This is a genomic window from Kitasatospora sp. NPDC003701, from assembly GCF_053587085.1.
In genome coordinates this window covers 1-57,523 of the sequence record NZ_JBSFNM010000045.1, presented here as the reverse complement: position 1 = coordinate 57,523, position 57,523 = coordinate 1, and the positions used below count along the sequence as shown (strand labels likewise).

At 73.5% G+C, this 57,523-nt stretch carries 44 protein-coding genes, 1 pseudogene and 2 riboswitches (1 of these 47 cut by a window edge); of the genes and pseudogenes, 24 read left to right on the top strand and 21 right to left on the bottom strand.

What is annotated here, in order from left to right; translation table 11 throughout:
- Window positions 1–657 carry the 5' portion of a class I SAM-dependent methyltransferase gene (locus ACWDRR_RS31590; RefSeq protein WP_449775677.1) on the bottom strand. The gene continues 336 nt to the left of window position 1, outside the view, so 657 of the gene's 993 nt are visible here — the first part of the coding sequence; its start codon is at window positions 655–657; the stop codon falls past the left edge of the window.
- Between the two features lie 448 nt (window positions 658–1,105).
- Here ACWDRR_RS31590 and ACWDRR_RS31585 point away from each other — a divergent pair, with 448 nt between their 5' ends.
- Together ACWDRR_RS31585 and ACWDRR_RS31580 are read left to right on the top strand one after the other, a co-directional pair.
- Window positions 1,106–1,615: a DUF6624 domain-containing protein gene (locus tag ACWDRR_RS31585; protein WP_449775676.1), complete on the top strand. Its 510-nt coding sequence runs from the start codon at window positions 1,106–1,108 to the stop codon at window positions 1,613–1,615.
- Between the two features lie 231 nt (window positions 1,616–1,846).
- Window positions 1,847–3,286: an aldehyde dehydrogenase family protein gene (locus tag ACWDRR_RS31580; RefSeq protein ID WP_449775675.1), complete on the top strand. Its 1,440-nt coding sequence runs from the start codon at window positions 1,847–1,849 to the stop codon at window positions 3,284–3,286.
- A gap of 69 nt (window positions 3,287–3,355) precedes the next feature.
- On the opposite strand, the gene ACWDRR_RS31575 is transcribed toward ACWDRR_RS31580, so the two are convergent.
- The gene (locus ACWDRR_RS31575; protein WP_449775694.1) at window positions 3,356–4,813 is read right to left on the bottom strand and encodes a glycine hydroxymethyltransferase; all 1,458 of its coding nucleotides are present in this window, start codon (window positions 4,811–4,813) and stop codon (window positions 3,356–3,358) included.
- A gap of 89 nt (window positions 4,814–4,902) precedes the next feature.
- A riboswitch (ZMP/ZTP riboswitch) is annotated at window positions 4,903–4,999 on the bottom strand.
- Between the two features lie 295 nt (window positions 5,000–5,294).
- Here ACWDRR_RS31575 and ACWDRR_RS31570 point away from each other — a divergent pair.
- The 5 genes from ACWDRR_RS31570 to ACWDRR_RS31550 all read left to right on the top strand — a co-directional run bounded on the left by ACWDRR_RS31570 (window position 5,295) and on the right by ACWDRR_RS31550 (window position 11,600).
- Window positions 5,295–6,368: an ABC transporter permease gene (locus tag ACWDRR_RS31570; RefSeq protein WP_449775674.1), complete on the top strand. Its 1,074-nt coding sequence runs from the start codon at window positions 5,295–5,297 to the stop codon at window positions 6,366–6,368.
- 85 nt (window positions 6,369–6,453) lie between these two features.
- Window positions 6,454–8,208: an ABC transporter substrate-binding protein gene (locus tag ACWDRR_RS31565; protein WP_449775673.1), complete on the top strand. Its 1,755-nt coding sequence runs from the start codon at window positions 6,454–6,456 to the stop codon at window positions 8,206–8,208.
- Window positions 8,209–8,314: 106 nt separating this feature from the next.
- Window positions 8,315–9,307 (top strand): ABC transporter permease, encoded by a 993-nt coding sequence (locus ACWDRR_RS31560; protein WP_449775672.1) that lies wholly within the window; start codon window positions 8,315–8,317, stop codon window positions 9,305–9,307.
- Between the two features lie 19 nt (window positions 9,308–9,326).
- Window positions 9,327–10,988, top strand: a complete 1,662-nt coding sequence (locus ACWDRR_RS31555; protein WP_449775671.1) for a dipeptide ABC transporter ATP-binding protein — start codon at window positions 9,327–9,329, stop codon at window positions 10,986–10,988.
- Between the two features lie 87 nt (window positions 10,989–11,075).
- The gene (locus ACWDRR_RS31550; protein ID WP_449775670.1) at window positions 11,076–11,600 is read left to right on the top strand and encodes a hypothetical protein; all 525 of its coding nucleotides are present in this window, start codon (window positions 11,076–11,078) and stop codon (window positions 11,598–11,600) included.
- 112 nt (window positions 11,601–11,712) lie between these two features.
- On the opposite strand, the gene ACWDRR_RS31545 is transcribed toward ACWDRR_RS31550, so the two are convergent.
- Window positions 11,713–13,080 (bottom strand): aspartate aminotransferase family protein, encoded by a 1,368-nt coding sequence (locus ACWDRR_RS31545; RefSeq protein WP_449775669.1) that lies wholly within the window; start codon window positions 13,078–13,080, stop codon window positions 11,713–11,715.
- Between the two features lie 237 nt (window positions 13,081–13,317).
- Here ACWDRR_RS31545 and ACWDRR_RS31540 point away from each other — a divergent pair, with 237 nt between their 5' ends.
- Window positions 13,318–14,067: an SDR family oxidoreductase gene (locus ACWDRR_RS31540; RefSeq protein ID WP_449775668.1), complete on the top strand. Its 750-nt coding sequence runs from the start codon at window positions 13,318–13,320 to the stop codon at window positions 14,065–14,067.
- Here the strand turns inward: ACWDRR_RS31540 and ACWDRR_RS31535 are convergent.
- Together ACWDRR_RS31535 and ACWDRR_RS31530 are read right to left on the bottom strand one after the other, a co-directional pair.
- Entirely contained in the window at window positions 14,064–14,684 is a 621-nt protein-coding gene (locus ACWDRR_RS31535; RefSeq protein ID WP_449775667.1) for a DUF6309 family protein, read from the bottom strand. The two genes, ACWDRR_RS31540 and ACWDRR_RS31535, sit on opposite strands and share 4 nt — an antisense overlap.
- Window positions 14,685–14,790: 106 nt before the next feature.
- A complete protein-coding gene (locus ACWDRR_RS31530) occupies window positions 14,791–15,582 on the bottom strand; it encodes a phytanoyl-CoA dioxygenase family protein (protein WP_449775666.1) in 792 nt (263 codons plus the stop codon).
- Between the two features lie 691 nt (window positions 15,583–16,273).
- Here ACWDRR_RS31530 and ACWDRR_RS31525 point away from each other — a divergent pair.
- Complete coding sequence (locus ACWDRR_RS31525) at window positions 16,274–17,344, top strand: PhlD (protein WP_449775665.1); 1,071 nt, start codon at window positions 16,274–16,276, stop codon at window positions 17,342–17,344.
- 255 nt (window positions 17,345–17,599) lie between these two features.
- Here ACWDRR_RS31525 and ACWDRR_RS31520 read toward each other — a convergent pair whose 3' ends face one another.
- Complete coding sequence (locus ACWDRR_RS31520) at window positions 17,600–18,589, bottom strand: EamA family transporter (protein ID WP_449775664.1); 990 nt, start codon at window positions 18,587–18,589, stop codon at window positions 17,600–17,602.
- Between the two features lie 169 nt (window positions 18,590–18,758).
- On the opposite strand from ACWDRR_RS31520, the gene ACWDRR_RS31515 reads away from it, so the two are divergent.
- Entirely contained in the window at window positions 18,759–19,355 is a 597-nt protein-coding gene (locus tag ACWDRR_RS31515) for a gamma-glutamylcyclotransferase family protein (RefSeq protein WP_449775663.1), read from the top strand.
- 36 nt (window positions 19,356–19,391) lie between these two features.
- On the opposite strand, the gene ACWDRR_RS31510 is transcribed toward ACWDRR_RS31515, so the two are convergent.
- Window positions 19,392–20,852: a catalase gene (locus tag ACWDRR_RS31510; RefSeq protein WP_449775662.1), complete on the bottom strand. Its 1,461-nt coding sequence runs from the start codon at window positions 20,850–20,852 to the stop codon at window positions 19,392–19,394.
- Window positions 20,853–21,103: 251 nt separating this feature from the next.
- Here ACWDRR_RS31510 and cbiE point away from each other — a divergent pair, with 251 nt between their 5' ends.
- The 6 genes from cbiE to ACWDRR_RS31480 all read left to right on the top strand — a co-directional run bounded on the left by cbiE (window position 21,104) and on the right by ACWDRR_RS31480 (window position 25,562).
- A complete protein-coding gene (gene cbiE / locus ACWDRR_RS31505; protein WP_449775661.1) occupies window positions 21,104–22,342 on the top strand; it encodes a precorrin-6y C5,15-methyltransferase (decarboxylating) subunit CbiE in 1,239 nt (412 codons plus the stop codon).
- The gene (cobM, locus tag ACWDRR_RS31500; RefSeq protein WP_449775660.1) at window positions 22,339–23,100 is read left to right on the top strand and encodes a precorrin-4 C(11)-methyltransferase; all 762 of its coding nucleotides are present in this window, start codon (window positions 22,339–22,341) and stop codon (window positions 23,098–23,100) included. Before cbiE ends, cobM begins: the two co-directional genes overlap by 4 nt.
- A complete protein-coding gene (locus ACWDRR_RS31495; RefSeq protein ID WP_449775693.1) occupies window positions 23,100–23,852 on the top strand; it encodes a cobalt-precorrin-6A reductase in 753 nt (250 codons plus the stop codon). The genes cobM and ACWDRR_RS31495 overlap by 1 nt, the downstream gene beginning before the upstream one ends.
- 132 nt (window positions 23,853–23,984) lie before the next feature.
- The gene (locus ACWDRR_RS31490; protein WP_449775659.1) at window positions 23,985–24,398 is read left to right on the top strand and encodes a hypothetical protein; all 414 of its coding nucleotides are present in this window, start codon (window positions 23,985–23,987) and stop codon (window positions 24,396–24,398) included.
- Window positions 24,399–24,504: 106 nt separating this feature from the next.
- Window positions 24,505–25,008: a DinB family protein gene (locus ACWDRR_RS31485; RefSeq protein WP_449775658.1), complete on the top strand. Its 504-nt coding sequence runs from the start codon at window positions 24,505–24,507 to the stop codon at window positions 25,006–25,008.
- Window positions 25,009–25,037: 29 nt separating this feature from the next.
- Window positions 25,038–25,562 carry a protein-tyrosine phosphatase family protein gene (locus tag ACWDRR_RS31480; RefSeq protein WP_449775657.1) on the top strand — a complete coding sequence of 175 codons (525 nt, stop codon included), beginning with the start codon at window positions 25,038–25,040 and terminating at the stop codon, window positions 25,560–25,562.
- A 16-nt stretch (window positions 25,563–25,578) separates the two neighbouring features.
- Here ACWDRR_RS31480 and ACWDRR_RS31475 read toward each other — a convergent pair whose 3' ends face one another.
- Complete coding sequence (locus tag ACWDRR_RS31475; RefSeq protein ID WP_387885029.1) at window positions 25,579–27,108, bottom strand: UDP-N-acetylglucosamine 1-carboxyvinyltransferase; 1,530 nt, start codon at window positions 27,106–27,108, stop codon at window positions 25,579–25,581.
- A gap of 144 nt (window positions 27,109–27,252) precedes the next feature.
- Window positions 27,253–28,371: a cobalt-precorrin-5B (C(1))-methyltransferase gene (locus tag ACWDRR_RS31470; protein WP_449775656.1), complete on the bottom strand. Its 1,119-nt coding sequence runs from the start codon at window positions 28,369–28,371 to the stop codon at window positions 27,253–27,255.
- 219 nt (window positions 28,372–28,590) lie between these two features.
- Here ACWDRR_RS31470 and ACWDRR_RS31465 point away from each other — a divergent pair, with 219 nt between their 5' ends.
- On the top strand, window positions 28,591–31,143 hold the full coding sequence (locus tag ACWDRR_RS31465) for a GmrSD restriction endonuclease domain-containing protein (protein ID WP_449775655.1): 2,553 nt from the start codon (window positions 28,591–28,593) through the stop codon (window positions 31,141–31,143).
- Between the two features lie 81 nt (window positions 31,144–31,224).
- On the opposite strand, the gene ACWDRR_RS31460 is transcribed toward ACWDRR_RS31465, so the two are convergent.
- From ACWDRR_RS31460 to ACWDRR_RS31450, 3 genes are read right to left on the bottom strand one after another with little or no spacing between them, the layout of a single operon-like run.
- Window positions 31,225–32,739 carry a precorrin-2 C(20)-methyltransferase gene (locus ACWDRR_RS31460; protein WP_449775654.1) on the bottom strand — a complete coding sequence of 505 codons (1,515 nt, stop codon included), beginning with the start codon at window positions 32,737–32,739 and terminating at the stop codon, window positions 31,225–31,227.
- On the bottom strand, window positions 32,736–33,362 hold the full coding sequence (locus ACWDRR_RS31455; RefSeq protein ID WP_449775653.1) for a precorrin-8X methylmutase: 627 nt from the start codon (window positions 33,360–33,362) through the stop codon (window positions 32,736–32,738). Before ACWDRR_RS31455 ends, ACWDRR_RS31460 begins: the two co-directional genes overlap by 4 nt.
- Complete coding sequence (locus tag ACWDRR_RS31450; protein WP_449775652.1) at window positions 33,359–34,573, bottom strand: cobalamin biosynthesis protein CobG; 1,215 nt, start codon at window positions 34,571–34,573, stop codon at window positions 33,359–33,361. The genes ACWDRR_RS31455 and ACWDRR_RS31450 overlap by 4 nt, the downstream gene beginning before the upstream one ends.
- A 143-nt stretch (window positions 34,574–34,716) precedes the next feature.
- Window positions 34,717–34,790: riboswitch (cobalamin riboswitch) on the top strand.
- A gap of 155 nt (window positions 34,791–34,945) precedes the next feature.
- Here ACWDRR_RS31450 and cobN point away from each other — a divergent pair.
- Both cobN and lnt read left to right on the top strand, forming a co-directional pair.
- Window positions 34,946–38,629, top strand: a complete 3,684-nt coding sequence (gene cobN, locus ACWDRR_RS31445) for a cobaltochelatase subunit CobN (protein WP_449775651.1) — start codon at window positions 34,946–34,948, stop codon at window positions 38,627–38,629.
- A 134-nt stretch (window positions 38,630–38,763) separates the two neighbouring features.
- Window positions 38,764–40,326, top strand: a complete 1,563-nt coding sequence (gene lnt / locus ACWDRR_RS31440) for an apolipoprotein N-acyltransferase (RefSeq protein WP_449775650.1) — start codon at window positions 38,764–38,766, stop codon at window positions 40,324–40,326.
- Window positions 40,327–40,466: 140 nt separating this feature from the next.
- Here the strand turns inward: lnt and ACWDRR_RS31435 are convergent, their stop codons facing one another.
- The gene (locus tag ACWDRR_RS31435; protein ID WP_449775649.1) at window positions 40,467–41,234 is read right to left on the bottom strand and encodes a VOC family protein; all 768 of its coding nucleotides are present in this window, start codon (window positions 41,232–41,234) and stop codon (window positions 40,467–40,469) included.
- A gap of 11 nt (window positions 41,235–41,245) precedes the next feature.
- Window positions 41,246–42,154 (bottom strand): NADP-dependent oxidoreductase, encoded by a 909-nt coding sequence (locus ACWDRR_RS31430; RefSeq protein WP_449775648.1) that lies wholly within the window; start codon window positions 42,152–42,154, stop codon window positions 41,246–41,248.
- A gap of 256 nt (window positions 42,155–42,410) precedes the next feature.
- Here ACWDRR_RS31430 and ACWDRR_RS31425 point away from each other — a divergent pair, with 256 nt between their 5' ends.
- Window positions 42,411–43,622: an amidohydrolase gene (locus ACWDRR_RS31425; RefSeq protein WP_449775647.1), complete on the top strand. Its 1,212-nt coding sequence runs from the start codon at window positions 42,411–42,413 to the stop codon at window positions 43,620–43,622.
- 300 nt (window positions 43,623–43,922) lie between these two features.
- Entirely contained in the window at window positions 43,923–44,588 is a 666-nt protein-coding gene (locus ACWDRR_RS31420; RefSeq protein ID WP_449775646.1) for a GntR family transcriptional regulator, read from the top strand.
- A gap of 11 nt (window positions 44,589–44,599) precedes the next feature.
- Here the strand turns inward: ACWDRR_RS31420 and ACWDRR_RS31415 are convergent, their stop codons facing one another.
- The 7 genes from ACWDRR_RS31415 to ACWDRR_RS31385 form a co-directional block, all read right to left on the bottom strand.
- Entirely contained in the window at window positions 44,600–45,103 is a 504-nt protein-coding gene (locus ACWDRR_RS31415) for a DinB family protein (protein WP_449775645.1), read from the bottom strand.
- 78 nt (window positions 45,104–45,181) lie between these two features.
- Window positions 45,182–46,054 carry an AraC family transcriptional regulator gene (locus tag ACWDRR_RS31410; RefSeq protein WP_449775644.1) on the bottom strand — a complete coding sequence of 291 codons (873 nt, stop codon included), beginning with the start codon at window positions 46,052–46,054 and terminating at the stop codon, window positions 45,182–45,184.
- A 388-nt stretch (window positions 46,055–46,442) separates the two neighbouring features.
- A complete protein-coding gene (locus ACWDRR_RS31405; RefSeq protein ID WP_449775643.1) occupies window positions 46,443–46,901 on the bottom strand; it encodes a hypothetical protein in 459 nt (152 codons plus the stop codon).
- Between the two features lie 96 nt (window positions 46,902–46,997).
- Entirely contained in the window at window positions 46,998–49,160 is a 2,163-nt protein-coding gene (locus ACWDRR_RS31400) for a polymorphic toxin-type HINT domain-containing protein (protein WP_449775642.1), read from the bottom strand.
- Window positions 49,066–51,126, bottom strand: coding sequence for an ALF repeat-containing protein (locus ACWDRR_RS31395; RefSeq protein WP_449775641.1), 2,061 nt, complete (start codon window positions 51,124–51,126; stop codon window positions 49,066–49,068). The genes ACWDRR_RS31400 and ACWDRR_RS31395 overlap by 95 nt, the downstream gene beginning before the upstream one ends.
- A gap of 172 nt (window positions 51,127–51,298) precedes the next feature.
- The gene (locus tag ACWDRR_RS31390; protein WP_449775640.1) at window positions 51,299–51,649 is read right to left on the bottom strand and encodes a hypothetical protein; all 351 of its coding nucleotides are present in this window, start codon (window positions 51,647–51,649) and stop codon (window positions 51,299–51,301) included.
- A 68-nt stretch (window positions 51,650–51,717) separates the two neighbouring features.
- Window positions 51,718–55,776: a polymorphic toxin-type HINT domain-containing protein gene (locus tag ACWDRR_RS31385; protein WP_449775639.1), complete on the bottom strand. Its 4,059-nt coding sequence runs from the start codon at window positions 55,774–55,776 to the stop codon at window positions 51,718–51,720.
- 465 nt (window positions 55,777–56,241) lie between these two features.
- On the opposite strand from ACWDRR_RS31385, the gene ACWDRR_RS31380 reads away from it, so the two are divergent.
- The 3 genes and pseudogenes from ACWDRR_RS31380 to ACWDRR_RS31370 all read left to right on the top strand — a co-directional run.
- Window positions 56,242–56,733 (top strand): hypothetical protein, encoded by a 492-nt coding sequence (locus ACWDRR_RS31380; RefSeq protein ID WP_449775638.1) that lies wholly within the window; start codon window positions 56,242–56,244, stop codon window positions 56,731–56,733.
- Between the two features lie 65 nt (window positions 56,734–56,798).
- Entirely contained in the window at window positions 56,799–57,287 is a 489-nt protein-coding gene (locus tag ACWDRR_RS31375) for a hypothetical protein (RefSeq protein ID WP_449775637.1), read from the top strand.
- 51 nt (window positions 57,288–57,338) lie between these two features.
- Window positions 57,339–57,523, top strand: a pseudogene (locus ACWDRR_RS31370) (hypothetical protein); the annotation flags it as partial.

The window sequence follows — 57,523 nt, the reverse complement described above, 5'->3', positions numbered from 1 at the left end:
GTCCTGCTGGGCGGGTTCCGGATCGCCCCAGGTGGCGTAGAACTTGCTCTCGGTCAGCACGATCGGGGTGAGGCCGTGGTTGAACACCGCCTCCCAGGTGGCGGCGGCGACGCCGGGCGTGTGGGCGGAGCGGTAGTCGTCCAGGACCACCACGCCCTGCGGTTGCAGCGCCGCCCGGGCCACCCGGAGGTCGTCCACCACGTGCTCGTACAGGTGCGAGGCGTCGATGTGGATGAAGCGGAACGCGCCGGCCGGGAGGCGCCCGTCGGCGAGCACCGAGGTGGGCGCCTGGATGATCTCCGGCAGCGCGTCGTGGAAGGCGAGGTAGTTGGACTCGAACGCCCTCCGGGTCAGCGACTTCCGGTAGGACATGGACATCTCGGCGGCGTTCTCGTCGTCCGGGGCGTCCGAGTCGAACAGGTCGCAGACCGTGAAGGTCTCGCTGGGCTGCCGGTGGCCGCCGATCACGATCGCGCTGCGCCCCAGGTAGGCGCCCATCTCCAGCAGGTCACCGGTGACGCCGGCCCGCTCCTGGCGGTCGAGGAACCACTCGAAGAGATGACGGTCGTGGTCCCAGAACCAGCCGGGGACGTCATCGAGCAGGGCCGGCTCGGTGGGCCGGAACTGCTGCTCGGCGCTCAACGCGGCGTCGGTCACGAGGTTGCTCCTAACACGGTGCGGACGACCACTGGGAACGAGCTCCGGCGCGGACACGCGCGGCACGGGGTGCACGAGCCGGCGACGGAGGTCACCGCCCGGCGCTCCGGAGCAGCCTGCGGACCGGCGTGGACGGACGCCGGTCGAACCCGCTGCCCACGGTAGTCACGCGCGCCGGAGTGCGCCGCAATCTACCTCCCGCTGTCCGGAGTTGAGGAGATGTCGCGCAGGTGTTTTCGTCCGATGCGCGATTCTGAGCACTCGGGGAGACAGCGGCCCGGGAAGGCCGGTTCGTCCATACTGCCGCCCGCCCGCCCGGTTTGTCACCATCCGGCGGAATGATCTTCGTAGCCGGCTCACGCGCCTACCGTTGTCCCGGGCGGCCCCGGACCGGCGGCCGCGAACCGGGCGGCCCCGGACCGGCGGCCGCGGACGACGGGAGCGGAGCATGACCACCACGGCAGGACGAGCGCTGACCGCGGAGCTGCTGGGGATGATGGCCGAGGACCAGGCGGCCACCCGTCTCGCCAACAGCGCCGACCTCGCGGAACAGGCGGCCTGGCGGCGGCTGACCGCACGGCACGGCGACCGGCTCGGCGCGATCATGGCCGAGCACGGCTGGCCGGCCGAGCCCCTGGTCGGCGCGGAGGCCGCCCGGGCCGCCTGGCTGATCGCGCAGCACGCCGACCGCCAACTCGACGTGCAGCGCCGGGCGGTGGAGCTGATGGCGGCGGCGGTGGCGGACGGCGCGGCGAGCGCGCGGGACCTGGCCTTCCTGGCCGACCGGCTGGCCGTCAACGAGGGGCGGGAGCAGCGGTACGGCACCCAGATCGGCGCGGTGGCGGACGGACGACCGGTGCCGTGGCCGTGCGAGGAGCCGGAGCGGCTGGACGAACGGCGGGCGGCCGTCGGCATCGAGCCCTTCGACGCGTACACCGCGCGGTTCGCACCGCACTGAGCGGTCGCCGGACGGCCCGGCGGCCCGGCGGGGCACCGGGCGGGGCGCGGGGGCGCGGGCGTGATCGGCCGGGGGCGTGAACCGGCGTGCGTCGGGGGCGTGGTGGTCCAAAGGGATCCGGCTCTTGCGCCGGGCCGCCCGGGCGAACTTGACTGGCCCTTTGGCCAGCAACCGACTGGCAACTGACCAGCGACGCTCGCAGAGCGGACGATCGGACGAGAGGACCACCCGGTGCAGCAGGACGCGGAGCACGGCACCCAGTACGGCGACCAGTACATCGACGGCGAATGGCGGCCCTCCCTGGACGGCGGGTCGATCCCGGTACTGAACCCGGCGACCGAAGAGGTGCTCGCCACCGTCCCCGCCGGCGGCACGGCCGACGTGGCCGCCGCCGTGGCCGCCGCCCGACGGGCGGCCCGGAGCTGGGCCGCCACCACCCGCGAGGAGCGGCTCGCGCCGCTCACCCGGCTGCGGGACGGCCTGGCCGGCTGCCAGGAGGAGATAGCCGCCACCGTGGTCGCCGAGCTGGGCGCCCCGATCGGCTTCGCGACCGCCGTGCACGCCGGCCTGCCGCTGGCCGTCGCCGGCTCGTACCTCTCGCTGCTCGCCGAGTACCCCTTCGAGGAGCGGATCGGCAACTCGGTGGTGCTCGCCGAGCCGGCCGGGGTGGTCGCGGCGATCACCCCGTGGAACTACCCGCTGCACCAGATCGTGGCCAAGGTCGTGCCCGCCCTGGCCGCCGGCTGCCCGGTGGTGCTCAAGCCCGCCGAGGACACCCCGCTGGTCGCCCGGCTGTTCGCGCGGCTGGTGCACGAGGCCGGCTTCCCCGCCGGGGTGTTCAACCTGGTGACCGGTACCGGCGCGGCGGCGGGTGCGGCGCTGGTCGGGCACCCGGAGGTGGACGTGGTCTCGTTCACCGGCTCCACCGCCGTCGGCCGGACCGTCGCCGAGACCGCCGGTCGGGGCATCAAGCGGGTGGCGCTGGAGCTGGGCGGCAAGTCGGCCAACGTGGTGCTGCCCGGCGCCGACCTGACCCGTGCGGTGAACGCCAACATCGCCAACGTCTTCGCCAACTCCGGCCAGACGTGCAGTGCCTGGACCAGGCTGCTGGTGCACCAGGACCAGTACGAGGAGGCGGTCACGCTCGCCGCGAAGGCCGCCGCCAAGTACCTCCCGGGCGATCCGGCCGATCCGCAGACCCGGGTCGGGCCGGTGGTCAGCGCCCGGCAGCGGGAGCGGGTGCGCGGCTACATCACCGGCGCGCTCGCCGAGGGCGCCCGTCTGGTCGTCGGCGGCGCGGACGCCCCGGCGGGCCTGGACACCGGCTTCTACGTCCAGCCGACCGTACTCGCCGATGTCACCCATGACATGACGGTGGCTCAGGAGGAGGTCTTCGGACCGGTACTGGCCGTGCTGGCCTACCGCGACGAGGAGCACGCCGCCGAACTGGCCAACGGCACCGAGTACGGCCTGGCCGGCGGCGTCTGGGCGGCGGACACCGACACCGCCGCCGCCTTCGCCCGCCGTCTCGACACCGGCCAGGTCGACCTCAACGGCGGCCGCTTCAACCCGCTCGCCCCGTTCGGTGGTTACAAGAACTCGGGGCTCGGCCGTGAGCTGGGCCGCCACGGCCTGGAGGAGTTCCTGCAGCGCAAGTCCCTGCAGTACTGAGGCAGTACGGCCGACGTGCGTGGGGAGCCCGGTGGTTCCGGGCCCCCACGCGCATCGGCCGCGCGGGCGTCAGACCAGGTCGACACCCGGGTAGAGCGGGAAGCCCGCGAGCAGGTCGGCGGCGCGCTTGGCGACGCCCTCCGCGAGGGCGCCGTCCAGGGCGTACTGGGCCTTGGAGGGGGCGCCGGCGGCGGTGGTGACGGGGGCCGTGCCGCGCAGGACGGTGTCGATCAGGGCCGCGACCTCGTCCATCTCGGCGACACCCAGGCCCCGGGTGGTCAGCGCGGGGGTGCCGAGCCGGACGCCGGAGGTGTACCAGGCGCCGTTCGGGTCCCGCGGGACGGCGTTGCGGTTGGTGACGATGCCGGAGTCCAGCAGCGCCGCCTCGGCCTGACGGCCCGTCAGGCCGTAGCCGGAGACGTCGGCGAGCACCAGGTGGTTGTCGGTGCCGCCGGTGACCAGCGTGCCGCCGCGGCGCAGCAGGCCCTCGGCGAGGGCCTGCGCGTTGTCGACCACGCGCCGGGCGTACGTCCGGAACTCGGGGCGGCGGGCCTCGGCGAAGGCGACCGCCTTGGCGGCCATCACGTGCGAGAGCGGGCCGCCGAGCACCAGCGGGCAGCCGCGGTCGACGTGTTCGGCCAGCTCGGAGGTGCAGAGCACCATGCCACCGCGCGGGCCGCGCAGCGACTTGTGGGTGGTGGTGGTGACGATGTGGGCGTGCGGCACGGGATCGTGGTCGCCGGTGAGCACCTTGCCCGCGACCAGGCCGGCGAAGTGCGCCATGTCGACCATCAGGGTCGCGCCGACCTCGTCCGCGATCTCGCGCATCGTACGGAAGTTGACCAGCCGCGGGTACGCGGAGTAGCCGGCCACCAGGATCAGCGGGCGGAACTCGCGGGCGGTGGCGCGCAGCGCGTCGTAGTCGATCAGGCCGGTGACCGGGTCGGTGCCGTAGCTGCGCTGCTCGAACATCTTGCCGGAGATGTTCGGCCGGAAGCCGTGGGTCAGGTGGCCGCCGGTGTCCAGGGACATGCCGAGCATCCGCTGGTTGCCGAGCTCGCGGCGCAGCTCGGCCCAGTCCTGCTCGGTGAGGTCGTTGACGTTGCGGACCTCGGCGCGCTTCAGGGCGGGGCTCTCGACGCGCTGGGAGAGGACGGCCCAGAAGGCGGTCAGGTTGGCGTCGATGCCGGAGTGCGGCTGGACGTAGGCGTGGTCGGCGCCGAAGAGCGCGCGGGCGTGCTCGGCGGCGATCGTCTCGACGGTGTCGACGTTGCGGCAGCCCGCGTAGAAGCGGCGGCCGGCGGTGCCCTCGGCGTACTTGTCGCTGAGCCAGTTGCCCATCGCGAGCAGGACGGCCGGGGAGGCGTAGTTCTCGCTGGCGATGAGCTTGAGCGAGGCGCGCTGGTCCTCGATCTCCTGGCCGATGGCGGCGGCGATCCGGGGCTCCACCTCGCGGACGACGTCGAGGGCGCTGCGGAAGGCGGTGTTGGCGGTGGCGCTCGCGGCGGTGTGCGGCGCGGCGGGCACGGCAGGGGTGGCGGGCACGGCGGGCGTGACGGGCACGGCGGGCGTGGCGGGCGTGGCCAAGGCGGTCTCCTCGTGACAGGCGGACGAGTACGGACGGCCCAGGCGCTCGGCAACATGGCGTGCGGGTGCACGGAGCCGCTTCCCGATGGTCGATTCCATCCGTGCGCGCCAGTCGCGGCTCACCGGGATCGTATCAATGCGCCGGCGGGTGTGGCGGAGATCTCAGAATGCGGGACAGGCCGCCGTCTTTGCCCCGGTATGCCCGTTCTTCTGCAACGGCAGTATTGCAGCGGAATGAAGCCGTCACAATCCCCGAAACATTGCGCCCGAACTGCGCCGGGAATGATTTGCGAAAGTCCGGCGGTGTCCGATCTGATGGCGTTCGGCAGGTCACCGGGAAACCCCCGCGGGCCGGTCCGGAAATGCACACCAGCGCACCCTCACCCACGGGGCGGCGGAGAATTCGGGGAGTACGCCTCTCATGGCAGCGGTCGACACAGTCACAGAGCCCTCCGGAGCCGATGCCGCCGGGACGGCGACCTCCGGGGGAGCGACCCCGGAGGAGACGCCCGCCGAAGGGCCGCCCGGGGAGGCGCCCGCCGAGGGCGCGCCGACCGCCGCACCGGCGCCGGCCCCGCAGAGCCTGCTGCGCCGGATCCGCCGCGACCGGGTCGGCACCGCCGCCCTCGTGGTCGTCCTGCTCTTCCTGCTGCTCGCCGCCGCCGCCCCGCTGATCGCCGCCCTGTACGGCAGGAACCCGGTCGAGCACTACGGCCAGAACACGCCCGGCCTGCTCAGCGACGGTGGGCTGCCGATGGCGCCGAACGGCGGGATCTCCGGAGACTTCTGGTTCGGCCTGGAGCCCGGGCTCGGCCGGGACGTCCTCACCCAGCTGCTCTACGGCATCCGGACCTCGCTGCTGATCGCCTTCGCCTCGGCCACCGTCACCACCGCGCTCGGGGTGCTCGCCGGTGTCGCGGTGGGCTACCTCGGCGGGCTCGCCGACCGGCTCTTCGGCTTCCTCTCCAACGTGCTGCTGGCCTTCCCGACGCTGCTCCTGCTGCTCGCGCTGAGCCCCGTCATCCAGTCCCGGCTGGTCGATCCCGGCACCGCGGAACCCGAGTGGATGCAGTTCCTGGTCCTGATCCTGGTGTTCTCCGCGTTCGGCTGGATTCCGCTCGCACTTTCCCTCCGGGCTTCCGTGCGGTCACTTCGGGAAAGGGATTTCGTGCAGTCCGCCCGGGCGCTCGGCGCGAGCGGATTCCATATCGTGTTCCGTGAACTCCTGCCGAATGTCCGGGCGCAGCTCCTGGTGCACGCGACGATGGCGGTGCCGACCTTCGTCGCCGCCGAGGCGGTGCTGTCCTTCCTCGGCGTCGGCATCAACGAGCCGGTCCCGGACTGGGGCCGCATGATCGCCCGCGGCTCCGAGGTCTTCCAGGCCGACCCGACGTACATGTTCTTCCCCGGTGTGGCGCTGCTGCTCTTCGTGCTCGCCTTCAACCTGCTCGGGGACGCCGTCCGGGACGCGCTCGACCCGCGCGCCGCCCGCTGAGCCACACACCCCCGCCCCACCGAGTACCACCTCCCCTCCTTCCTTTCACCTAGCCGCCCCGCCCCGGGGCAAGGAGAGATTCGCCATGCGCTGGATCAAACCGTCCCTCGCCGTCATCGCCACCGCGGTGCTGGCGACCTCCTGCTCGGCCGGCGCGGGCTCCACCTCCGGCGCCGGCACCGCGGCCGCCGCCAAGGAGACCTCGCCGCTCACCGCCGCGCTCGGCACCGAGAAGGAGAGCGCCGGCCCGGCCCCCGCCGTCCCCGGCGCCCGCCCGGGCGGCACCGTGAACGTCTACAACACCACCGACTTCCGCCACCTCGACCCGCAGAAGGTCTACGCGGGCGCCGCGTACAACACCTCGCTGCTCTGGGGCCGTCAGCTGACCCAGTACCAGGTGGTGGACGGCAAGGCCAAGCTGGTCGGCGACCTCGCCACCGACACCGGGACCTCCGCCGACGGCGGCCGCACCTGGACGTACAAGCTGAAGGAGGGCGTGGCCTGGGAGGACGGCCAGCCGATCACCTCCCAGCAGGTCAAGTACGGCATCGAGCGCTCCTTCGGCAAGGGCTACGAGGTCGGCCCGCCGTACTGGCCGCAGTGGCTCACCGGCGAGGCCAGCTACGACGACGCCCGCAAGAAGTACGGCGGCCCGCAGGACGGCGACCTCGCCGCGATCGAGACCCCGGACGACCGCACCCTCGTCCTGCACTTCCCGCAGCCGCAGGCCGACGTGCCGTACATGGCCGCGCAGTCCTCCTCCTCGCCGGTGCGCAAGGACAAGGACACCGGCACGGACTACGACCGGCTGCCGTTCTCCAGCGGCCCGTACCGGATCGCCGAGCACGTCCAGAACACCCGGCTGGTGCTGGAGCGCAACCCGCACTGGAAGGCGGAGACCGACCCGATCCGCAACCAGTACCCGGAGAAGTTCGTCTTCACCTTCGGCAAGGAGGCGCTCAACATCAACCAGGAGATCCTCTCCGGCCGGGACGGCGGCGCCGACGCCACCACGGTGGCCACCCCGCTCTCCCCCGAGCTCTACCAGACCGTCGACACCGACCCCAAGGCCAAGGACCTGGTGGTCTCCGGCCGCCAGGGCGCCTTCGTCACCCAGCTCGTGATCAACAACGAGCGGGTGCCGGACGTCGAGGTCCGCAAGGCGCTGCACCTCGCCTACCCGCGCCAGCAGGCGCGCCAGGTCCAGGGCGGCAGCCGGGTGGGCGAGCTGGCCAGCACGCTCAGCTCCCCCGCACTGGTCGACTGGCAGAAGTACGACCTGTACCCGGCCAAGCCGGAGGGCGACCCGGAGGCCGCCAAGCAGGAGCTCGCCAAGGCCAAGCAGCCGCCGGCCGCGCTGACCTACGCGTACGCCAACACGCCGAACGGGCAGCGGGTCGCCCAGGTGCTGGTCGAGGGCTTCGCCAAGGCCGGGATCACCATCGTGCCGAAGCCGATCGACGCCAAGGCGCTGCTGGACGAGGCGCACCGCGCCGACTCCCCGTACGACCTGTTCGAGGAGACCAGCTCGGTCGACTGGCCGACGCCGTCCACGCTGATCCCGTTCTCCTTCGACGGCCGGGCCAACAGCGACCTGAACTCCGCCCGCTACCACAACGCCGAGGTGGACAAGGAGATCGACCGGATCAACCAGATCGGCGAGCCGCGCGCCAAGGCCACGGAGCTGTACGCGCTGGAGCGGACCGTGATGAAGGACGTGCCGGTGCTGCCCTTCGCCTACCCGACCGTGAACCAGCTGCGCGGCAGCAACGTCGGCGGTGCGTTCGTCCACCCGATCTACGGCTCGGTCGGCCTGGCCTGGCTCTACCTCAAGTCCTGACGCCCCGATCTCTCCGGTGGCCCGGCCCGTGCTGCGGGCCGGGCCACCGGGCCCCTCCCCCGCTCCTCCGCCCCTGTCCCGCCCCCTCCTCGACCCCGGACCGGCCATGCTCTCCTTCGCCCTGCGGCGGACCCTCCAGGCCCTCGCCGTCCTGGTCGCGGTCTCCGCCGCCGCCTTCGCCCTCTTCTACGCCGCCCCCGCCGACCCGGCCCGCGCGGCCTGCGGCCCGCGCTGCGACTCCGGCCAGGTCGCGTCCGTCCGCCAGAGCATGGGCCTGGACCAGCCGCTGCTCACCCAGTACACCGACTACCTCGCGGGGGTGGTGGCCGGGCGGGACATCAGCGACGTCGACGGCTCGGTCATCCACTGCGACGCGCCCTGCCTCGGCTACTCCTACCGGCTCCACCAGCCCGTCACCGAGGCCCTGGTCGACCACCTGCCGGTGACCTTCTCGCTCACCGCGGGCGCGCTCGCCGTCCTGATCCTGCTGGGCCTCGGCACCGGCTTCGTCTCCGCCCTGCGCCACGGGACCAGGACGGACCGGCTGCTCTCCGGCTTCACCCTGGTCGGCGCCAGCGTGCAGATCTACTTCCTCGGGTACGTCGCCCAGTGGGCGCTGGTCTACTCGACCGGCCTGCTGCCGCTGCCCTCCTACACCCCGCCGGCCGAGGACCCGGCCGCCTGGGCGGGCGGGATGCTGCTGCCCTGGCTCGTCCTCGGCTTCGTCAACTCGGCCGTCTTCGCCCGGCTCTCGCGCTCCCAGCTGCTGGAGACGATGAACGAGGAGTACGTCCGCACCGCGCGCGGCAAGGGCCTCGGCCGGCTGCGCACCCACCTCAAGTACACCTCGCGCGGCGCCGCCGGCCCGCTGGTGCAGCTGCTCGGTCTGGAGGCCGGCGCGCTGCTCGGCGGCGCGGTGATCACCGAGACGGTGTTCGGGCTGAACGGCGTCGGCACCTTCGCCGCCGAGGCCGTCTCCGGGCAGGACCTGCCCGCCGTGGTCGGCGCCGTGCTGCTCGCCGCCTGCTTCGTGGTGCTGTTCGTCGCCCTGGCCGACCTCGCGGTGGCCTGGCTCGATCCGCGCATCCGCCTCAGCTGACCCCCTCTGGAGTGTTCCGATGACCCCCTCCACCGAAGCGGTGCTCAGCGTCCGCGACCTGTCCGTCTCCTTCGCCGACCCGCGCGGCGGCGCTCCCGTGCAGGCCGTCCGCGGCCTCTCCTTCGACCTCGCCCGGGGCGAAGTCCTCGGCCTGGTCGGCGAGTCCGGCTCCGGCAAGTCCGCGACCGGCCTCGCCGTGCTCGGCCTGCACGACCCGCGCACCACCACCGTCACCGGCTCGATCCGGCTCGGCGGCCGGGAGCTGGTCGGCGCGGACGAGGGCGTGCTGCGCGAGGTGCGCGGCGGCCGGGTCGCCCTGGTCTTCCAGGACGCGCTCACCTCGCTCAGCCCGTTCCACGGCGTGGGTGCGCAGCTGGCCGAGATGTACCGGCTGCACCACCCCGGCGCCGGTCGCGCCGAGGCCCGGCGGCGGGCCGCCGCCATGCTGGACCGGGTCGGCATCCCGGCCGCCCGGGTCCGCGACTACCCGCACCTCTTCTCGGGCGGCATGCGCCAGCGGGTGATGATCGCCATGGCGCTGATGAACGACCCCGACGTGCTGATCGCCGACGAGCCGACCACCGCGCTGGACGCCCGCGTCCAGCGGCAGGTCCTCGACCTGCTGGGCGAGTTGCAGCGCGAGCACGGCACGGCGGTGCTGCTGGTCAGCCACGACCTCGGCGTGGTGGCCGGGACGACCGACCGGACGCTGGTGCTGCGCGCCGGCGAGCAGGTGGAGTCGGCGCCGACCGCCGAACTGCTGGCCGCGCCGCAACAGCCCTACACCCGGGCGCTGGTGGGGGCCGCGCTCACCAACGAGACGGTGCCGGGCACGCCGCTGGCGACCGTGGACGACCCGTCGCCGTCGTTCGCCTTCGCGCCGCGGCCGACCGCCGCCCCCGAGCGCTGGCTGGTCGAGGTCGAGGACCTCGCCGTCCGCTTCCCCGGGCGCCGGCTCCTGACCGGCCGGCGCGCCGAGCCCGTCCGCGCGGTCGAGGGCGTGAGCCTGCGGATCGCCCCCGGCGAGACACTGGGCCTGGTCGGCGAGTCCGGCTCCGGCAAGTCCACCACCTCCCGCGTGCTGGCCGGCCTCCAGCCCGTGAGCGCCGGCCGGGTGCGCTACGACGGCGTCGACGCCACCACCCCGGACCGGGCGCTGCGCCGGCGGCTCAGCCGGGAGATCCAGCTGGTCTTCCAGGACCCGTACGCCTCGCTCAACCCGCGCCGCACCGTCGCCCAGACCCTCGACACGCCGCTACGCCTGCACACCGCGCTCGGCCCGGCCGAACGGCGCGAGCGGTCCGCCGAGTTGCTGGAGCAGGTCGGCCTGCCGGCCGCGCACCTGGACCGCTACCCGCACGAGTTCTCCGGCGGCCAGCGCCAACGGATCGGCATCGCCCGGGCGCTCGCCCCCGAACCCCGGCTGATCATCGCCGACGAACCGGTCTCCGCCCTGGACGTCTCGGTCCAGGCCCAGGTGCTCAACCTGCTGATGGAGCTGCGCGAACGCCTGGGCGTCGCCTTCCTGTTCGTCTCGCACGACCTCGCCGTGGTGCGGCACTTCTGCGACCGCGTCGCGGTGATGCACGGCGGCCGGCTGGTCGAAGCCGCCGACCGCGACCGGCTGTTCAGCGCGCCGCACACCGACTACACCAGGGAGCTGCTCGCCGCCGCGCACTGAGGGTGTGTCGCCGCCCGCCCACTGCGCCGCTCCGCATACGATCGGCTACCGGCAGCGACTCCCGCCACCCCAGAGAAGGGGTTCCCGATGACCCTCGTCAGCCAAGCCGCCACCCTGCTCCAACTGTTGGGCCGGCTCCACCCCGAGGCCCTGGACGGCATCCGCCCGCACCTGCCCGTCCTCGGGCCGACCCGCCACGTCCACCTCGCGGCGCACAGCAGTGGACAGACCGACCTCAACCCGCAGCCGATCCCGCCCGGCGCCACCGAACTGCGGCTGGCCGTCGCCGGGACGGTCAACGCGGTGGCCAACGCGGCCATCACCGCACGCCTGTCCGGCGGGGACCCGCGCACCATCCTCACCGAGGTCGGGGACGACTGGTGCCCGACCCCGCCGGACCGGCGCATCCCGTGGCCCCGGCACTGGCCCTTCCCCTGGCCGCCCGGCGAGCCCTACCCGATCGACGCCGACTACGCCACGCCCGCCGTCCAGGCGCAGGCGGCGCTCGCCTTCCAGGCCTACGCCGCCGGGGTCGCGGACGAGGAGCTGGGCGGCGCCTTCGGCGACCTGGCGGAGCGGCTCGGCGAGGCGGCGATCGGGAACGCGGGCTGAGCCACCACGTGCCGGCGGCGTGAGGCCGTCGGGGCGGCGGCGTGAGGCCGTCGGGGCGGCGTCCACCCCGGAGCTCCGCCCCGACGGCTGCGTCGGGGCGGAGGCGCGGGCCTCAGCGGATCGTCGCGAACGCCTCGTCGACCGCCGCGCAGGTCGCCTCGACGTCGTCCTCGGTCACCGCCGCCGACACGAACCAGCAGGCCAGCCCGTACGCGTTGACATGGATGCCGCGTTCCACCAGGGCGTGCCGGAAGGCTCCGTAGCGCCCCTGGTCCAGCGTGAGGGTGTCGCGGTACTGCCTGGTCGGCGCGCCGTCGGCGGAGAACACCACCTGGAACATCGCGCCGACGCCCTGCACCGCGCACGGGACGCCGTGGTCGTGGGCGGCCCTGCGGACGGCGGTCATGATGCGCCGGCCGGCCGCGTCGATCCGGTCGGTGACCGCCGGGTCCGCGAGCCGGGTGAGCGTCACGAGCGCGGCGGTGGCGCAGAGCGGGGAGCCGTTGTACGTCCCGCCGTGCTTCACCCGGTTGGCGGCCACCTCGCCCATGATGTCGGCCCGGCCGGCGAAGGCCGCGATGGGCAGCCCCCCACCGAGCGCCTTGGAGTAGACGGCCAGGTCGGGAACGACACCGAACAGGGCCTGCGCGCCGCCCGGGCCGGTGCGGAAGCCCGTGCACACCTCGTCGAAGATCAGGACCAGGCCCCGCCTGGTGCACTCCTCGCGCAGGACCTCCAGGAAGCCCGGGGCCGGCATGGTGCAGGCGTTGTTGGCGACGATCGGCTCGCAGATCACCGCCGCGATCTCGCGCTGGTGCGCGTCCAGCACGGTGCGCAGCGCCTCGGGGTCGTTCCACGGGCAGACCAGCACGTCCTCGACCACGCCCGCCGGGATGCCCGGGGAGTGCGGCAGGGCCGCCGGCGCCTCGTAGGGGCCGACCTCGGCGGCGGTGGGCCGGTTGGAGATCGCCAGGGTGTCCACCCAACCGTGGTAGTGCCCCTCGAACTTGAGGATTCTGGACCGCCCGGCGAAGCCACGGGCCGCCCGGACCGCCCCCTGGATCGCCTCCGAGCCCGAGTTGGCGTACCGCACCAGATCGGCGCAGGGGACCATCCGCTGGATCTGCTCGGCCAGTTCGATCTCCGGCAGGTTGCAGGTGCCGAACATGGTGCCGGTCTGCAGGACGGCGCCCAGCGCCCCGGCGAGATCCGGGTCGGCGTGACCGAGGACGGCGCTGCCGTAGGAGATCAGGAAGTCCACGTACTCGTTGCCGTCGGCGTCCCAGATGTGCGCGCCGGAGCCGCGCTCGATGTACAGGGGGTACGGGTGCGGACCGGTGGAGGTGATCCGGGAGGACGAACTGACGCCGCCGGCCAGGGACTTCCCGGCCCGGTCGAACAGGGCCCGGCTGGTGTCCGTCCGGGGCCCCACCGGTGTGACGGTGTCCGGTACGGAGTCGAGGGTCTGTCGAGGATTCATCCGCTCGTCCTGTCGTAGTGGTTCGGTTGCGGGGTGGTTCGGATGCGTGGCGGTTCGGTTGCGGGGTGGTTCGGATACGCGGTGGTGGTCGTGCGGGCTCGGCGCTCGGCGCTCGGCGCTCGGCGCTCGGCGCTCGGCGCTCGGCGCTCGGCCGGATGGGCGCCCTTGACGACTGTCGCCGTCAACCCGAAAACTGATCGCTCGTCATGTTCTCGTCATATTGAGGGAGTTGTATTCGTGGTCGCGAAGATCTCGGTGGTGACGGGGGCGGGCAGCAACGTCGGGCGGGCCTGCGCGCTGGCGCTGGCGGCGGACGGCTGGTCGGTCGTCCTGGTCGGCCGGCGCAAGGACGCCCTGGAGGAGACCGCCCGGCTGGCCGGACCGTCCCTCGCCCACCGGCTGGTGCCGCTGCCCGCGGACATCACCGATCCCGCGGCCGTGCGCGAGCTGTTCGCCCAGATCGCGCTGCGCTTCGGCCGGCTCGACCTCCTGTTCAACAACGCGGCCGACACCATGCCCTACATCCCGACCGAGGACGTCGCCGCCGAGGACTGGGACCGGGTGCTCGGGTCCATCGCCACCGGCAGCTTCCTCTGTGCCCAGGCCGCGTACCGGATGATGAAGGAGCAGTCACCGCGCGGCGGTCGGATCATCAACAACGGCGCACCGTCGGCCCACGTCCCCCGCCCCGACTCGATCGCCTTCACCGCCGCGAAGCACGCGGTGGCCGGCCTGACCAAGTCGCTCTCCCTGGACGGGCGCCGGTACGACATCGCCTGCGGGCAGATCGACATCGGCAACGTGACGCCCGCCGACCGGGAGCAGCCCGCCGCCCGCCAGGCCGACGGCAGCCTCCGGGTCGAACCGACCATGGACGTCCGCCATGTCGCGGAAACCGTGGTGACGATGGCGGCGCTGCCGCTCGGCGTGAACATCCCGTCGGTCACGGTGATGCCGAGCGCCATGCCCTACGTCGGCCGTGGCTAGGCCCGGGCCGCTCGGCCCGCGGTGCCGGGCCCCGGACGCCCGCCCCCGGCCCGGGCGCGGTACCTGACCGTGCTCGGCGCCGGGGCGCCCCCGGCCACGACGGGCAGGCCCGCGACGTACGCCTCGACCTGGACGCCCGGGCCGAGCCGGCCGTACAGCTCCCAGGCGATCATGCGATGCAGCCCGTCGAGATGGGTGAGCCCGTCCGGTTGCCGCAGCCCCTGGTAGTCGGTGCTGTCGATGGCCGGGATGCTCAGGAAGACCGGGCTGAACGGCGCCTCGGCCTGGCGGCTCAGCTTGCGGCCGCAGGAGGGGTTCAGCCGGGCGTAGCCGGCACCGATCCGGCGCAGCCGCGCCGCCGCCTCGCCGACGGTCATCCCGGCGGTGGGGACGAGCTCCAGCTCGCCGCCCTCGCCGAGGTGCCAGGGCAGCACGGTGTCGAGCACCTCGGTGCGGTCCAGCAGGACCCTGCCCCAACTGCCGAACATCCCCTCGGCGGTGAGCAGATGCGCGTCGCCGTCGCTGTTGGAGTTGTCCTCGTGCTCCCGGTCCACCGGGTGGTCGCGGCGGTAGAGGCGGAGCACGGAGTCGAAATCGAGCCTGTCGAGAATGCGCATCGGCAGCGGATCCTTCGTCGTCGGGGCAGGGGCAGGGGCAGGTGGGAAGGCGGGAAGGAGCGGACGTGGGGCAGCGGGGAGCCGGGCGCGCAGGCGGGTGCGTCGTTCAGTTCGGCTTCACGTACTCCGCGAAGTGCCGCTCGGCGAACAGCTCGGGCCACTGCCCGCCGTCCAGTCCGAGCGCCCTCCCCCGGGCCAGCAGATGCCGCCAGTACGGCTTGACCGGCGGCCAGCTGACGCCGCACTGGCAGTACGAGCTGTCCACCATGTACCGCTCGCCGCGCCGGCCCGCGGGCGACGGGCGACGGGCGTGGAAGAGCGCCGAATGGAGGAGCACGGTGGAACCGGGCGGGAGTTCGTCGATCACCACCTCGCCGGGGATTTCGGCGGTGCCGAGATGCGCTCTGGCACGCTTTCCCGCGAGTTCCCGGTGCGAACCGGGGAGGATCGCGAGAGCGCCCACCGTCCGGTCCAGTCCGCCGAGATAGTGCAGGGCGTGGACCATGATTTTCGAACGATCCGCGTGCGGTCCCTGCTCGTAGTCGTGGTGCCATTCCTTGCCGGCCGACCCGGGAGCCTGGCGATTGCTGTGCATGTGGTGGAAGACGAAATCGGGACCGAGCAGTCGGGCGATTATCGAGAGCAGCGGGGGGTGGCCGACGAGTTCACCGTGGGCGGCCAGCTCTATCTCCAGGACGGCGGGAGTTCCGAATGACTCGGGATCGAGGCAGGCTGCGATCGAGCGGTCCCGGAGCCCGCTGTCCACCCACCGGTCGACCTCGGGTTCCAGCCGCTCGACCAGGTCTGCCGGCAGGAAAGCGGGAAGGACCAGATAGCCGAGCTCGAAGAACTGGGCGGCCTGGTCGGTATCGAGTGCAAGGGTGCTCTGATGGTCCATTCTCGGAACTCCAAGAGAGTTGTCGGTGCGGTCGGTCCGTCCGGTCACGGCCGTGTCGGCCGTTCGAGCGGATCCTGGAGGCTTCGTGCGACGACCGGTTGCAGAATCGCGTTACCTGGTGCTTCACCTGAATTCCACCGAACAGGTACTAGGAATATCCCGGCGCGGTCGGACTCATGCGGATTACCGGGACAATGACCGGATGTCTTCGCTCTGGCCGGGATCGACCAGGATCGGCCGGTCGTTCAGGAACAGTGGATTCCGCCCGAACGGCAGCGGAGGCCGAATCCGGCCGGGGCAAGGGAAATCGAGACGAATTCGCCGACGGGCGGCTCCGGGCGGGCCGCCGGGCCGGAGGCACCACCGGCCGGTCCCGCGCCGGACGGCGGCGCCGGCGCGGCCGCTCGTCCGCAGCCCCCCGACCGGGCAGACACTCTGAGTAACCGTTAGAGCGCCCTGCGCTGGACCGGATCGTCCGGGCCGACAGGCGCACGACTCCCCGTCAAGCCCACCGCCCGGCGGAAATCCCGGGGACGGACGGGTAGCGTGTGTACGTCAGTATCCGGGTGGGGGCTCCCGAGAGCGTCACGGTGCGTAACGACCTGTCGACGCACTCCGTGCGTCCGCCGCACGGGTGCCGGCTGCCTCGTCCGCCCGGACGCGGCACGGACCGCTCCGAGGACACCGCGACATGCCTACCCCGACCACCGCGTACGTCGGCCGACCGGCCCTGGTCGCGGGCCCCCACCTCGTCCGGGCCGAGCGGATCCGCGACGACATCCTCGCCCGCAACCCCGGCTACTCGCCCCGGCAGGCCCAGACCGTGCGGATGGCCCTGAGCAACCTGCCCGGCACCCGCCGGTACTTCCAGCCGTACGAGGTCGTCACCTCGCCCGACCGCACCGCCGCCGAGCGCAAGGCCACCACCATGGCCGACCTGCTGGCCGCCGCCGAGCAGGCCGCCGCCGAGGCGATGGCGAACGCGGGCGTGCACGCCGAGGACGTCGACTGCGTCGTCGTCAGCAGCGCGACCGGGGACGGGATGCCGGGGCTGGACATCCTCCTCCAGCAGCAGCTCGGACTCCGCCCGGACATCAGCCGCCGGCCGATGACGCAGCTGGCCTGCGCGGGGGGCGCGCACGTGCTGATCGCGGCTCAGGAGTACCTGGCCCGGAACCCCGCGGGCGTCGTCCTGGTGGTGGCCGGCGAGTCCCTCTCTTCGCTCTACCAGGACACCCAGACCTCGATCGAGGACCAGATCTACAAGGGACTCTGGGGGGACATGGTCGGCGCGGCCGTGGTCACCGGCGAGCAGCGCACGCCCGGGCTGCGCCTCGGCCACAGCCTCGAGTACACGATCCCCCTGACCACCGACCGGTACCGCAAGCTGACCGACGAGCGCGGCGACCACTTCGCCTCCACCCGGGCCTCGCTCCGCTCGGTCACCGACCTGGGGCCGGCCCTGCTCACCTGGCTGGACCGACACGGCGGCCGGGAGCTCGACTTCGGCGTCCTGCACCCAGGCGGGCCCGCGATCCTCGACAGGCTCGGCACGCTGCTCGGCGTGGACGAAGCCTTCCTCCGGCACTCCAAGGCGGTGCTCGCCGAGGAGGGCAACCTGGGTGGCGCGACGGTCTTCTCCGTCCTGTCCCGGACCCACCGGACACCCCCGGCCGCGGGTGCGCGCGGCCTCGTCTTCGGCCTCGGCCCGGGGGTCGCCCTCAGCGCGCTGCTGGTCAGCTGGGCCGGCTCGGCCGACTGAGCGCGCACCGCCCGGGTGCGTCCCGCCCGGGTGCTGCCGCCGTCGGGCCGGACCGCGGCGGAGCGGCGGGGCCGAGCGCCGGCCGAGGCCCGATCGCCGGCAGGTCTTCGATCATCGGCAGGACATCTAGCACCGACCGGGGACGATCCGATCGTTGACACGGGGTCGGGCATCGACCGATCTACGAGCCACAGCAGGGAATCGAGCAGTGACACGGCACCGAGCAGCGACAGGACGACGATGTCACCGCCGTACTCACCTGCGCGAAGGCTTGCGGGGCGCCCGCGCCGGCAGCCGGCCGACGCTCACCACCAGGCAGACGCCGACGACCACGATCGCCCCGCCCACCAGGGTGGGGCCGGTCAGCGGCTCGGCCAGCACCAGGGAGCCGAGCAGTACCGCCACCACGGGGTTCACATACGCGTAGGTGGCGACCAGGGTCAGCGGCGCGGACTGCAGCAACCAGGCGTACGCGGTGAAGCCGACCAGTGAGCCGACCACCACCAGGTAACCGAGCGCCAGCCAGGACCGGGTGGAAAAGGCGCCGAGGTCCAGCCCGTGCTGCTCACCGCGCGCCAGTCCGATCAGCACATTGCCCAGCCCACCGACGACCATCTGGTACGCGCTCGCCGCGAAGACGTTGCCCGGCATCGGGATCCGCTTGGCGGCGAACGAGCCGGCCGCCCAGGTCAGCGTGGCGCAGACGACCGCGATCACACCGGCCGGTGCGATGTCCCCGCCGATCGCGGGTGCGGAGAGCACCGCCAGACCGGCCAGCCCGAGCAGCACCCCGGCCAGCTCGACGGGCTTGGGCCGGTCACCGGTCGTCGCCGTGAGCAGCACCATCCAGAGCGGGACGACCGCCACCAGCAGGGCGGCCAGCCCGGACGGTATGGAGTTCTCGCCGAGCACGACCAGCCCGTTGCCGCCGGTCAGCAGCAGCAGTCCGACCAGCGCGGAGGAGCCGAACTGCCGCCGGTCCACCCGGAGTCCGGCGCGGCCCTGCCGGAACAGGACGAAGCCGCCGAGCAGCAGCCCGGCGACGACGAATCGCGCCCCGGCGGAGAGGAACGAGGGCATCGTCTCCAGGGCGATCCGGATCGCCAGATAGGTCGAGCCCCACACCACGTACACCACGGCGAGTGCCATCCAGACCGCGCTGCCGAGGCCCGCCGGACCGGGTACGGCGTCGGCGGGGATGCCGGCCGGGGCCGTGGCGGGCGTGCGCGAGACGGGAGCTGTCATGGGTGTCCCCCTTGGACGGTACTGGCGGTCATCCGCCATGACAGCGCATCAGCACACCCGCGCGCCAGTGGGTATCACCAGACGATCGCCGCAGCCCTCCTGGGCGCTCGGCGCAGGCGCTACGGTGGGCGCTCCCCCAGCCGGGAGGGACCGCGCACCAGGGGGCCACTTGTCCGACGCACCGCCCGCCGACCGTGACACCGCGCCGCCCGCCGACCGGTCCGACGCACCGCCCGCCGACCGTGACACCGCGCCGCCCGCCGACCGGTCCGACGCACCGCCCGCCGCCCTGCCGTTCTTCGTCTACGGCACGCTCCGCACCGGCGGCCGCAACCACGCCGTCCACCTGGCCGGGCGCTGCGCGGACGTCCGGCCCGCCGTGCTGGACGGCGCCGCGCTGCACGACGGCCCGGGCTTCCCGTACGCGGTACCGGACGCGACGCCCGGCCGGTGCATCGTCGGCGAGCTGGTCACCGTGCGCCCCGGCGCGTACGCCGCCGCGCTCGCCGCGCTCGACCACCTGGAGGACTGCCGGGCCGACGGCACCGGCGAGTACGTGCGCAGACGGCTGACCGTCCGTGCGAGGGCCGGGGGCGCCGAGGGCACCGAGGACACCGAGGGCAGCGGGACCGCCGAGGAGGCCTGGGTCTACCTGGCCGGACCGGCCGTCGCCGCCCGCCTGCACACCCGGCCGGCACTCGTCCCGTCCGGGGACTGGACCCGCCGCGACGCACCCGGGGCGGGCGACGACCGCCGGGCGGGCTGAGGACGCGGTGCCGCACGCGCCCCGCGGCGGGCACCCTCAGGGCTTGCCGACCCCCGTGGCGACCCGGTCACCAAGCGCTTTGTCGACATTGCGCCAGTACTGCACCGCACGTTCCAGCACCGGGTCGCTGACCCCGGCCTTCAGATGGCCGACGATGTTGGCGACCAACCGGTCCCGCTGCGCGTCGTCCAGCACCTGGCGGACCATCGTGCCCGCCTGCCCCCAGTCGTCGTCCTCGGCGTGCAGCGAGTACGCCTCGCGCACCATCTCGCCCGCGGTCTGCCACCCGGCGGCCGGGTCGTCGTAGCGGGCCGCGTCCGCGGCCGGCCCGCCCTTGGAGTTGGGCGCGTACGGCGCGGCGGTGCGGGCCGGGTCGAACCGCATCGGGCCGTCCTTGGCGTACGAGTGGACCGGCACGTGCGAGCGGTTCGGCGGCAGCTGCGCGTAGTTGGGGCCGATCCGGTACCGGTGGGTGTCGGGGTAGGAGAAGATCCGCCCGAGCAGCATCTTGTCCGGCGAGACGCTGATCCCCGGGACCAGGCTGGACGGCTCGAAGGCGGCCTGCTCGATGTGGATGAAGTAGTCCTCGGGATTGCGGTTGAGGGTCATCCTCCCGACCTTGATCAGCGGGAAGTCGCCGTGCGGCCACACCTTGGTCAGGTCGAAGGGGTTGAACCGGTACCCGGGCGCCCGGTCGAACGGCATGACCTGGACGTACAGCGTCCAGGACGGGTGGTCGCCGCCCTCGATGGCCTCCCAGAGGTCCTGCCGGTGCAGGTCCGGATCGGAGCCGGCCAGCCGGTCGGCGTCGTCCTGGCCGAGGAAGTCGACCCCCTGGTCGGTCTTGAAGTGGTACTTGACCCAGAACCGCTCACCGCTCGCGTTGATCCACAGGTAGGTGTGCGAGCCGTAGCCGTTCATATGCCGGTACGACTTCGGGATGCCGCGGTCGCCCATCAGCCAGGTGACCATGTGCGCGGACTCCGGCGAGAGCGTCCAGAAGTCCCACTGCATGTCATGGTCGCGCAGGCCGTTGTCCGGACGGCGCTTCTGCGAGCGGATGAAGTCCTGGAACTTGATGGTGTCGCGGACGAAGAAGACCGGCGTGTTGTTGCCGACCAGGTCGTAGTTGCCGTCCTCGGTGTAGAACTTCAGCGCGAAGCCGCGCGGGTCGCGCCAGGTGTCCGGGCTGCCCTGCTCGCCGGCCACGGTCGAGAAGCGGGCCAGCATCTCGGTCCGCTTGCCCGGCTGGAACAGGATCGCCCTGGTGTACCGGCTGACGTCCTCGGTGGTCTCGAAGACGCCGTAGGCCCCGGCCCCCTTCGCGTGCACCACCCGCTCGGGCACCCGTTCCCGGTTGAACTGGGCCATCTTCTCGATCAGGTAGTGGTCGTGGAGCAGGATCGGACCGTCCCGGCCCACCGTGAGCGAGTGCTCGTCGCTCGGCACCGGGACACCGGCGTTGCTGGTGGTGATCGGGACCGCTGACTCGGACATGATGTCCTCCTTTGCGTACCGGACCTCGGGTACCCGCGGCTCGCGAACCGAATCCCGGACCCGAACCCCGGACCCGGACCCGGACCCCGGACCCCGCGCCCCGCGACGACCGCCCCGCGAGGACCGCCCCGCGGGACCCCCGCACGACGCTAACCCCGGCCGCCGGGGCCCGCCACCCTCGCCGGAGGCCGCCCCGGCGGCGGCGGGTAGGCTGCCGCCTGCACGTTTCCCCGTCCCCGAGGAGCCTCCCGGTGTCCGACCTCCCTCCGCCGATCACCGTCGTCGGGATCGGGGCCGACGGCTGGCCCGGCCTCGCCGCCACCTCCCGGGCGGCGCTGCGGGCGGCCGAGGTCGTGATCGGCGGACCCCGCCAGCTGGCGCTGCTCCCCGCCGAGGAGGTGGCCGCCGAACGGGTGTCGTGGCCGTCCCCGCTGCGCCCGGCCGTCCCCGGGCTGCTCGCCGAGCACGCCGACCGCCGGGTGGCGGTGCTGGCCAGCGGCGACCCGATGTTCTTCGGCATCGGCCGTACCCTCGCCGAGACCGTCGGCGCCGGACGGCTGCGCGTCCTGCCGCACCCCTCCTCCGTCTCCTACGCCTGCGCCCGGCTCGGCTGGCCGCTGGAGGCCACCGAGGTGGTCAGCCTGGTCGGCCGCCCCCTGGACACCCTGGCCCTCGCCCTGCACCCGGGCCGCCGGCTGCTCGTCCTCAGCGCCGACGCCGCCACCCCGGCCGCCGTCGCCGACCTGCTCACCGCGCGCGGCTTCGGCACCGCCCGGCTGCGGGTGCTGGAGCAGCTGGGCGGCCCCGGCGAGCGTGTACTGGACGGCCCCGCGGACGGCTGGACGCACCCGGCCGGCGACCCGCTCAACGTCATCGCGGTCGAGCTCGGCGACGGCCCGCGCAGCTCGCTCGTCCCGGGCCTGCGCGACGACGCGTACGAGAGCGACGGCCAGCTGACCAAGCGGCACGTCCGCGCCGCCACCCTGGCCACCCTGGCCCCGGCACCCGGCGAACTGCTCTGGGACGTCGGCGGCGGCTCCGGCTCGATCGCGATCGAGTGGCTGCGCGCCCACCGCGACAACCGGGCGGTGAGCATCGAGCACAACGCCGTCCGGGCCGAGCGGATCGGCCGCAACGCCGCCGCGCTCGGCGTACCCCGGCTGCGGGTCGTCACCGGCCCGGCGCCCGACGCGCTCGCCGGGCTGCCCGCTCCCGACGCCGTGTTCATCGGCGGCGGGCTCACCGCTCCCGGGCTGCTGGACGCCTGCTGGGCCGCGCTGCCGCCGGGCGGCCGGCTGGTCGCCAACACCGTGACCCTGGAGTCCGAGGCCCTGCTCACCGCCTGGTACCGGCGCCACGGCGGCGAACTGCTGCGCCTCGCCGTGGCGCACGCCGTCCCGGTGGGCGGCTTCACCGGCTGGCGGCAGGCGATGCCGGTCACCCAGTGGTCCGCCGTCAAGCCCCCCACCCCTCAGGAGGACGCCTCGTGACCGTCTACTTCATCGGAGCCGGCCCGGGCGCCGCCGACCTGATCACCCTGCGCGGCGCGCGCGTCCTGGCCCGCGCGCAGGTCTGCCTCTACGCGGGCAGCCTCGTCCCGCGCGAGCTGCTGGCCGAGTGCCCGGCCGGGGCCCGGCTGGTCGACACCGCGCAGCTGAACCTGGACCAGATCGTCGCCGAGCTGGTCGCCGCCCACGCGGCCGGCCAGGACGTGGCCCGGCTGCACTCCGGCGACCCGTCCGTCTTCAGCGCCGTCGCCGAGCAGATGCGCCGCCTCGACGCGGCGGGCGTGCCCTACGAGATCGTCCCCGGCGTGCCCGCCTTCGCCGCCGCGGCCGCCGCGCTCAAGCGCGAGCTGACCGTGCCGACGGTCGGCCAGACCGTCATCCTCACCCGGATCGCCAAGCGGGCCACCCCGATGCCCGAGGGCGAGGACCTCGCCACCCTCGGCCGCAGCGGCGCCCTGCTGGTGCTGCACCTCGCCGCCGGGTACGTCGACGACGTGGTCGAGCAGCTGCTGCCGCACTACGGCGCCGACTGCCCGGCCGCCGTGGTCGCGATGGCGAGCCGCCCGGACGAGCTGGTGCTGCGCGGCACCGTCGCCACCATCGCCGGGCAGGTCAAGGCGGCGGGCGTGGTCCGCACCGCCGTCATCCTGGTCGGCCGGACGCTGGCCGCCGAGCAGTTCCGCGACAGCCACCTCTACTCGGCCGACCGCGAGCGCCCGCACGAGCCCTGCGGGGCGTGATGCCGCGCCACCTGCTGATCCTCGGCGGCACGACCGAGGCCCGCGCCCTCGCCGCGGCACTGGCCGACGCACCGCCGAGGGTCACCAGCTCCCTCGCCGGACGGGTCGCCGAGCCTCGGCTGCCCGTCGGCGACGTCCGGATCGGCGGCTTCGGCGGGCCGGACGGGCTCGCCGCCTGGCTGCGCGCCGAGCGGGTGGACGCGGTGGTCGACGCCACCCACCCGTTCGCCGCCGTCATGTCGCGCAACGCCGCGCTGGCCGCCGCCGCGACCGGCGTCCCGCTGCTGGCACTGCGCCGCCCCGGCTGGGCGCGGGTGGAGGGCGACCGCTGGCATCCGGTGGAGTCGCTGGAGGCCGCCGCCGCCGTACTCCCCCGGCTCGGCCGACGGGTGTTCCTCACCACCGGCCGGCAGGGCATCGGCGCCTTCGCCCACCTCGACGGTCTGCACTTCGTGGCCCGCTCGGTCGACCCGCCCGAGCCGCCGATGCCGGCCTCGACCGACGTCCTGCTCGACCGCGGCCCGTTCACCCTGGACGGCGAGCGGGCGCTGCTGCGGGCGCACCGGATCGACGTCGTGGTCACCAAGGACAGCGGCGGGGCGGCCACCGCACCGAAACTGACCGCCGCCCGCGAACTCGGCCTGCCGGTGGTCGTCGTGGACCGTCCGCCGCCGCCCGCCGGAGTCCCGGTCGCCGCCTCGGTGCCGGCCGCGGTCGACTGGCTGGCGCAGCACCTCGGCCTGGCGCAGTGACGGACGCCGGGCCGCTGTGACGGACGCCGGCCCGCAGTGGGCCCCTGCCGCCTCGGATTCCGGCGGCCGCCGGAATCCGAGGCCGGCCGCCGGGCCTGGCGGGAGCGCCGGCCGCCGTGCGAGCATGCGGCCATGCAACTCCCCACCACGGCCGGCCTGGTCGAACGGATCGAGGCCGTCCGCATCGACGACCCGCACGGCTGGTCCGCCTGGACGGACACCGTGCCGGGCACCTCGATCGGCGTCTGGGAGGACGCCCAGGAGGTGCTGGCGCTGGTCGCGAAGCTGCCCGCGGCTCCCCTGATGCGCTGCTTCGTCCCGGGCTACGCCCTGCGCGCCCGGACCGGGGACCACCCGGTGTTCCCCCGGGTCGTCCTGTTCGAGATCGCGTTCTGCTTCGAGTGCAACGGCGCCTGGTCCTACGGTCCGGCCGTGGCCGGGGACAAGGCCCTGGCACACCAGACCTTCGACCCGGCCAGTGCGCCGGCCCGCGCCCTGCTGGACCGCTTCCGTCGCGCGAACGCCGCCCTGAAACCGATCGACTGACCCCGGCTCGGCCCGGCCCGACCCACCCGGGCCCGGGCCGGCGCGCCCCGGCGGGCCTGCCCCTAATCCCCGCGACACGCCGCTCCCGCGCTGCCAGGATGGGCCGATGAGAGACGATCAGCGCACCCGGACCGAGCAGACCGCCGACGAACGCGCCACCCTGGTCAGCTTCCTGGACTTCCAGCGCGACACCCTGGCGATGAAGTGCACCGGCCTGAGCACCGACCAGCTCCGCGAGCGCATCCTCCGGCCGTCCGAACTCTCCCTGCTCGGCATCGTCCGCCACCTCGCCGAGGTCGAGCGCGGCTGGTTCCGCAACACCTTCAACAACGAGGCCCACCCCGGCTTCTGGAAGCGTCCCGACGGCGGCTTCGCCGAGTTCGACGTCGACACCGCCGACCCCGAGGAGGCCTTCGCCGTCTGGCGCGGCGAGTGCGACCACGCCCGGGAACTCGTGGCCGCCGCCGAGTCGTTGGACGTCCTCGGACACCACGGCGAGGAGGCCTTCTCGCTCCGCTGGATCCTCACCCACATGATCGAGGAGTACGCCCGCCACAACGGCCACGCCGACCTCCTGCGCGAGCACCTGGACGGCACGACCGGCGAGTAGGCGGGCCCGGAGACAAGGACGGAGAACCGATGCGCACCGGCCGGAAGGAACGCGACGCCCCGGAGCCGACGGGGCCGTGGAATGAGATCACGCCCGGGCTCTGGATGGGCGGCCATTTCACCACCCCGCCCGGCCGGGCGCTCGAACCGGTGTTCGTGGAGCGGGAGTTCGACCTGGTGGTCAGCCTGTACACGCGGCCCGGGCACGGACCGGCGCCGGGGGTCGAGCACCTGGTCCGGGAGATCCCCGACGGGCCGCTCACGACCGGGCAGCTCCGGGCCGTCCAGGAGGCGGCGGCCCGCACCGCGGAGGCCGTCCACGGCGGTCGCAGCGTCCTGGTGCGCTGCCACTCCGGGTACAACCGCTCCGGGCTGGTGGTCGCCCAGGCCCTGGTCGACCTCGGCCACCGGCCCGACCGGGCGGTCGAGTTGATCCGCGAGCGGCGCTCGCCGTGGGCACTGAACACCACGGTGTTCGTGGACTACCTCACCACCGGACTGGACACCGCACAGCTGTTGGCCGGCCTCGGCGAACGAGACCGGCCAACGGGCTGATGAAGCTGATGGACCGTCAGATGTCGCGGAAGGTCTCGATCTGGGCGCCGATCGAGTTCAGGCGCTCGGCGAGGTCCTCGTAACCGCGGTTGATGACGTACACGTTGCGCAGCACCGAGGTGCCCTTGGCGGCCAGCATCGCGAGCAGGATGACGACGGCCGGGCGCAGTGCGGGCGGGCAGACCATCTCGGCGGCGCGCCAGCGGGTGGGGCCCTGGACGAGCACCCGGTGCGGGTCGAGCAACTTGATGTCCGCGCCGAGCCGGGTGAGTTCGGTCAGGTAGATGGCGCGGTTGTCGTACACCCAGTCGTGGATCATCGTGGTGCCGTGGGCGGACGCGGCGATCGCGGCGAAGAACGGCACGTTGTCGATGTTGATGCCGGGGAACGGCATCGGGTGGATGGTGTCGACCGGCGCGGTCAGCTTGGAGGGGCGCACGGTGAGGTCGACCAGCCGGGTGTAGCCGTTGTGGGCCCGGTACTCGGGAGTGCGGTCGTAGTCGAGGCCCATCCCCTCCAGCACCGCGAGCTCGATCTCCAGGAACTCGATCGGCACCCGGCGGATCGTCAGCTCGGAGGAGGTGACGACCGCGGCGGCGAGCAGGCTCATCGCCTCCACCGGGTCCTCGGCCGGGGTGTAGTCGACGTCGCGGGTGATCTCGGGCACGCCGTGCACGGTGAGGGTGGTGGTGCCGATGCCCTCGATCTTCACGCCCAGCCGCTCCAGGAAGAAGCAGAGGTCCTGGACCATGTAGTTGGGGGAGGCGTTGCGGATGACGCTGACGCCGTCGTGCCGGGCGGCGGCGAGCAGGGCGTTCTCGGTGACGGTGTCGCCGCGCTCGGTCAGCACGATCGGCCGGTCCATCGGCGCGCCGGGCTGGACGGAGGCGTGGTACGCGCCGGAGGTGGTGGCGACCTCCAGGCCGAAGCGGCGCAGCGCGGTCAGGTGCGGCTGGACGGTACGGGTGCCGAGGTCGCAGCCGCCCGCGTACGGGATGGCGAAGCGGTCGGCGCGGTGCATCAGCGGGCCGAGGAACATCAGCACGCTGCGGGTGCGGCGGGCGGCCTCGACGTCCATCGCCGCGAGGTCGAGCTCGGCGGGCGGGGTGAGTTCGAGGTCGCGACCCTCGTTGGTCCAGCGGCTCTTGACGCCGATGCTGGTGAGCACCTCGAGGATCCGGTAGACCTCCTCGATCCGGGCGACCTGGCGGATCGTGGTGCGGCCGGTGGTCAGCAGCGAGGCGCAGAGGATCGCGACGCAGGCGTTCTTGCTGCTGCGGACGTCGATCGCACCGGAGAGCCGGGCGCCGCCGGCGACGCGCAGGTGCATCGGACCGGCGTAGCCGAGGGAGACGATCTCGCTGTCGAGGGCTTCGCCGATGCGGGCGATCATCTCAAGGCTGACGTTCTGCTTGCCCTGTTCGATGCGGTTGACCGCGCTCTGGCTGGTGCCGAGGGCCTCGCCGAGCTGGGCCTGGGACCAACCACGGTGCTGGCGCGCGGTGCGGATGAGGGTGCCGATACGGGTGAGGTAGTCGCCTGTCACTCGCCAGACCATATCTCATGCTTGAGATAGCAACAGAACCCAGGGCGGGCATTGCGTCACTTTTGTCCATTTCTGCTCCGGATTGACGAGGCATCGGCACACCACCGCCACACTCCTGTTACGGATCCGGCGTGCCCCGCCACCTCAGGGGCCGAGCGGCTCCGCGCGGCCCACGATCGTGCCGGCCCGGTCGATGCAGATGACGTCCACCGCGACCGGCGAGCCGACCAGCACCCCGAGCGCGGTCGCCCGGGCCCCCTCGGCGACGAGATCACCGAGCGGGACGCCGGCGGCGCGGCAGAGCTGGATCGCCTCCAGGGCGGTGTTGGCCGCCGCGACGGCCGCGACCAGCTCGGGCCCGGCGCCCCCGGTGCGGGCCAGCCCGGCCAGATGGCCCTGGTCGACCTGGGAGCGGGCCGAGTGCAGGTCCAGGTGGCCGGCGGCCAGCTTGGAGAGCTTGGCGAAGCCGCCCGCGACGGTCAGGCGCGGCACCGGGTGGCGCTTCAGGTACTTGAGCACCGCCCCCGCGAAGTCGCCCATGTCCAGCAGCGCGTCCTCGGGCAGGCCGTGCACGGCGGCGGCCACCTTCTCCGAGGTCGAGCCGGTGCAGCCGGCGACGTGGGTGCGCCCGGCGGCCCGGGCCACGTCCACCCCGCGCCGGATGGAGTCGATCCAGGCGGAGCAGGAATAGGGGACGACGATCCCGGTCGTGCCGAGGATCGAGAGCCCGCCGAGGATGCCCAGGCGCGGGTTCCAGGTGGAGCGGGCGATCTCCTCGCCGTGGTCCACGGAGACCTCCACCACGACGTCCCCGCCGTCGCCGAACTCCGCCGCCACCTCGGCGACGGCGTCCCGGATCATCTGCCGGGGCACCGGATTGACGGCGGGCTCGCCGACGGCCAGCGGCAGCCCGGCCTTGGTGACCGTCCCGACGCCCGGGCCCGCCCGGAACACCACCCCGCTGCCCGGCTCCCCCGCCCACACCGTCGAACGGATCAGCGCACCGTGCGTCACATCCGGATCGTCCCCGGCGTCCTTCACCACCCCGGCCATCGCCCGGCCGCCGGCGCGCTCCTCCGCCGCCAGCGCGAACCCGGGCCGCTGGCCCTTCGGCAGGGTGATCACCACCGGATCGGGGAAGGCGCCCGTCAGCAGGGCCTGGTACGCCGCCTTGGTGGCCGCCGTGGCGCAGGCGCCCGTCGTCCACCCGGGCCGCAGCCCGCTGCTCTTCAGCTGCCCGGCCCGCCCACCGACCTCCGCCACGCCGCCCGCTCCTCGCACCTCGTGCGGACCTCCCGAACCGGCCCGCCGGCCTCCATGGTCCCCCGGGCCGCCGCACTCCCCCGCGGCGGGTCCGCCCCGCCCCGGCGCAGGCCCGCGGCCGCCCGTCCACCGCACGCGTTTCACAGCTGTCAGTACAGGTCTATAACCTGTCGGTCACCACTTGCACACCGCACACCATCGCTGCCGGGAGACCCGTTCGTGCGCGCCCAAGAGATCACCTTCCTCAAACTCGTCCAGGGTGAGAACCAGTTCCAGGTCCCGCTCTACCAGCGGACCTACAGCTGGACCCGGACAGAGCTCCAACAGCTCTGGGACGACGTGGCGGATCTCGCGGAGCAGCAGCTCGACGGGGCGGTTCCCTCGTCCCACTTCCTCGGCTCCGTGGTCCTGGCACCGGGTCGGGTCGAGGCCGGCGGCCTGCAGCAGTGGCTCGTCGTCGACGGGCAGCAGCGGCTGACCACGATCATGCTGGCGCTGGCGGCGCTGCGCGACCACATACGCAGGGAGGACAGCGACGCGGCCAGGCGGACCGCCGACCGCATCCACCGCCAGTTCCTGGTCAACGAGTTCCACGACGGGGACGGCCACTACCGGCTCCTGCCCACCCAGGCCGACCGGCCGTCCTTCGCCGCCTGCCTCTCCCGGGCGCCGCAGGCGGGCGGCGCGGACAACGTCGGAGCCGCCTACCGGTTCTTCCTGGACGTGATCGCCTCGGGCCAGGCCGAGCACGGCCCGGCCTGGCCGGGTGCGGTCGAGACCACCTTGCGCGACCTGCTGTCCATCGTCGCGATCACCGCGGAGCACGGCGACAACGTCTACCGGATCTTCGAGTCCATCAACAACACGGGCGTCCGGCTGAGCCAGAGCGACCTCCTGCGCAACTACGTGTTCATGCTGCTGCCCAACCGCGGCGAGCGCGTCTACGAGCAGCTGTGGCTGCCGATGCAGCAGAAGCTCGGCCCCAAGAACCTCGAACTGCTGGTCTGGCTCGACCTGGTGCTGCGCGGGGACGACAAGGCCAAACAGACCGAGATCTACCGGTCCCAGCAGCAGCGCCTGGACGAACTGGCCGGCGACGAGGCCGCGGTCGAGGCCGCGGTCGCCGAGCTGGCGGGCATGGCGGAGCTGTTCGGGCGGATCCTCGACCCCGCCCTGGAGCCCCACCCGGGGCTGCGGCAGCAGTTGCAACGCCTCTCCGACTGGGGCGGCCGGACGCACTTCGCGGCCGCGCTGCACCTGCTCAGGCTCGTCTCCGAGGGCCGGGCCGGCGAGGACGAGGCCGCCGAGGCGCTGGGCTTCGTCGAGAGCTACGTGGTGCGCCGCCTGCTCTGCGAGTCCAAGAGCAACAACTACAACCGGATCTTCAACTCGCTCCCGCGGGACTTGGACCCGGCCCTCCCCCCGGCCCGGGCGGTACGCGCGTACCTCTCGGGGCGCCGCCGAGGCTGGCCCACCGACTCCCAGGTGGCCGCGGCCGTCCGGACCAAACCCTTCTACTGGGCCGGCCAGTCCCAGCAGCGCACCTTCGTCCTCAGGCGGCTCGAGGAGAGCTACGAGTCGGCCGAGCCCGTCGACTACGAACGCGCCCGGATGACGGTGGAGCACATCCTGCCGCAGCGGCCGGCCGAGGCCTGGTTCGACCTGCTGGCCGAGGACACCGACCACGACGAGACGCCCGAGGACCTGCACGAGATGCTGGTCCACACGCTCGGGAACCTCACCCTGTCCGCCGAGAACAGCCGGCTCTCCAACCACCCCTTCCAGCGCAAGCAGCAGATCCTGGAAGGCAGCGCGCTGCGGATGAACCAGGAGATCGCCGCGACTCCCCGCTGGGGGCGCCCCGAGATCCACTCCCGCGCCAACCGCCTCGCGGCCCGCGCGATCGCCATGTGGCCGGGGCCGGACGCCCAGCGGACCGCGGACGACGACGAGTGGTCGGGGTGGGGCGAGCTGCGCTCCGCCCTGATCGCCATGCCGGCGGGGACCTGGACCACCTACGGGGACATCGCCCAGCTCATCGGCAGCCACCCGAGGAACGTCGGCAACTACCTCGCCGCCGGCACCGGCATCCCGGGGGCCCACCGCGTGCTCGCCGCCGGCGGGCGGGTGTCGGCGACCCTGCGGTGGCCGGCGGGCGGTCCGACGTACGACCCCGTCGAACTCCTGGTGGCCGAAGGCGTCCCCTTCGACAGCGCGGGCCGGGCCAGGCGGTCGTGCCGGCTGACCGCCGAGGACCTCGCGACGCTGCTCAACAAGGATCCGGGCGCGGCCGACGCCTCGGTGGCCAGGGAGGCCGGAGCGGACCGGTCCGCCCGCTTCTCGGAACAGCTCCGGACCAACCAGCCGACGGCGGCCGAGGCGGTCCTCGGGCTGCTCGGGCAGTGGACGGACCTCGGGCCGCACTGCCGCCTCGAATTCGGGAAGGCCCTGGAGACCAGCTGCTTCCTGATGGTCGACAAGGGGGCGCAGAGCCGTCAGGAGAGCATCTGGCCGTTCGCCCTCTACCCGGTGCTGGGCACCGTCGAGGTGGTCTTCCAACACCTGCGGACCCGCCCGCCGTTCGACGACATCGAACTGCGCCGGGAGTTCATGCTGCGTCTCAACAAGATCGACGGGATCGAGCTGGCGGAGGCCAAGCTGGGTCTCCGGCCGTCCTTCCCGCTGGAGGTCCTGGCGCTGCACCCCGGTCCGGTCCTGGAGGCCCTGGACTGGTTCGCCGAGTCCGTGGGGCGGCACCGCGGCGAGGGGTGAGCGGGTCGGCACCGCGCCGGAGCGGGAAGTCGGTCCGGCCGACTTCCCGCTCCGGCGGCGTGCCGGGAAGGGGACGGGTGCTCACGCCTCCGGGTAGCGGCGTGGGGTCCAGACGACCTGGGTGCCGTTGCCGCGTTCGACGGCCCGGGTCTGCGAGGAGCCGATCAGCAGGATGGTGCGCATGTCGACCTCGGCGGGGTCGAGGTCGGCGAGGCGGACGGTGCGGACGCGCTCGGTCGGGCCGCCGACGTCGCGGGCCATCACCACCGGGGTGCCGGGGGCGCGGTACTCCAGGAGGAGGTCGCGGGCCAGGCCGACCTGGGTGGTGCGGGACTGCGAGCCGGGGTTGTAGAGGGCGAGCACGAGGTCTGCCTCGGCCGCCGCGCGCAGCCGCTTGGCCACGACCTCCCAGGGCTTGAGGCGGTCGGAGAGCGAGACCACCGCGTAGTCGTGGCCGAGCGGGGCGCCGGCCCGGGAGGCGGCGGCGTGGGCGGCGGTCATCCCCGGGACGATCCGGACCGGGACGTCGCGGTAGGCGTCCTCGCAGGCGACCTCCAGGACGGCGGTGGCCATCGCGAAGACGCCCGGGTCGCCGGAGGAGACGACCGCGACGTGGTGGCCGCGCCGGGCGAGGTCGAGCGCGAACTCGGCGCGCTCGGACTCCACCTTGTTGTCGGAGCCGTGGCGCTGCTGGCCCGGGCGCGCGGGCACCCGGTCCAGGTAGGTGGTGTAGCCGACCAGGTCGGTGGCGGCTGCGAGGGCGCCGCGCGCCTCGGGGGTGAGCCAGAGCGGGCCGGCCGGGCCGGTGCCGATGACCGTCACGCTGCCGGGGCCCTCGGCCGGCGGGGCCGGCCGCTCCAGCGGCGCGACCTTGCTGGGCAGGACGGCGACCGAGAAGTACGGCACGGTCCCGGCGTCGACGTCGGCCAGCGGTCCGGTGCGCTCGCCCGCCATGAAGGCCCGCTCGACGTACTGGGCGTCGGCCAGCCGGCCGGCCCGCTCCAGGGCACGGCGGACGGTGGGGAAGGTGCGGCCCAGCTTCATGATGACGGCGGAGTCGGCGGAGGCGATCCGCGCGGTCAGCTCCTCCTCGGGCAGCGTGCCCGGGATGACGGTGAGCGTCTCCTCGGCCTCGGTGAGCGGCTGCCCCAGCCGGGCGGCGGCGGCGCTGACCGAGGTCACCCCGGGGACCACCTCGGTGGGGTAGCGGTGCGCGAGGCGCTTGTGCATGTGCTGGTAGGAGCCGTAGAAGAGCGGATCCCCCTCGGCGAGCACCACCACGCTGCGGCCGGCGTCGAGGTGGGCGGCCAGCCGGTCGGCGGCCTCCTCGTAGAAGTCGTCCAGCGCGCCGCGGTAGCCGCCGGGGTGGTCGGTGGTCTCGACCGTGAGCGGGTAGACCAGCTTCTCCTCGATCTGACCGTCCGTCAGATAGCGCTCGGCGATGGACCGGGCGATGGACCGGCCGTGCCGGGCGCTGTGGTAGGCCACCACGTCGGCCTTGCCGATGAGTTCGGCGGCGCGGACGGTGACCAGCGACGGGTCGCCCGGGCCGAGCCCGACCCCGTACAGCCGGCCGGTCTGCTGAGTGTCCGTCACTCTTCTTCACTCGCAATCGCGTTGATGGCGGCCGCGGCGATCGCGCTGCCGCCGCGCCGGCCGCGCACCACCAGGTGCTCCAGGCCGGACGGGTGCGCGGCCAGGGCCTCCTTGGACTCGGCGGCGCCGATGAAACCGACCGGGACGCCGATCACCGCGGCCGGGCGCGGCGCGCCCGCCTCGATCATCTCCAGCAGCCGGAACAGCGAGGTCGGCGCGTTGCCGACGGCGACCACCGCGCCCTCCAGCCGGGGCAGCCACAGCTCCATGGCGGCGGCGCTGCGGGTGGTGCCCATCGTCCGGGCCAGTTCGGGCACCGACGGGTCGGTGAGGGTGCAGACCACCTCGTTGTCGGCGGGCAGCCGCTTGCGGGTGACGCCGCTGGCGACCATGTTCACGTCGCACAGGATCGGCGCCCCGGCGCGCAGCGCCGCGCGGGCGGAGGCGACCGCGCCCGGCGAGTACACCAGGTCCTCGACCAGGTCCGTCATGCCGCAGGCGTGGATCATCCGCACCGCGACCTGGGCCACGTCGGCGGGCAGGGCGGCGAGGTCGGCCTCGGCCCGGATGGTGGCAAAGGACTGGCGGTAGATGGACGCGCCGTCCTTCTCGTACTCGATCACTTCGTGGTCCTCCTGGCCTCGGCGACCGCCTCGGCCGTCTCCTCGTTCGTCACGTCCACGGCGGTGCCCCGCCCCGGCGGGGCACCCTGCACCGTCACCCGGTATCCCTGCCCGGTCGCCAGTACGTCGACCCACCGCCCGGCCGGGTGGCCGCAGCGGCGCTCGCAGCCCGACCAGTGCACCGGCAGGCCACCGGTGCCGGCCGCCTCCAGCGCCCTGGCCGCGTCGGCCCGGACGTCGGCCCGGGACGACCCGCAGCCGGGCAGCCCGGTACAGGCGGTGGCACGGTCCCAGGCGGCCCCCGGCTCGGTCCGGAAGCCGGCCGCCGCCAGGCCGGGGAGGCGTTCGGCGGCGGCACCGGGCAGTACCACCCCGCGCCACGGGGTGAGCCGCAGCTCCCCCTCGGCGGCGTCGATCAGCACCCGCCACTGCGCGGACGAGGCCGGGCCGAAGCGCTGGGCGACCGCCAGGCCGCCGGGCACCGCGCCGAGCCGGGGCGGCGTACCGGCGAACACCGGCAGCTCCACCGGGCCCGGCGGCAGCAGGTCGGGGACCTCCCGCAGGTGCCAGGCCTCGCGGCCGGTGGCGCGCAGCGCGTCCAGGAAGTCCCGGGCGGCCGCCAGCGCGGCGTCCACGGCCCGCCCGGCGGGTACCGGGCGCGCGGTGGCGGCCCGGCCGAGGCGCAGCAGGGCGGTGCCGTCCGGGCCTGCGATCAATGTCACATCGGCGTTCAGGGCGGCCACGTCGCCGCGGCCGTCGTCCAGGGCGAACAGGAACTTGCCGGAGAGGCCGACCGCCCACGGGCTCGCGCACAGCTTCGCGTCCAGCTCGCGCGCCCAGGCCCGCACGTCGGCGAAGCCGCCGCCGGGGCCGGGCGAGGCGACGATGTTGCGGACCCGCTCATGGGTCTCGGAGGGCAGCAGCCCGACCGCCCGAAGCCGCGCGCCGAGGTCGGCGCCGCAGTCCGAAGCGAGGCCGCGCAGCTGGACGTTGCCGCGGGAGGTGATCTCCAGGTGGCCGTCGCCCAGCGCCTCCGCGGCCCCGGTCAGCGCCAGTGCCTGATCCACCGTCAGCAGTCCGCCCGGCAGCCGGACCCTGGCCAGGGCGCCGTCGGCGGCGGTGTGCAGACGAAGCGCCCCCGGGCAGGCGTCCGCGCGGCCCCGGTCGGGCACGGCGGCGCCCGGCGCGGTCGCGTCGGGTGTCGGTGGCATGGCCGCGAGCATACAGATGATCCGATCGGTTGCCCCTGTCCCGCGGGTCACACTCCCGACCGCTCTCCCCCAGGTCAGCCGCACCCCGTACGATGCTGCCGGGCGGCCCCGCGGGCCGCCCGCACGCCAGCGACGGCGCAGGGGAGGAAGCCGGTGCAAGCCCGGTGCGGTCCCGCCACTGTGACCACGGTTCAAACGCCGTGGAAGCCAGGAACTCCTGCCGTCCTCCACCGGCCCGGGGCGCGGACCCCGAGGAAGGCTTGACGCCATGCGCCGCCGCATGCCCGCGACCCCACCGTCGCCCGTGCCTCCACGCGCGACCCCTCAGTCGCCCGTGCCCATGCCCGCCATCGAGGCCGGGAGGGCCTTCGCATGATCCTGCTGCTGTCGACGTCCGACACCGACCTGCTCAGTGCCCGTGCCGCGGAGGGCGCCGTCCCCTACCGCCTCGGCAACCCGGCCCGGCTCTCGCCCGAGGAGCTGCCCGCCCTGCTGGAGGGCGTCGAGCTGGTCGTGGTGCGCCTGCTCGGCGGCCGCCGCGCCTGGCAGGAGGGCCTGGACGCGCTGCTGGCCGGCCCCCGCCCGGTGATCGTGCTGACCGGCGAGCAGGCGCCCGACGCCCAGCTGATGGAGCTGTCGACCGTCCCGGCCGGCATCGCGGCCGAGGCGCACGCCTACCTCGCCCACGGCGGCGCCGCCAACCTGGCCGAGCTGGGCGCCTTCCTCTCCGACACCGTGCTGCTCACCGGCCACGGCTTCGCCCCGCCCGCCTCCGCCCCCGCCTGGGGCCCGCTGGAGCGCGAGGCCCGGACGACCGAGGGCCCGATCGTCGCGGTGCTCTACTACCGCGCCCACCACATGAGCGGGAACACCGCCTTCGTCGACACCCTGTGCCGGGCGATCGAGGACCAGGGCGCGCGGGCCCGGGCGTACTACTGCGCCTCGCTGCGCGGCGCCGAGCCCGAGCTGCTGGCCGCGCTCGGCGAGGCCGACGCGCTCGTCACCACCGTGCTCGCCGCCGGCGGCACCCGCCCGGCCGACGCGCAGGCCGGCGGCGACGAGGAGGCCTGGGACGCCGGCGCGCTGGCCGCCCTGGACCGCCCGATCCTGCAGGCGCTCTGCCTCACCTGGTCGCGCGCCCAGTGGGAGGCCAGCGACGACGGCCTCTCCCCGCTGGACACCGCCACCCAGATCGCCGTCCCCGAGTTCGACGGCCGGCTGATCAGCGTCCCGTTCTCCTTCAAGGAGCTGGACGAGGACGGCCTCACCGTCTACGCCGCCGACCCCGAGCGGGCCGCCCGCGTCGCCGGCACCGCCGTCCGGCACGCCCGGCTGCGGCACATCCCGGCCGCCGAGCGGCGCCTGGCCCTGGTGCTGTCCGCGTACCCGACCAAGCACGCCCGGGTCGGCAACGCCGTGGGCCTGGACACCCCGGCGAGTGCGATGCGCCTGCTGGAGCGGCTGCGCGCGGAGGGCATGGACCTCGGCTCGGACCTGCCCGGCCTCGACACCGTGGCACCCCGGACCGAAGGGCGCGCCGGTGCCGAGCCGGCACCGGGTCAAGAGCGCCCGGAGGCGGGCGAACAGGCTGCTCAGCACGAGGGCGACGCCCTGATCCACGCGCTGATCGCGGCCGGCGGCTACGACCAGGACTGGCTCACCGAGGACCAGCTGGCCCGCAACCCGGTCCGGATCCCGGCCGCCGACTACCGCCGCTGGTTCGCCACCCTCCCCGAGGCCCTGCGCACGCACGTCGAGGAGCACTGGGGCCCGGCCCCCGGCGAGCTCTACGTCGACCGCTCGCAGAACCCGGACGGCGACATCGTGCTGGCCGCGATCCGCTCCGGCAACCTGCTGGTGCTGATCCAGCCGCCGCGCGGCTTCGGCGAGAACCCGGTCGCGATCTACCACGACCCGGACCTCCCGCCCTCGCACCACTACCTCGCCGCCTACCGCTGGATCGCGGCCGCGCGCGAGGACGGCGGCTTCGGCGCCGACGCCGTCATCCACCTCGGCAAGCACGGCAACCTGGAGTGGCTGCCCGGCAAGACCGCCGCGCTGTCCGCCGAGTGCGGTCCGGACGCCGTCCTCGGCGACCTCCCGCTGATCTACCCCTTCCTGGTCAACGACCCGGGCGAGGGCACCCAGGCCAAGCGCCGCGCGCACGCCACCCTGGTCGACCACCTCGTCCCGCCGATGGCCCGCGCCGACTCCTACGGCGACATCGCGCGGCTGGAGCAGCTGCTGGACGAGCACTCCAACATCGCCGCGATGGACCCGGCCAAGCTGCCCGCGATCCGCGCCCAGATCTGGACGCTGATCCAGGCCGCCAAGCTGGACCACGACCTCGGCCTGGACGAGCGGCCCGAGGACGACGGCTTCGACGACTTCCTGCTGCACGTCGACGGCTGGCTCTGCGAGATCAAGGACGCCCAGATCCGCGACGGTCTGCACGTCCTCGGCCAGGCGCCGGCCGGCACCGACCGGGTCAACATCGTGCTCGCCATCCTGCGCGCCCGGCAGATCTGGGGCGGCGTCAGCGCGCTGCCCGGTCTGCGCGAGGCGCTCGGCCTGGACGAGGCCGCGCTGACGCTGGGCGCCACCGACGCGGCCGAGGCGCAGGCCCGCGCCCTGGTCGAGGCGATGGAGGCCGAGGACTGGGCGCCGGAGGCCGTCGAGAAGGTCGCCGCCGGGCTGCCGGCCGCCGTCGCCGACGTGCTCGCCTTCGCCGCGACCCAGGTGGTGCCGCGCCTGGCGGCCACCACCGACGAGCTGGACGCCGTGCTGCACGCGCTCGGTGGCGGCTTCGTCCCGGCCGGGCCCTCGGGCTCGCCGCTGCGCGGCCTGGTCAACGTGCTGCCGACCGGCCGCAACTTCTACTCCGTCGACCCGAAGGCCGTGCCCAGCAAGCTCGCCTGGGAGACCGGCCAGGCACTGGCCGCCTCCCTCGTCGAGCGCTACCGGGCCGACAACGACGGCGCCTGCCCGCCCTCGGTCGGGCTCTCGCTCTGGGGCACCAGCGCGATGCGCACCGCCGGCGACGACATCGCCGAGGCCTTCGCCCTGCTCGGCGTGCGCCCGGTCTGGGACGACGCCTCGCGCCGGGTCACCGGTCTGGAGGCGATCTCCCTGGAGGAGCTGGGCCGTCCGCGGATCGACGTCACCCTGCGCATCTCCGGCTTCTTCCGGGACGCCTTCCCGCACGTGGTCGCCCTGCTGGACGACGCGGTGCGGCTGGCGGCCGCCCAGGAGGAGGACGCCGCCGACAACCACGTCCGCGCCCACGTCCAGGCCGACCTCGCCGTCCACGGCGACGAGCGCAAGGCCACCGTCCGCGTCTTCGGCTCCCGCCCGGGCACCTACGGCGCCGGCCTGCTCCAGCTGATCGACAGCCGTGACTGGCGCACCGACGCCGACCTGGCCGAGGTGTACACGGTCTGGGGCGGCTACGCGTACGGACGCGGCCTGGACGGACGGCCGGCGCGGGAGGAGATGGAGACGGCGTACAAGCGGATCACCGTCGCCGCCAAGAACACCGACACCCGCGAGCACGACATCGCCGACTCGGACGACTACTTCCAGTACCACGGCGGCATGGTGGCCACCGTGCGCGCGCTCACCGGCAAGGCCCCGACCGCCTACATCGGCGACTCGACCCGCCCGGAGACCGTCCGCACCCGCACGCTGACCGAGGAGGCGGCCCGGGTCTTCCGCGCCCGGGTGGTCAACCCGCGGTGGATGGAGGCGATGCGCCGCCACGGCTACAAGGGCGCCTTCGAGATGGCGGCGACGGTCGACTACCTCTTCGGCTACGACGCCACCACCGGGGTCGTCGCCGACTGGATGTACGAGAAGCTGACCCAGGAGTACGTCCTCGACCCGGTCAACCGCGAGTTCCTGACCGACGCCAACCCCTGGGCCCTGCACGGCATCAGCGAGCGCCTGCTGGAGGCGGCCGAGCGCGGCCTCTGGGAGCAGCCCGACCCGGCGCTGATCGAGCAGCTCCAGGCGGCGTTCCTGGAGACCGAGGGCGACCTGGAGGGCGACGAGGGCTGAGGTCCGTCACCGGTCCCGGCCCGACCGGCCGGGACCGCCGGCCCTTCTGCCGCCGGTTCCGTCAGCCGTTCTGTCGCCCGTTCGGGTGACGGGACGGCTGGTGGCGTCCCCCGTCGAAGCGGACAATACGGGGCATGTCCCGCCGCCTCACGCTGCCCCGGCCCGCCCTCGGGGCGCCCACCGCTCCGGACCGCGCCGTCCGGGCCCACCGCTACCGCGCGCGGGGGGCCGCCCTGGCCGCCGGGGCGCTGCCGGTGTTCGCCTTCCCGGCCCCCGGGCTGGCCGCGCTCGCCTGGGTCGCCCTGGTGCCCGGCCTGCTGCTGATGCAGCGGGCGCCGAGCGGCCGGGAGGCGGCGGTCCGGGGCTGGTGGTTCGGCGCGGGGTTCATCCTCACCGGGATGTACTGGCTGATCCCGTCCATCGGGCCGGCGCTGCCGCTGCTCGCGGTACTGTTCGGGGCCCTGCAGGCGGGGGTCGGGTACGCCGTGTGGCGGCTGCTGCACCCGCCGCTGACCGCCCGGCGCGCGCTGCTCGCACTGGCCGTCGTCCCCGCCGTCTGGCTGACCACCGAGTACGCCCGCTCCTGGCACGCCCTCGGCGGTCCGTGGGCGCTGCTCGGCGCCACCCAGTGGCAGCACCCGGCCGTCCTGGCGCTGGCCTCGGCCGGCGGGATCTGGCTGGTCAGCGCCGCCGTGGTGGCCGTGAACACCGGTGTGCTGATCGTGCTGACCGCCGCCGGGTGGCGGCCGCGCGCCCTGGCGGCCCTGGCCACCGTGCTGGTCCTGGCGGCCGGGCCGCTGCTGTTCGCCCTGCGCGCCGCGCCCGCCGGTGCCGGGGCGGTCACCGTGGCCCTGGTCCAGCCCGGCATCGTCGAGGACCCGCGGGCTCGGTTCGAGGCCAGTGCCGCCGCCACCGCCGCGCTGGGCGGGCGGCCGGTCGACCTGATCGTCTGGGGCGAGAGCAGCACCACCGCCGACCTGGACCGCGACCCGGCGGCGGCGGCCCGGCTGAGCCGGCTCTCCGCCGTCACCGGCGCCGGGATCCTGGCGGGCGAGGACGCCCGCAAGGCCGACGGGCGGATCTCCAAGGACGCGGTGCTGTTCTCCCCCGCCGGGACGGTCGACCGCTACCGCAAGATCCGGCTGGTGCCGTTCGGCGAGTACATCCCGCTGCGCCCGCTGCTCGGCTGGATCGCCGGGGTCAGCCGGGCGGCGGGCGAGAACCGGGCCCCGGGCAGCGCGTTCCACGTGCTCCCGGCCACCGACCGCACCGGGGCGCCGCTGCCGGTCGGGGCGCTGATCTGCTTCGAGTCGGCCTTCCCCGACATGTCCCGGACGGCCGCCCGGGACGGCGCCCGGGTGCTGGTCTACCAGTCCTCGACCTCGACCTTCCAGCGCACCTGGGCACCCGAGCAGCACGTCTCGCTAGCCGCGATCCGCGCCGCCGAGACCGGCCGCCCCGCCGTCCAGGCCTCGCTCACCGGGGTCTCGGCCGCCTTCGACGCGCAGGGCCGCGAGCTGGCCCGGTTCGGGACGGACCGCACCGGGGCCCTGACGGTGCGGCTGCCGCTCACCGCGCCGTCCGCGCTGACCTGGTACGACCGGGTCGGCGACGTGGTGCCGATCGCCGCGCTGCTGGTGACGGCCGCCGCGGTGCCGATCGCCGCCCGGCGCGGGCGGGGCCGGGCGGCGGGGTAACCGGGCGGCGCCGCGTGGGCGGCGGGGGCGGGGTGCCGGGTGGCGCCCTTGGCCGGGTGGCCGGGTGGCGCCGGGGGCCGGGTGGCGCCGGGGGCCGGGTGGCCGGGTGGCGCCGGCCCTCGGCTATCGGCGCTCGGCCGTCAGCCCTCGGCCCCGGCCAGGTGCACCGCGAAGGCCGCGCCCTGCGGGTCACGCAGCACGGCGACCCGGGGCCCGTCCGGCATCGAGGTGGGCGGCAGCAGGACGTCGGCGCCCAGGTTGCCGGCCCGGCCGACGGTCACGTCCACGTCCGCGACCGCGAAGTAGGGCAGCCAGTGGGCCGGCACCTGCGGCGGGAAGCGGTCGTCCATCGTCAGCATGCCGCCGAAGTCGGCGTCGGCCAGGCCCCACTGGGGGTAGACCTCGGAGGGGCGGACCGTCCAGCCGAACACCGCCGGGTAGAACGCCCGGGCGCCGTCCGGGTCCCGGGTGAGCAGTTCCACCCAGCCGAGCGCGCCCGGGGCGTTCAGCACCTCGACGCCCGCCAGCGCGTACGCCTGCCAGAGCCCGAACACCGCGCCGGACGGGTCGGCGGCGACCACGAACCTGCCGAGGCCGAGCGCCTCCGTGGGCTCGACCACGATGCTCCCGCCGGCGCCGGAGATCCCGGCGGCGGACGCGTCCGCGTCGTCGACCGCGAAGGAGACCGTCCAGCCCGTCGGCTGTCCCTCCCCGTAGAGCGGCGCGACGGCGGCGGCGATCGCGCCGTCCAGCTTCATGAAGGTGTAGTCGCCGGCCTCCGGCGGTGCGTCGAGCTCGGCGGCCTGCCAGCCGAAGAGCTCGCCGTAGAACCGCTTGGCGCCGTCCGGGTCGGAGCTGCCGTGCTCCACCCAGCACGGGCCGCCGACCGTCACCGTCCGCTGCTTCATCTCGCCCGCCCTCAGCCGATGTCGAGGATCAGTTTGCCGCGTGCGTGCCCGGACTCGACCAGCGCCAGCGCCTCGGCCGCGCGGGCCAGCGGCTGCCGGTCGGTGAGGTGCACGTCCAGTTCGCCGGCCGCCACCAGCCGGGCCAGCTCGGCGAGGGTCCCGGGGGTGGTGGCGCGGGTGACGAAGCGGCCGCCGAGCTCCGCCGCGGTGGCCGGGTCGACGGTGGAGACCAGCTTCGAGCGGTCGGCCAGCGTCTCGGCCGCGGCCCGCAGGTCGGCCCCGCCGACCAGGTCGAGGATGCCGTCCACGCCGTCCGGTGCGGCGGCCCTGATCCGCTCGGCCACGCCGTCGCCGTAGCGCACCTGCACCGCGCCCAGCGACTCCACGTAGCCGCGGTTGGCGTCGCTCGCCGTGCCGACGACCCGGATGCCCCGGCTGCGGGCGATCTGCGCGGCCGCGCTGCCGACCCCGCCCGCGACGCCGAGGATCAGCAGCGTCTGCCCGGAGCCCACGCCGACGTCCCGGACCCCGTCGTCGGCGGTCGCGGCCGCCACCGGGAGGGTCGCCGCCTCGGCGAACCCGAGGCCGGCGGGCTTGACCGCGCTCATCGCCGCGAGCAGCAGGGTCTGCTCCGAGTAGCCGCCCGCCGCCGCGATCCCGAACACCTCGTCCCCGGGCGTGAAGCCCGTGACGCCCGGGCCGACCCGCTCCACCACGCCGGCCGCCTCCTGGCCCAGCACGGCGGGCAGCTCGCGGTCCTGCCCCAGGAATCCCCGGCGGATCTTCCAGTCCACCGGGTTCACCCCGGCCGCCCGGACGGCGATCGCCAGCTGTCCCGGGCCGGGCTCCAGCACCGGCCGGTCCAGGAACTCCTGCGTCTCCGGCCCGCCGTAGTCGACGAACCCGAATGCCTTGACCATCCTCGATCCACTCCTCCGCTGGGCCCCCGCCCCAGCATGCGGCCCGCCCCGGCCCCGGTCCGCCCCTGCTGCGCCGAACGGGCGTGCGCCTCCGGCCCGGCCGGGGCGGCCCGCCGGTCACCGCCCGGGGCCCGCCCGCCCCCGCCGCCCGGTGCCGGCCCGCCCCACCGACCCGGCATCGAGCGGGAGTTGACGAACCGAGCCGTCGTCGGGTTGGTTGGTGTCTCCGACAAAACCTCTCAAATCAGGAGCAACCATGACCGAAGCCACCACCGCCACCGTCTTCCGCGACATCCGGCCCTTCGGCTCGGCCGCGCCCGTCGACCTGATCGCCGTCGGCGGAGTACTGGTCGGGCAGGCCCCCGAGGGGGCGCGGGTGGAGGTCGTGGAGGGACGCGGGCGGATCGCGCTGCCGACCCTGGTGGACGCGCACATCCACCCGGACAAGACCGCCTGGGGCGAGCCCTGGTACAGCCGGCGCCCGGCGAGCGGCCTGCCGGAGTACGTGCGGGGCGACGTGGAGCTGTACGAGCACCAGCGCACGCCGCTCGCCGAGCGCGCCGAGCGGCTGCTCGCCCACGCGGTGACCCGGGGGACGCGGGCGGTGCGGGCCCACGTGGACGTGGCCCCCGCGTACGGCCTGGCGGGCGTGGAGGGGCTGGCGGCCGCCCGGGAGCGGCTGGGGGCGGCGCTGGACGTCCAGGTGGTGGCCTTCCCGCAGCACGGGGTGCGCCGGACGCCGGGCGCGGGCGCGCTGCTCGCCGAGGCGGCGGCGAGCGGGCTGATCGACGCGGTCGGCGGGATCGACCCGGCCGGGTTCGACGAGGCCGGGACGGACGGCGAGGGCCCGGCGCAGCTCGACCGGGTCTTCGGCCTCGCCGAGCGGCACGGCCTCCGGCTGGACATCCATCTGCACGACACCGGCGAGCGGGGCCTCGCCCCGCTGCGCGACATCGCCGCCCGGACGAAGGCCGCCGGACTGCAGGGGCGCGTGGTGGTCAGCCACGCCTTCTGCGTGCCGGAGCTGACCGGCAGCCGGCTCGACGCGCTGGCCGAGCTGCTGGCCGGGGCCGGCATCGGGCTCACCACCGTCGCGCCCTCGGCCCACCAGGTGCTGCCCTTCCGGGAGTTGGCGGCACACGGCGTGCGGGTCGGGCTCGGCTCGGACGGCGTACGGGACTCCTGGAGCCCCTTCGGCAACGCCGACATGCTGCACCGGGCCCATCTGCTCGGCTGGACCACCGACGCGCGGACCGACGCGCAGCTGTCCGAGTGCTTCGCCCTCGCGGCGGCCGGTGGCGCCGAGCTGCTGGGCCTGCCCGCCGCCGACCTCGCCCCGGGTTCGCCCGCCGACTTCATGCTGGTGACGGGCGAGTGCCTGCCCCAGGTGGTGGTCGATCTGCCGGAGCGCGAACTGGTCGTCCGGGCCGGGCGGGTGGTGGCCCGGGACGGCCGCTTCCTGGGCTGAGCGCGGCGCCGGTCGGCCCCCTCCCGGGGCGGCGACGAGACGGCCGTCGGCGGGCGTGGCGTCGGCGAGTGTGGCGTCGGCGGGCGTGGCGTCGGCGGGCGTGGCGTCGGGCGGGGCGGGAGTCACGGGGCGTCCAGGGGCGGGGATCCGGGGTGGCCCTCAAGCTAGCTGGTATACCGAATACCAGACAAGAGGCGCCCGCCGACGGATCCGGAAGGAGATCTGGAATGATCGGCACTGCCCTCGCCCCGCAGCCCGCACGCCACCGCCCCGCACGCCACCGCCCGACTGGAGCCCCCGATGCCCGACACCCCCGGCGACGCCCACCAGTCGCTCCGGGACCTCGTCTACGTCCAGCTGCGCGAGCGGATCATCGAGGGCGAGTACCCGGCCGGCCGGCGGCTGGTCGAGCGCGAGCTGGCCGAGACGATGAACGTGTCCCGGGTGCCCGTCCGGGAGGCCGTGCAGCGGCTGGAGCAGGAGGGGTTCCTCACCGTCCAGGCCCGCCGGGGCGCGGTGGTCGCCGAGTTCGGCCCCGCCGAGGCCGAGCACTTCTTCGCCGTCCGGGAGTCCCTGGAGGCCCTCGCGGCACGGCTCGCCGCCCAGCACGCCACCCCGGCCGGGCTCAAGGCCCTGGAGCGCATCCTGGCCCGGACCAGGAAGGCGGCCGAGGCGGGGCGGCTGCGGGAGACGGTCGGCCTCAACGCCGACTTCCACCGGGCGATCGTCGAACTCTCCGGCAACCCGCTGCTCCAGGACATGATGGCCCCGCTCGACGGCCGGCTGCGCCGCCTCTTCCGCCTCACCTCCGGCCCCGAGAGCGCCTCGCCGATGTGCGCCGAGCACGAGCAGTTGCTCGCCGCCATCCGTTCCCGCGATCCGCAGGCGGCCGCCGAACTCGCCCGCCGCCACGTCGCCGGCACCCGGGCCTTCGCGCTCACCGCGCTGGCCCCGCCGGAGAGCTGACCCCCCAGCCGTCAGCCCCGGTTGTGGTCCCCCGTCCGCCCGTCGATCAGCTCGCGCACGATGTCCATGTGGCCGGCGTGCCGGGCGGTCTCGGTCGCCATGTGGATCAGCACCCAGCGCAGCGACACCTCGTCGCCGAACCAGGCCCGGCCGAGGTCGTCGAGCTCCAGCCCCTCGATGACCTGGTCGGCGCTGGCCCGGGCACGGGCGTAGAAGGTCAGGATGTCGGCCGTGGACTCGTCCGGCCGCACCCGCAGGTCGGACTGGTCGTCCTCGTCGAGGTCGAACGGCAGCGGGCCGGTCGCACGGCCGAACGTCTCGCAGAACCAGCCGAGTTCGACCCCGCCGAGGTGCTTGACCAGCCCCAGCAGCGTCGTCCCGGACGCCGTCATCGGCCGGCGCAGCTGCTCGTCGTCCAGACCCTCCAGCTTCCACAGCACCGCGTCGCGGTGCCGGTCGAGAGCCACGAACAGGCTCTCCTTCTCCGCCCCTTGGAAGGGCACACGCTTCGTCATGCGCGGACCCTAACAGGCGGCCGGGTCGATGGGACCGTCAACGTCCCATCGGCCCGGCCCAGTTCACCACTCAGCGACTCACCGGGAGGCGGCCCGCTGCACCCCGATCCACAGCTGCGCCTCCGCGACGCCGTCGGGCAGGGACCGCGTCCACAGGATCTCCGGCCCCGGCCGGGTCTCGTAGGGGTTGGACGGGAACCACTGGGTGTAGACGTCCCGCCACATCTCCTGGAGCGCCTGCGGGAACGCCCCCGTGCTGGAGAAGACGGCCCAGGTGCCGGCCGGCACCTCCCGCACGTCCAGATCGTCCGGGACGACCGTGTCCGCACCCGCCACCACCGCGTGGTAGTAGTCGAGTTCGACACCCTCCTCACGGCTCTCCGAGAAGAACTCGGTGACCGAGACGATGCCGTCCGGATCCTGGTCCGAGAGGGCGGCGATCCGGTCGACGACCTCCGGCGCGATCCCCCGGATGAACGCGGCGATGGCCGGATTCACCCCCTCGTGGACGAGCGGGACCCGGGCCCGCCGGCCGACCACCCGGAACCCGGGCTTCTCCACGATGCGGTATTCCATACTGCTGCTCCCTTCGATGACGAGTCGGAAGGACATCCGGGGCTGGGACCGCAGCACGACGCCACCGCGCCGCGCCTCCCCCGGGCCGACGCCGTGCATCGCCCGGAACGCCCGGGCGAACGCCTCGCCCGAGGTGTAGCCGTACCGGACCGCCACATCGAGCAGCGTCCGCTCACCGGCGAGCACCTCGGCCCCGGCCACGGTCAGCCGCCGACGCCGCACGTACTCCGACAACGGCATCCCGGCCAGCGCGGAGAACATCCGCCGGAAGTGGTACTCCGACGTCCGCGCGATCCGCGCCAGCTCGGCCACGTCGATCGACCCGTCCAGGCGCTCCTCGATGTGCGCCATGGCCTGGTTCACCTGCTCCAACATGCCGACCCCGTCCTTCCCTCCACTGGTCACCACCGTAGGAAGCACCCACCCTGCCGCACCCGACATCCTGTGCCCGCTCCGGTCGGGTCCCGGAGCGGGCACGGATCGGATCGCCTCGACTCGGACCAGGCCCTGCGCCGGCGTCGCGTCCGAGTCCACCGGTGAGGACACCGGACTCGCAGCGGTTGGTGGTCCGCTCGTACCGGCCGAACACCTAGCCGATCTCCCGGCCACCGACGCCGATGCCCCGGCCGGGACGTCGGTGTACTCGCCCGGACGGCGGTGGAGTTCGGTCATGAAGGGCTCGCAGAACGCGGCCCCCGACGACCGACCGGACAAGCCGAACGGCCCGCCGGATCGACCGGCGGGCCGTCACAGGAGATCGAGGTCAACGACGGGGCACCAGGCCCAGCCGGTCCGGAACGTCACCCATCTCCACCATGGAATCCGTGAAGGTCTGCAGGAGCTCGACGGCCTGCTCGACCGTGAGGCCCTCACGTCCGGCGTGATGGAGAACGGTCACGCCCGTCTCGAACTCGCCCATGTCCTGCTCAAGGTCCACCTCGACCGACGCCTCCACCGAGCACCGGGGCTCCGCGATCCGAATCGACAGTTTGAAGTTGAGCTCGCTCGCCTCCGCGTCCTGTTGTGCCACGAGGCGGAAACTGTGCAGCAGGGTGACCTCCGGAGCCCCCGAATCGTCGCCGAGGAGGAAACTGGGGACGAGGCACGAATCACCGGGGAAGACGTACTCGAGGTACATACCGACCGTGAAGTCGTCGATCCTTCGCCGGCATTCGACGAGCTCCGACAGGAGCCTGGCGAGTGTTCCTTCGACCGAGGGCACGGTTTCACCAATCATCAACGAGGGACGGCGGCAAGCGGGAGGCCGAGGGCCACAATCCGCTTGCCGCCGGCGGGGCAAACAGGAGAAGGGCCGACCCTAGTAGGCCTTCACGGTGTAGACGACCCAGGAACCCTTGTGGCCGCCCTGCCCCTTCTGGATGCGCCTGAGCACAAGCGTCAAGTTCTTCGCATCCCACACCTTACCGGTGTTGTCCGCTGCCCGGCCGACGTCCTCGCCGAGATTCAGCGTGAACTCCTTCATTTCCGAAATATCGGCCTTCGCCGCCCACTTGTTGATGGCGTCCCGGTAGTGCTCCACCACAGCGTCAATGTGCTTCTGCGCAGTGGAGCTGTTGAGCATGGACGCCACGTTCGTCCTCGGGTCCGTCCGTGCACGGTCCTTCAGCGCATCGTCGCTGAGGTCCAGGTGATCCTTCGGGTGTGCACCGGCGACGCCTTGGTCGTATTCGAGCTTTCCGCAGTTGTGCACCAGCACCGGGAGACTTCCGGCCAGCACGTAGTACGTGTGGATGTCGTCGACGGTGAGGTTGAACGCCTCCTGCACGGTCTTGCGGTCCCGGACGTCGACGACCTTCAGCCCCGCACCCGTGTCCGAGCGAAGGACATCGCCTACCCGCAGGTCGACCGCGTCGGTCCACCGCTGGCGGTCCACCGACCAGAAGGGGTGGTGATCGGTCGCCGTGAGACTCCCGCCGGAACCACTGCCGGCCCGAACCGCGAGATCGGTGAAGTCGTCGTCATCGGGCGTGCGAATGGTCGCGGTGACCTTGCGAGCGCCGCTCCGCGCGGAAACCGGGTCGGTGGCCAGCACCTCCTGACCGACCTGGACCTGCTCGATCGGCACCGTAGTACCGTCCGCCATCAGGACACGCGTGCCGGCGGGGAAGCTGTTCTTGATCGGGCACGACCCCTTGACCTTCGAGAACAGGTTGTCGAGGAAGTCGATGACCTTCTTGCCGCCAGGGATCTTCTCGGCCCACTTGGCGAGCTTGGCGACAGCCGCGGCATCCCCGGCGAGCGGGATCGCACCGACGCAGGAGAGGACCGCGTTCTCGACGTCCTTCTGCAAGGCGTAGATACCGCAGTTCACGAGATCCGCGATGTCGGCGATCCCCGGCAGGAACACCCCGCCGATTCCCCCGACGACGTCGAGCAGGCCGTGGGTGATGTTGAGTGCCGTGTCCAGCCAGCCGGAATCCTCGTCCTTCACCTGCTTGCGGAGTTCGGCCTCCAAGCCGGCTGCGGCGTCCTTGTCCTCCTTCTCCGCCTGCGCCTTGGCCGCGGCATCGTTGGCGGCCTGCTCGGCCGCCTTGCGCTCGGCCTCCTTCTCCGCGGCGAGCTTGGTGTTGTAGGCCGCGAAGGCATTGCCTGCGGCCTGCTCCGCGACCACCTTGTCCTTGCCGGCGGCCTCCGCGTCGGCCCGTGCCCGGGCCGCCGAGGCGTAGGCGTCCTCGGCGGACCAGCTCGCCTGCTCCGCCGACCGCTGGGCCTTCTGGGACGAGACCATGGCGGACGCCGCATCACGACGGGCAGAGGCCTCGGCGTTACTGGCGGTCTTCGCGGCCGCCGCGGCCTTCTCCGCGCTCGCCGCCGCCTGCTCGGCCTTGGATCGCGCGTCAGCGGCGAACCCAGCGGCGCTGTCCGCCGCCGCCTTGGCCTGATCGGACGCAGCCTTGGCCTCGCCCGCCGCGTCACGGGCGACCGTGGCCACCTGCACGGCCTCGGCCGCGCTCTGCTGCGCGTACGCGGTCACCGAAGCAGCCTCGGCGATCATCCGCTGAACCTCTGCCACGTGGGTGGCCGCCAACTGGTCCTTGCGCGCGGCGGTGTACTGGCCCGTCTGGATGAACGCTCGCACCACCTGCGGCGGACCCTCGAGGGCCACCTGGGCCGCGGCCTTGAGCTCCGGCCCCCCGGTCACGAACAGCTGGGCCGCCCTGACCTGGTCGTCGGAGAGCTGGGCCGCATAGCGACCTCGGACGAGAAAGTCCCTCAGCCCGTTGACGCCTCCGTTGAGCGCCTGCTGCCCCGCTTCGCGGACAGCGGGGCCCGCGCCGTCCATGAGCTTGGCCGCACTGACCTGAAGATCAGCGACGGCCGCCTGGTACTGGCCACCCTCCAGGAACCCCGCGATCGCCACCGCGTCACCCTTGAGGGCCTGCGTGGCCGCCGCGCGGACAGCCGGGACCTGCGACTCGATGGAAAAGGTTCGACACCCGGTCACGGTCGTCGAGTTCACCTGCACCGCGGTAACCCGACCGGAGGTAGGCGAGAACGGCGTCATCGTCTCCGGAGAGCGCCGTGCGCGCGGCCGCGGTGCCCCACGGACCGGACATCCTCATCGACAGGAGCGCCAGCTTGCGCCCGTCCGCGGCGATCCCCGCGTTGTCCGCGCCCGGCTGTGCCAGAGCGGAGGCGAGGCGGGTGGCCTCGTCCTTGGCCCGGCGGATCTGCTGGACGGCATCGCCGACCTGGGTGCCCTTGTCGTCGTACGCCGCCTTGGCAGCCCTGGCCTTCTCGACGTTCGCGGCGGTCCGCGCCGCCAGGTCCTCGGCCTCGGCCCGGCGGGCGAGGTCCTGCACCTGGTTGGCCTTGTCGACCGCGTCCTTGGCGGTCCGGGCGGCCTGTACGGCGGCCTCGGCATGGGCCGTGGCCCGGTCCGCCGCCTGTGCGGCCTCACCGGCGTGCTGCGCCGCGTCACGAGCGGCCGAAGCCGCGTTGCGGGCATGCGTGGCCGCCGAGTCCGCGAGCGTCTTCGCCTGGATGGCGGCCTGCGCGGCCTCACCGGCAAGGGACTTGGCGGCGGTGGCGGCCCGCGAGGCCTCCTGCGCCTGACGACGCGTGGCCGCCGCGGCCGCCTTGGCCCGCGCCGACTGAGCGCCGGCCGCGGAGGCGAAACCGCCGGCCCGATCGGCCGAATCGGCCGCGGCCGTCGCGTTGCCACCCGCGCTCAGCGCCGCGTCCGCGGCCTGCTGACTGGCGGTCGCAGCCGCGTTCGCCTGGGTCAGCGCACCGGACGACGCCTCCGCCGCCTTCGCTGCCGTCTCGGCTGCGACCGCGGCCACTGCGGCGGTGTCTGCCTTGCCGCGGTCGGACGCGGCCGCCGCGGCGGCGTTTCGTGCCGCAGTCGCCGCCTGCGCGGCACCTGCCGCCGCGTAGGCGGCCTGGGTGGCCGCGCTCGCCGCCGTCCGTGCCGAGTTGGTGGCGGCCCTGGCAGCCGTGATCGCGGTCTGGGCCGCGTCTGCCGCACGCCCGGCGGCGTCCGCGGCACGAACGGCCGCAGCGCCCGCGGCGATGGTGTCGTTGCGCGCCGCCTCGGTCTCGGCCGCCGCCCTCGCGGCGTCCGCCTTCGCGAGCTGTGAAGCGGCCACCGCCTCGGCGGAGGCGGCCTTCGCGGCCTCCGTCTCCCGCACCGCCTGGGCGGAGGCGTCCTTGGCCTGCTGGGTCAGCTGCCCGACACTGGTGCGCTCCACGTCCCTGGCCTTGGCCACGTGCTGGCCGACGCTGAGGAACTCGCGCACGTCATCGATCGACCCGTTGATCGCCAGCTTCGCGGCCGCCTGGGTGTTCGGCCCGCCCTCGCTGAAGATCTGGACCAGCTTCACCCGGTCGTCGGTGTCCCGAGCCGTGTACTGACCGTCGTTGAGGAAGGCCTGGACGTCATCGTTCGAACCGTTCAGAGCCGCCCGCGCCGCCGCCTCCACGCCGCTACCCGCGCCGTTCATCAGCTGAGCGGCCCTGACCTGCTGATCCTGGGTCAGCGGCAGCTGCCAGCCGGATTCGAGGAAGACTCGCAGCTCCTCGGGTGAGCCGGAGAGCGCCTTGAGAGCCGCCTCCTTGACCCCGGGCCCGCCGAGTGCGTGCATCTGTGCCGCGCTGACCTGGTTGTCCTGCAGTTCGGCAGGAGCCAGGTCGACGTCCAGGAACTTGCGCACATCCGCGTCGGACCCCACCAAGGAGGTCTCGGCAGCGGCCTTGACGGCAGGGCCGCCCTCCAGCCAGTAGCCGATCACCCGGGCCCGGTCGGTCAGCGGTATCTCGACACCGCTACCCGTGACGGGCGCATCCGCAACGGCCGGACAAGCGCCCAACAAACTGGACACCAATACCAGCGGAAGAACTCGGAGGAATGCTCGGGCCGGTATGGCCCGAGGCTTTCGTCGAATTCTCCTCTCCCCTGCGATCCCCACGTTCCATACGTCCATCAAGAACCCCCTGCATACTCGGTCGATTCACATGTGAATCGTCGCCGAAGCATACTGTCTTTCTGACACTCAGAGAGACCGAGGAACAATCAGGAAATCCGGTGAGATCGCCACCGAGATGCGTGCAGGGAAAAGCGAGACGTCTCTCGTCGGGCCCCGAGAGGTACCGAGTTCACTCGCCCGGAGGCAGGACCAGCGGATTCTCGCGGAACTCACCCAGCAGCCGAAAGAAAGCCTCTGCCGAGGACTCGTCCGTGCGCTTGAGACTCTCCACCGCCGTCTCCCAGCCGTGCGAGAGCGAGGTGCCGAAATTCCAGCTAAGCCAGTTGGTGAACGGGCCGTCGGGGTCGAATGCGAAGCCCTCGTCCACACCGTGGATCTGCAGAGCGAGCGAGTATCCGGCCAGGAATCTCGCGAACTCACGCAGATCGCCACTCGCGATGGTCTGTCGCCTGAAGCGCACGTCGTCCAGCACATCGTCGATGTTGTGAAACTCTCCAGCCGGCACAGTCTCGCTCCTCATGGGATTTCAATAGGTGGTGTGGGGGCCCACGACAACGTGGACCCCCACACTCGATCTAGGTCACAGAACTATCCCCCGGTGGGGGTGAACGTGTAGCGCCCGTTGCTACCGGGGTTGAGATACAGCGACCCCTTCCTCGACTGGACGGGGAACTGGCCCACGTTATCGAAGAAGCGCGCCAGATACTCGTCCCGTGGGACACCGTTCCTTCCCGTCCAGTTGTCGAAGACCTTGCCGTCCTTGATCACGGCGTAGTGGACCGACCATCCGGACTCGATTCCCTGGTAGGGAAGCTTCGCGAGCGTGGAACCGTACAGCGGTGAGATCTGGAGCACCTCCCCTCCTCCGAGCTTGTTGATGATCTCCATCGCGCAGGCCTCGCACCCGCTGCTGTCCTTGATCGTGCTCTTGGGCGCGGCCGTCCACGACTCACCCAGGTCGGGGCACTTCTGCGAGTTGTGGACCAGCACCGACGTCTCGCCCGCGAGGACGTAGTACGTGTGGAGGTCGCTGACCGAGAGGTTGTAGGCGGGCTGCAACGTGGTCCGGTGCCGGACGTCCGAGACCGTGGCGGTCGCACCGGAGGCCGTCCGCACCTGGTCACCGGCCTGGAGGTCGGCGGCGTCCACCCAGTTCTGACGGTTCTCGGACCAGAAGGGGTGGTGGTCGGTCGCGGTCAGCGTGCCGGCCTTCGCCCCCGTCCGCACCACCAGGTCCGTGAAGTCACGGTCATCGGGGGTGTAGATGGTCGCATCCACCCGGCGGGCACCGGTCTGTCCGGTGGCGGGGTCGCCGGAGAGGACCTGGTCGCCGACCCGGACCTGCTCGATCGGCTTGGTCGAACCGTCCGCCATCAGCACCCGGGTGCCGGCCGGGAAGCTGTTCCTGCCGATGGGGCAACTGCCGGGGAGCTTGGAGAACAGCTTGTCCAAGAACTCCATGACCTTCTTGCCGCCGGGGATCTTCTCGGCCCACTTGGCGAGCTTGGCCACGGCGGCGGCGTCACCGGCGAGCGGAATCGCCCCGACGCAGGACAGGATCGCGTTCTCGACGTCCTTCTGCAGGGCGTAGATGCCGCAGTTGATCAGGTCCGCGATGTCCGCGAGGCCCGGGGCGAAGACTCCCCCGACACCACCGATGAGGTCCAGGACCCCATGGGTGACGTTCAGGACGGTGTCCAGCCAGCCGGACTTGTGCTGGGCGGCCTCCTTGCGGAGTTCGGCCTCCAGGGTGTCGGTGGCCGACTTCTTGTCCTGTTCGGCCTGCTGCTTGGCGGCGGCGTCATTGGCGGCCTGGGCCGCGGCCACACGGGCGGCCTCCTGCTCGGCGACGTACTTGGTCTTGTACGTGTCCATGGCATTGCGCGCGGCCTGCGCGGCGACCGCCGTGTCCTGACCGGCCGCCTCGGCGTCGGCCTTCGCCCGGGCGGCGGAGGCGTAGGCGTCCTGAGCCGACCAGCTCGCGCTGGCGGCCGAGCGCTGGGCCTGCTGGGCCGAGTAGCTGGCGGAGGCGGCGGAGTGACGGGCCGAAGCCTCGGCGGAGGCGGCGGTCTTCGCCGCGTCCGCGGCCTTCTTGGCGCTGACGGCGGCCGCGTCGGCCTTGTTCTTCGCCTCGGCGGCGTAGCCGGCAGCGGCACTGGCAGCGGCACCGGCCTGGGCGGACGCGACGTCGGCCTCACCGGAGGCGTTGCGGGCGAGGGCCGCGGCCTGGACGGCCTCGGCGGCACTCTGCTGGGCGTAGGCGGTGACCGCCGACGCCTCGGAGATCATCCGCTGGATCTCGGCCACGTGGGTGGCGGCGAGCGCGTCCTTGCGAGCGGTGGTGTACTGCCCGGTTTCGATGAAGGCCCGGAGCACCTCCGGGGTTCCTTCGAGCGCGATCCGCGCCGCGGCCTTGACCTCCGGACCGCCGGACTGACGGAGCCCGGCCGCGACGACCTGGTCGTCGGCGAGCTGAGCCAGGTAGCGGCCGTTGGTGAGGAAGTCACGCAGCGCGTCGACGTTGCCGTTGAGCGCGGCCCGACCGGCGGCCTGGACCGTGAGGCCACCTGTGCTGACGATCTTGGCGACACTCACCTGGAAATCGGGAGTGGCCGCCTGGTACTGGCCGGTGGTCAGGTAGGCGGTGACCGCGTTGGCGTCACCCTGCAGGGCCTGGGCCGCCGCAGCGCGCACCGCCGGAAGCTCCGAGGTGGTGGCGAGGTTCTGGACACGGTCCCGGTCGTCCATCTCGATCGCCCGGCGGCGACCGTCACGGACGAAGTCGAGCACGTCCTGGTCGGTGCCGGAGAGTGCCGTTCGGGCTGCCGCGACCTCCCAGGGACCGGCGATCTTCATCGACAGGACGGCGAGCTTGCGCCCGTCGGTGGCGATGGCCGCGGTGTCGGGGTTCGCCTGGGCCAGCGCGGTGGCGAGGCGGTTGGCCTCGTCCTTGGTCCGGCGCAGCTGCTGGACGCCGTCGCCGATCGCGGCCTGCTTGTCGTCGTAGGCGGCCTTGGCGGCCTTGACCCGTTCGACATCGGTGGCGGTCTGCGCGGCGAGGTCCTCGGCCTCCGCCCGCTGGGCGAGGTCGTGGACCCGGTTGGCTGCGTCGACGGCGTCCTTGGCGGTCTGCGCGGCGGCGACCGCCGCGTCGGCGTGGGCCTTGGAGCGGTCGGCGGCCTGTGCGGCCTCTCCGGCGTGCTGGGCGGCGTCATTGGCGGCGGCGGCCGCGTTGTGGGCGTGCGCGGCGGCGGAGTCCGCGAGCGCCTTGGCCTGGGCGGTCGCCTGCGCGGCTTCGCCGGCCAGGGACTTGGCGGCGGTCGCGGCCCGGGAGGCTTCCTGGGCCTGACGCTGGGTCGCGGCCGCGGCGGCCTTGGCCCGCGCCGACTGGGAACCGGCCACGCCGGCGTAACTACCGGCCTGGCCCGCCGCGGTGGCGGCGGCCATCGCGTTGCCGCTGGCGCTCAGGGCGGACTCGGCCACCTCGGCGCTGGCGCTCGCGGCGGCAGTGGCCTGGGTCAGCGATCCCGACGCGGCGTCCGCGGCCTTCGCCGCGGTCTCGGCCGTGGTGGCGGCGGCCGTGGCCGCGTCCGCCTTGGCACGGTCCGTGGCGGCTCCCGCCGCCGCGTTGCGGGCGGCCGTCGCGGCCCGGGCCGCGCCCGCGGCGGCGTAGGCGGCCTGGCTGGCCGCGCTGGCCGCCGTGCGGGCCGAGTTGGTGGCGGAACGGGCGGCCTTCACCGCGGTCTGCGCCGCGTCGGTCGCCCGGTTGGCGGCGTCCGCCGCCCGTCCGGCGGCGGCGGACGCGGCGACCGTGTCGTTGCGCGCGGCCTCGGTCTCGGCGGCGGCCTTCGCCGCCGACTCCTTGGCCAGTTGCGAGGCCGCGATCGCCTGCGCCGCGGACTCCTTGGCGTCCTCGGTCTCGCGGACGGCCTGTGCGGACGCCTCCTTGGCCTGCTGGGTCAGCTGCTCGACGCTGGTGTGCTCCACGTCACGGGCCTTGGCCACGTGCTGGCCGACCTCGAGGAACTCACGGACGTCGTCGATGGTCCCGTTGAGCGCCAACCTGGCGGCGGCCTGGGTGTTCGGCCCGCCGGTGGCGAGGATCTGAACCAGCTTCACCCGGTCATCGGTGTCCCGCGCGGTGTACTGGCCGTCGTTCAGGAACGCCTGGACATCGTCCGGGGTGCCGTTGAGGGCGGCCCTCGCGGCAGCCTGCACACCGGCGCCCGAGCCGTTGATCAACGAGGCGGCCCTGACCTGCTGATCGCTCTTCAGCGCCTCCTGGTAGCCACCGTCCAGGAAGGCCCGCAGCTCCTCCGGGGTGCCGGCGAGCGCCTTGCGCGCCGCCTCCCGTACACCGGCTCCGCCCAGGGTGAGGATCTGCGCGGCGCTGACCTGGTCGTCCTGTACCTGAGCGGGAACGCGCTCGATGTCCAGGAACTTGCGCACGTCCGCGTCCGAGCCGGTCAGTGCGGCCTCGGCCGTGGCCTTGACCGCCGGACCGCCCGCCTGCCAGAGCGCGACCACGCGGGCGCGGTCCATCGACACGACGGGGGTCGTGGCACCCGTCGCGTCCGCGGCCATGGCCGGAGCGGCCCCCAACAGACCGGCCGCGAGCGCCAGTGGCAGCACGCGCAGGCTGACCACAGCGGATATGGACTGCCCACCCCGCCTTCGCCGCTTGGACCGGACAACTATTCCACCCACCAGAGACCCCTCCACGATCCGATAGCCGAGATTCGACTGGGGTGGAGCATATCCACAGCGGAATGTCCGAACGACCGGAAAGACAACCCGTCAGCTCGACGCACAGAGGTGTTGGTTGAGCGAACAGATGGCAAACCCAGACAAAAGACAATCAATCTCTCGCCTCGTCAAATCGGCGACCCAACTGAGCTGACCTGCTGCGTTACTTGATCGAGCCACGGCCGGGGAGAGCGCTTGGGCATGCCCTAGACTGCGAACCGCCAAAGCCATCGGGGGCCGGGAATGGCACGCCGTCACCGCCATTCCATCCGTCTCGCACGCGTCGGATCAACGATGCCGACCGTCGAGTAGTTGGATGTCGACCGTTCCCCCGGGTGAAGTCAACCCACCTGAAGGGAAAATGAGATGAAGAGCAACATAGCCCGCTGGCTGATAGCCGGTTCCCTCGCGGCAGCCACCACCTTCGGCGCCACCGCGCTGGCCTCCGCGGACTCCGCTCCGGGGGGCGACACCGCCACCCCGCCGCCCGCGGTGGAGGACTTCGCCTACCCCGGCGCCTCCCCCTTCCCCCAGCTGAAGCTCATCCGCGGCGACGGACACATCGTCCTGGCCGACTGCAACACGTCCACCCAGATCCAGCTGTGGAGCACGGCCGCCACCAGCCCCAGTGGCGGTCCCGGCGTCTGCTTCCGCGTCACCGGCGCCAGCGGCTACCTCTCGCTCGAACTGCCGCAGACCTTCATGATCCAGACCAGCAACGAGCGGTCCGTGCGCGCCGACCTGACCTCCGAGGGTGTCGCCCAGACCGTGGACGTCGCCAAGGGCGGCGCCGCCACCGTCGGCGTGGCGCTCGGCCAGAAGCCGACCATGCTCGTCGAGTTGCGCATCACCGGCTGACCCGTCACCGAGCCGGTCGCCGACCGGCCGCCCAGTACCCGGCACCATCGATCTGGGGGACTCCCATGAAACACCGCGTCCGCGGTTGGGCGGCCGTCATCGCCGCCACCGCCGCCGCAGGCGTGTTCGGCTTGAGCGCGTTCGCCGCCGCCGACACGGCACCACCGCCCGCCGACGCCGCCGGCCCGCCGCCGGCCGTCGAGGACTTCTCCTACCCCGGCGGTTCCGCGCTGACCGGCTTCAAGATCCTGCGCGGCGACGGCCACCTCACCCTCGCCGACTGCTCCGGCCCGACGCAGATCCAGATCTGGACCCGGGCCGCCGTCAACCGCGACAACAAGGTGTGCTTCACCGCCACCACCACGACCGGCTCGCTGACTCTGGAGCTGACCGACGTCTTCGCCGTCCAGACCTCGGGCCGCTCCGTGCAGGCCGGCCTCACCGCCGGCGGAACGACCCAGACCCTGGACGTTCCCAAGGACGGCTTCAAGGCCGTCGGTGAGGGCCTCGGCCAGGCCCCCACCACCGTCGTCGAACTGCGCGTCACCGGCTGACCGTCCAGCTGCCGGCAGACATCCACCTTCGAGACCGAGGAATACCACCCCATGCTTTCCAAGACCTCTGCCCGCGCCCGGCTGACGGGCGCGTTGGCCGCGACCTTGGCCGTCGGCGCGCTGGCCACCTTCTCCGCCGCGCCGGCCGGTGCGGCCGTCGGTGACCCGGCGGCGGACGGCGCCTACGCCTACACCGCCAAGCTCACCATCGGCGACAACGTCCGCACCTGCACCGG

Excerpts from the sequence above, each read along its gene's own strand:
- ACWDRR_RS31585 (WP_449775676.1), top strand. The coding sequence starts at position 1,106 with ATGACCACCACGGCAGGACGAGCGCTGACCGCGGAGCTGCTGGGGATG.
- ACWDRR_RS31570 (WP_449775674.1), top strand. The coding sequence starts at position 5,295 with ATGGCAGCGGTCGACACAGTCACAGAGCCCTCCGGAGCCGATGCCGCC.
- ACWDRR_RS31565 (WP_449775673.1), top strand. The coding sequence starts at position 6,454 with ATGCGCTGGATCAAACCGTCCCTCGCCGTCATCGCCACCGCGGTGCTG.
- ACWDRR_RS31560 (WP_449775672.1), top strand. The coding sequence starts at position 8,315 with ATGCTCTCCTTCGCCCTGCGGCGGACCCTCCAGGCCCTCGCCGTCCTG.
- ACWDRR_RS31555 (WP_449775671.1), top strand. The coding sequence starts at position 9,327 with ATGACCCCCTCCACCGAAGCGGTGCTCAGCGTCCGCGACCTGTCCGTC.
- ACWDRR_RS31550 (WP_449775670.1), top strand. The coding sequence starts at position 11,076 with ATGACCCTCGTCAGCCAAGCCGCCACCCTGCTCCAACTGTTGGGCCGG.
- ACWDRR_RS31545 (WP_449775669.1), bottom strand. The coding sequence starts at position 13,080 with ATGAATCCTCGACAGACCCTCGACTCCGTACCGGACACCGTCACACCG.
- ACWDRR_RS31535 (WP_449775667.1), bottom strand. The coding sequence starts at position 14,684 with ATGCGCATTCTCGACAGGCTCGATTTCGACTCCGTGCTCCGCCTCTAC.
- ACWDRR_RS31530 (WP_449775666.1), bottom strand. The coding sequence starts at position 15,582 with ATGGACCATCAGAGCACCCTTGCACTCGATACCGACCAGGCCGCCCAG.
- ACWDRR_RS31525 (WP_449775665.1), top strand. The coding sequence starts at position 16,274 with ATGCCTACCCCGACCACCGCGTACGTCGGCCGACCGGCCCTGGTCGCG.
- ACWDRR_RS31520 (WP_449775664.1), bottom strand. The coding sequence starts at position 18,589 with ATGACAGCTCCCGTCTCGCGCACGCCCGCCACGGCCCCGGCCGGCATC.
- ACWDRR_RS31510 (WP_449775662.1), bottom strand. The coding sequence starts at position 20,852 with ATGTCCGAGTCAGCGGTCCCGATCACCACCAGCAACGCCGGTGTCCCG.
- ACWDRR_RS31495 (WP_449775693.1), top strand. The coding sequence starts at position 23,100 with ATGCCGCGCCACCTGCTGATCCTCGGCGGCACGACCGAGGCCCGCGCC.
- ACWDRR_RS31490 (WP_449775659.1), top strand. The coding sequence starts at position 23,985 with ATGCAACTCCCCACCACGGCCGGCCTGGTCGAACGGATCGAGGCCGTC.
- ACWDRR_RS31485 (WP_449775658.1), top strand. The coding sequence starts at position 24,505 with ATGAGAGACGATCAGCGCACCCGGACCGAGCAGACCGCCGACGAACGC.
- ACWDRR_RS31480 (WP_449775657.1), top strand. The coding sequence starts at position 25,038 with ATGCGCACCGGCCGGAAGGAACGCGACGCCCCGGAGCCGACGGGGCCG.
- ACWDRR_RS31450 (WP_449775652.1), bottom strand. The coding sequence starts at position 34,573 with ATGCCACCGACACCCGACGCGACCGCGCCGGGCGCCGCCGTGCCCGAC.
- cobN (WP_449775651.1), top strand. The coding sequence starts at position 34,946 with ATGATCCTGCTGCTGTCGACGTCCGACACCGACCTGCTCAGTGCCCGT.
- lnt (WP_449775650.1), top strand. The coding sequence starts at position 38,764 with ATGTCCCGCCGCCTCACGCTGCCCCGGCCCGCCCTCGGGGCGCCCACC.
- ACWDRR_RS31435 (WP_449775649.1), bottom strand. The coding sequence starts at position 41,234 with ATGAAGCAGCGGACGGTGACGGTCGGCGGCCCGTGCTGGGTGGAGCAC.
- ACWDRR_RS31430 (WP_449775648.1), bottom strand. The coding sequence starts at position 42,154 with ATGGTCAAGGCATTCGGGTTCGTCGACTACGGCGGGCCGGAGACGCAG.
- ACWDRR_RS31425 (WP_449775647.1), top strand. The coding sequence starts at position 42,411 with ATGACCGAAGCCACCACCGCCACCGTCTTCCGCGACATCCGGCCCTTC.
- ACWDRR_RS31420 (WP_449775646.1), top strand. The coding sequence starts at position 43,923 with ATGCCCGACACCCCCGGCGACGCCCACCAGTCGCTCCGGGACCTCGTC.
- ACWDRR_RS31415 (WP_449775645.1), bottom strand. The coding sequence starts at position 45,103 with ATGACGAAGCGTGTGCCCTTCCAAGGGGCGGAGAAGGAGAGCCTGTTC.
- ACWDRR_RS31410 (WP_449775644.1), bottom strand. The coding sequence starts at position 46,054 with ATGTTGGAGCAGGTGAACCAGGCCATGGCGCACATCGAGGAGCGCCTG.
- ACWDRR_RS31395 (WP_449775641.1), bottom strand. The coding sequence starts at position 51,126 with ATGGACGTATGGAACGTGGGGATCGCAGGGGAGAGGAGAATTCGACGA.
- ACWDRR_RS31390 (WP_449775640.1), bottom strand. The coding sequence starts at position 51,649 with ATGAGGAGCGAGACTGTGCCGGCTGGAGAGTTTCACAACATCGACGAT.
- ACWDRR_RS31380 (WP_449775638.1), top strand. The coding sequence starts at position 56,242 with ATGAAGAGCAACATAGCCCGCTGGCTGATAGCCGGTTCCCTCGCGGCA.
- ACWDRR_RS31375 (WP_449775637.1), top strand. The coding sequence starts at position 56,799 with ATGAAACACCGCGTCCGCGGTTGGGCGGCCGTCATCGCCGCCACCGCC.